This is a genomic window from Streptomyces sp. NPDC048255 (assembly GCF_040652415.1).
GTDB lineage: Bacteria > Actinomycetota > Actinomycetes > Streptomycetales > Streptomycetaceae > Streptomyces.
Genome location: NZ_JBEZMA010000003.1, coordinates 1 through 57,486, shown reverse-complemented (window position 1 = coordinate 57,486; position 57,486 = coordinate 1). Strand labels below are relative to the sequence as shown.

Annotated in this window: 49 protein-coding genes, 2 tRNA genes and 2 pseudogenes (1 of these 53 only partly in view); 43 read left to right on the top strand and 10 right to left on the bottom strand. The window is 72.7% G+C overall.

All coding sequences use genetic code 11. The features are described from left to right. Together AB0D94_RS04200 and AB0D94_RS04195 are read right to left on the bottom strand one after the other, a co-directional pair. A protein-coding gene (locus tag AB0D94_RS04200) for a glycosyltransferase (RefSeq protein WP_362045165.1) crosses the window boundary here: on the bottom strand, window positions 1–846 show its 5' portion. It extends 327 nt beyond the left edge of the window; the window shows 846 of its 1,173 coding nt (coding positions 1–846); the start codon lies at window positions 844–846; the stop codon falls past the left edge of the window. Further along, window positions 843–3,728, bottom strand: a complete 2,886-nt coding sequence (locus AB0D94_RS04195; protein ID WP_362045162.1) for a bifunctional glycosyltransferase family 2 protein/CDP-glycerol:glycerophosphate glycerophosphotransferase — start codon at window positions 3,726–3,728, stop codon at window positions 843–845. The genes AB0D94_RS04200 and AB0D94_RS04195 overlap by 4 nt, the downstream gene beginning before the upstream one ends. Before the next feature lie 188 nt (window positions 3,729–3,916). On the opposite strand from AB0D94_RS04195, the gene AB0D94_RS04190 reads away from it, so the two are divergent. The 7 genes from AB0D94_RS04190 to AB0D94_RS04160 all read left to right on the top strand — a co-directional run bounded on the left by AB0D94_RS04190 (window position 3,917) and on the right by AB0D94_RS04160 (window position 11,256). Beyond that, on the top strand, window positions 3,917–4,966 hold the full coding sequence (locus tag AB0D94_RS04190; protein WP_362045159.1) for a glycosyltransferase family 2 protein: 1,050 nt from the start codon (window positions 3,917–3,919) through the stop codon (window positions 4,964–4,966). Next, window positions 4,963–5,394 (top strand): GtrA family protein, encoded by a 432-nt coding sequence (locus tag AB0D94_RS04185; protein ID WP_362045156.1) that lies wholly within the window; start codon window positions 4,963–4,965, stop codon window positions 5,392–5,394. The genes AB0D94_RS04190 and AB0D94_RS04185 overlap by 4 nt, the downstream gene beginning before the upstream one ends. A 76-nt stretch (window positions 5,395–5,470) precedes the next feature. Next, window positions 5,471–6,598, top strand: coding sequence for a glutamate 5-kinase (proB, locus tag AB0D94_RS04180; protein WP_362045153.1), 1,128 nt, complete (start codon window positions 5,471–5,473; stop codon window positions 6,596–6,598). Between the two features lie 86 nt (window positions 6,599–6,684). Next, window positions 6,685–7,113 (top strand): hypothetical protein, encoded by a 429-nt coding sequence (locus AB0D94_RS04175; RefSeq protein WP_362045150.1) that lies wholly within the window; start codon window positions 6,685–6,687, stop codon window positions 7,111–7,113. Window positions 7,114–8,039: 926 nt separating this feature from the next. Then, window positions 8,040–9,323 carry a glutamate-5-semialdehyde dehydrogenase gene (locus AB0D94_RS04170; RefSeq protein WP_362045147.1) on the top strand — a complete coding sequence of 428 codons (1,284 nt, stop codon included), beginning with the start codon at window positions 8,040–8,042 and terminating at the stop codon, window positions 9,321–9,323. 77 nt (window positions 9,324–9,400) lie between these two features. Further along, window positions 9,401–9,961, top strand: a complete 561-nt coding sequence (locus AB0D94_RS04165) for a hypothetical protein (protein ID WP_362045144.1) — start codon at window positions 9,401–9,403, stop codon at window positions 9,959–9,961. Between the two features lie 68 nt (window positions 9,962–10,029). Further along, window positions 10,030–11,256 (top strand): hypothetical protein, encoded by a 1,227-nt coding sequence (locus tag AB0D94_RS04160; protein WP_362045141.1) that lies wholly within the window; start codon window positions 10,030–10,032, stop codon window positions 11,254–11,256. Here AB0D94_RS04160 and AB0D94_RS04155 read toward each other — a convergent pair. After that, window positions 11,240–12,334, bottom strand: a complete 1,095-nt coding sequence (locus tag AB0D94_RS04155) for a M48 family metallopeptidase (protein WP_362045774.1) — start codon at window positions 12,332–12,334, stop codon at window positions 11,240–11,242. The genes AB0D94_RS04160 and AB0D94_RS04155 overlap by 17 nt on opposite strands. Window positions 12,335–12,475: 141 nt before the next feature. Here AB0D94_RS04155 and AB0D94_RS04150 point away from each other — a divergent pair, with 141 nt between their 5' ends. The 14 genes and pseudogenes from AB0D94_RS04150 (at window position 12,476) to AB0D94_RS04085 (ending at window position 26,829) form a co-directional block, all read left to right on the top strand. Next, window positions 12,476–12,643 (top strand): hypothetical protein, encoded by a 168-nt coding sequence (locus AB0D94_RS04150; RefSeq protein ID WP_362045138.1) that lies wholly within the window; start codon window positions 12,476–12,478, stop codon window positions 12,641–12,643. 66 nt (window positions 12,644–12,709) lie between these two features. Next, entirely contained in the window at window positions 12,710–13,327 is a 618-nt protein-coding gene (gene nadD, locus AB0D94_RS04145; RefSeq protein ID WP_362045135.1) for a nicotinate-nucleotide adenylyltransferase, read from the top strand. Between the two features lie 24 nt (window positions 13,328–13,351). Next, window positions 13,352–15,106 (top strand): LCP family protein, encoded by a 1,755-nt coding sequence (locus AB0D94_RS04140; RefSeq protein ID WP_362045132.1) that lies wholly within the window; start codon window positions 13,352–13,354, stop codon window positions 15,104–15,106. A gap of 120 nt (window positions 15,107–15,226) precedes the next feature. Beyond that, complete coding sequence (rsfS, locus tag AB0D94_RS04135) at window positions 15,227–15,673, top strand: ribosome silencing factor (protein ID WP_030297201.1); 447 nt, start codon at window positions 15,227–15,229, stop codon at window positions 15,671–15,673. Next, entirely contained in the window at window positions 15,670–16,326 is a 657-nt protein-coding gene (locus AB0D94_RS04130; RefSeq protein WP_362045771.1) for a histidine phosphatase family protein, read from the top strand. The genes rsfS and AB0D94_RS04130 overlap by 4 nt, the downstream gene beginning before the upstream one ends. A 124-nt stretch (window positions 16,327–16,450) precedes the next feature. Then, window positions 16,451–16,523, top strand: a tRNA-Ala gene (locus tag AB0D94_RS04125). Between the two features lie 143 nt (window positions 16,524–16,666). Continuing rightward, entirely contained in the window at window positions 16,667–16,900 is a 234-nt protein-coding gene (locus AB0D94_RS04120) for a hypothetical protein (RefSeq protein ID WP_031145414.1), read from the top strand. Between the two features lie 130 nt (window positions 16,901–17,030). Further along, window positions 17,031–17,103 (top strand) — tRNA-Ala (locus AB0D94_RS04115). Between the two features lie 257 nt (window positions 17,104–17,360). After that, the gene (leuS, locus tag AB0D94_RS04110; RefSeq protein WP_362045127.1) at window positions 17,361–20,246 is read left to right on the top strand and encodes a leucine--tRNA ligase; all 2,886 of its coding nucleotides are present in this window, start codon (window positions 17,361–17,363) and stop codon (window positions 20,244–20,246) included. Between the two features lie 144 nt (window positions 20,247–20,390). Further along, a complete protein-coding gene (locus tag AB0D94_RS04105; protein WP_362045124.1) occupies window positions 20,391–21,119 on the top strand; it encodes a hypothetical protein in 729 nt (242 codons plus the stop codon). Between the two features lie 287 nt (window positions 21,120–21,406). Beyond that, entirely contained in the window at window positions 21,407–22,252 is an 846-nt protein-coding gene (locus tag AB0D94_RS04100; RefSeq protein WP_362045122.1) for a DegV family protein, read from the top strand. A 518-nt stretch (window positions 22,253–22,770) separates the two neighbouring features. Then, window positions 22,771–23,442 (top strand): ComEA family DNA-binding protein, encoded by a 672-nt coding sequence (locus tag AB0D94_RS04095; protein WP_362045119.1) that lies wholly within the window; start codon window positions 22,771–22,773, stop codon window positions 23,440–23,442. Between the two features lie 146 nt (window positions 23,443–23,588). Further along, window positions 23,589–25,811: pseudogene (locus tag AB0D94_RS04090) on the top strand (ComEC/Rec2 family competence protein); the annotation flags it as partial. Between the two features lie 157 nt (window positions 25,812–25,968). Beyond that, complete coding sequence (locus AB0D94_RS04085) at window positions 25,969–26,829, top strand: YceI family protein (RefSeq protein ID WP_362045768.1); 861 nt, start codon at window positions 25,969–25,971, stop codon at window positions 26,827–26,829. Between the two features lie 5 nt (window positions 26,830–26,834). On the opposite strand, the gene AB0D94_RS04080 is transcribed toward AB0D94_RS04085, so the two are convergent. Beyond that, window positions 26,835–27,077 (bottom strand): hypothetical protein, encoded by a 243-nt coding sequence (locus tag AB0D94_RS04080; RefSeq protein ID WP_362045116.1) that lies wholly within the window; start codon window positions 27,075–27,077, stop codon window positions 26,835–26,837. Between the two features lie 76 nt (window positions 27,078–27,153). Here AB0D94_RS04080 and holA point away from each other — a divergent pair, with 76 nt between their 5' ends. Then, window positions 27,154–28,146, top strand: a complete 993-nt coding sequence (gene holA, locus AB0D94_RS04075) for a DNA polymerase III subunit delta (protein ID WP_362045114.1) — start codon at window positions 27,154–27,156, stop codon at window positions 28,144–28,146. 450 nt (window positions 28,147–28,596) lie between these two features. On the opposite strand, the gene AB0D94_RS04070 is transcribed toward holA, so the two are convergent. Further along, the gene (locus AB0D94_RS04070) at window positions 28,597–30,060 is read right to left on the bottom strand and encodes an MFS transporter (RefSeq protein ID WP_362045111.1); all 1,464 of its coding nucleotides are present in this window, start codon (window positions 30,058–30,060) and stop codon (window positions 28,597–28,599) included. 92 nt (window positions 30,061–30,152) lie between these two features. On the opposite strand from AB0D94_RS04070, the gene AB0D94_RS04065 reads away from it, so the two are divergent. Next, the gene (locus AB0D94_RS04065) at window positions 30,153–30,791 is read left to right on the top strand and encodes a TetR/AcrR family transcriptional regulator (RefSeq protein ID WP_362045108.1); all 639 of its coding nucleotides are present in this window, start codon (window positions 30,153–30,155) and stop codon (window positions 30,789–30,791) included. Window positions 30,792–30,979: 188 nt separating this feature from the next. Here AB0D94_RS04065 and rpsT read toward each other — a convergent pair whose 3' ends face one another. Further along, complete coding sequence (gene rpsT, locus AB0D94_RS04060; RefSeq protein WP_069920239.1) at window positions 30,980–31,246, bottom strand: 30S ribosomal protein S20; 267 nt, start codon at window positions 31,244–31,246, stop codon at window positions 30,980–30,982. Between the two features lie 257 nt (window positions 31,247–31,503). On the opposite strand from rpsT, the gene lepA reads away from it, so the two are divergent. The 4 genes from lepA to AB0D94_RS04040 all read left to right on the top strand — a co-directional run bounded on the left by lepA (window position 31,504) and on the right by AB0D94_RS04040 (window position 37,663). Then, window positions 31,504–33,369, top strand: coding sequence for a translation elongation factor 4 (gene lepA, locus AB0D94_RS04055; protein ID WP_362045103.1), 1,866 nt, complete (start codon window positions 31,504–31,506; stop codon window positions 33,367–33,369). A 220-nt stretch (window positions 33,370–33,589) separates the two neighbouring features. Beyond that, window positions 33,590–35,479, top strand: a complete 1,890-nt coding sequence (locus tag AB0D94_RS04050; RefSeq protein WP_362045100.1) for an AMP-binding protein — start codon at window positions 33,590–33,592, stop codon at window positions 35,477–35,479. Between the two features lie 260 nt (window positions 35,480–35,739). After that, the gene (gene hemW, locus AB0D94_RS04045) at window positions 35,740–36,972 is read left to right on the top strand and encodes a radical SAM family heme chaperone HemW (protein WP_362045097.1); all 1,233 of its coding nucleotides are present in this window, start codon (window positions 35,740–35,742) and stop codon (window positions 36,970–36,972) included. Window positions 36,973–37,075: 103 nt separating this feature from the next. After that, on the top strand, window positions 37,076–37,663 hold the full coding sequence (locus AB0D94_RS04040) for a Uma2 family endonuclease (RefSeq protein ID WP_362045094.1): 588 nt from the start codon (window positions 37,076–37,078) through the stop codon (window positions 37,661–37,663). Here the strand turns inward: AB0D94_RS04040 and AB0D94_RS04035 are convergent. Together AB0D94_RS04035 and AB0D94_RS04030 are read right to left on the bottom strand one after the other, a co-directional pair. Continuing rightward, window positions 37,641–38,450 (bottom strand): DUF3097 domain-containing protein, encoded by an 810-nt coding sequence (locus tag AB0D94_RS04035; protein ID WP_362045092.1) that lies wholly within the window; start codon window positions 38,448–38,450, stop codon window positions 37,641–37,643. The genes AB0D94_RS04040 and AB0D94_RS04035 overlap by 23 nt on opposite strands. A gap of 28 nt (window positions 38,451–38,478) precedes the next feature. Next, window positions 38,479–39,204, bottom strand: a complete 726-nt coding sequence (locus AB0D94_RS04030; RefSeq protein ID WP_362045090.1) for an MBL fold metallo-hydrolase — start codon at window positions 39,202–39,204, stop codon at window positions 38,479–38,481. Between the two features lie 158 nt (window positions 39,205–39,362). Between AB0D94_RS04030 and hrcA the strand changes: the two genes are divergently transcribed. The 6 genes from hrcA (at window position 39,363) to AB0D94_RS04000 (ending at window position 44,901) form a co-directional block, all read left to right on the top strand. Further along, window positions 39,363–40,379: a heat-inducible transcriptional repressor HrcA gene (hrcA, locus tag AB0D94_RS04025; protein WP_362045088.1), complete on the top strand. Its 1,017-nt coding sequence runs from the start codon at window positions 39,363–39,365 to the stop codon at window positions 40,377–40,379. After that, a complete protein-coding gene (gene dnaJ, locus AB0D94_RS04020) occupies window positions 40,380–41,519 on the top strand; it encodes a molecular chaperone DnaJ (RefSeq protein WP_362045087.1) in 1,140 nt (379 codons plus the stop codon). A gap of 201 nt (window positions 41,520–41,720) precedes the next feature. Continuing rightward, the gene (locus tag AB0D94_RS04015; protein WP_362045084.1) at window positions 41,721–42,812 is read left to right on the top strand and encodes a nitronate monooxygenase; all 1,092 of its coding nucleotides are present in this window, start codon (window positions 41,721–41,723) and stop codon (window positions 42,810–42,812) included. Continuing rightward, window positions 42,809–43,552, top strand: a complete 744-nt coding sequence (locus tag AB0D94_RS04010) for a 16S rRNA (uracil(1498)-N(3))-methyltransferase (protein ID WP_362045082.1) — start codon at window positions 42,809–42,811, stop codon at window positions 43,550–43,552. The genes AB0D94_RS04015 and AB0D94_RS04010 overlap by 4 nt, the downstream gene beginning before the upstream one ends. A gap of 80 nt (window positions 43,553–43,632) precedes the next feature. After that, window positions 43,633–43,992, top strand: coding sequence for a histidine triad nucleotide-binding protein (locus AB0D94_RS04005; protein WP_362045080.1), 360 nt, complete (start codon window positions 43,633–43,635; stop codon window positions 43,990–43,992). Between the two features lie 3 nt (window positions 43,993–43,995). After that, a complete protein-coding gene (locus AB0D94_RS04000) occupies window positions 43,996–44,901 on the top strand; it encodes a ribonuclease Z (RefSeq protein WP_362045078.1) in 906 nt (301 codons plus the stop codon). A 19-nt stretch (window positions 44,902–44,920) separates the two neighbouring features. Here AB0D94_RS04000 and AB0D94_RS03995 read toward each other — a convergent pair whose 3' ends face one another. Then, window positions 44,921–46,390, bottom strand: a complete 1,470-nt coding sequence (locus tag AB0D94_RS03995; protein WP_362045076.1) for an MFS transporter — start codon at window positions 46,388–46,390, stop codon at window positions 44,921–44,923. 224 nt (window positions 46,391–46,614) lie between these two features. Between AB0D94_RS03995 and AB0D94_RS03990 the strand changes: the two genes are divergently transcribed. From AB0D94_RS03990 to AB0D94_RS03965, 6 genes are all read left to right on the top strand, one after another. Then, on the top strand, window positions 46,615–47,712 hold the full coding sequence (locus tag AB0D94_RS03990; RefSeq protein ID WP_362045074.1) for a PfkB family carbohydrate kinase: 1,098 nt from the start codon (window positions 46,615–46,617) through the stop codon (window positions 47,710–47,712). A gap of 129 nt (window positions 47,713–47,841) precedes the next feature. Then, window positions 47,842–48,888 carry a PhoH family protein gene (locus tag AB0D94_RS03985; RefSeq protein ID WP_362045072.1) on the top strand — a complete coding sequence of 349 codons (1,047 nt, stop codon included), beginning with the start codon at window positions 47,842–47,844 and terminating at the stop codon, window positions 48,886–48,888. Between the two features lie 13 nt (window positions 48,889–48,901). Continuing rightward, complete coding sequence (gene ybeY / locus AB0D94_RS03980) at window positions 48,902–49,399, top strand: rRNA maturation RNase YbeY (RefSeq protein WP_031150912.1); 498 nt, start codon at window positions 48,902–48,904, stop codon at window positions 49,397–49,399. Further along, a complete protein-coding gene (locus AB0D94_RS03975; RefSeq protein WP_362045069.1) occupies window positions 49,396–50,700 on the top strand; it encodes a hemolysin family protein in 1,305 nt (434 codons plus the stop codon). The genes ybeY and AB0D94_RS03975 overlap by 4 nt, the downstream gene beginning before the upstream one ends. A gap of 19 nt (window positions 50,701–50,719) precedes the next feature. After that, window positions 50,720–51,082: an MmcQ/YjbR family DNA-binding protein gene (locus AB0D94_RS03970; RefSeq protein ID WP_362045068.1), complete on the top strand. Its 363-nt coding sequence runs from the start codon at window positions 50,720–50,722 to the stop codon at window positions 51,080–51,082. Window positions 51,083–51,149: 67 nt separating this feature from the next. Then, window positions 51,150–51,503 (top strand): cytidine deaminase, encoded by a 354-nt coding sequence (locus AB0D94_RS03965; protein WP_362045067.1) that lies wholly within the window; start codon window positions 51,150–51,152, stop codon window positions 51,501–51,503. A 10-nt stretch (window positions 51,504–51,513) separates the two neighbouring features. Here AB0D94_RS03965 and AB0D94_RS03960 read toward each other — a convergent pair whose 3' ends face one another. Then, window positions 51,514–52,827: an MFS transporter gene (locus tag AB0D94_RS03960; RefSeq protein ID WP_362045065.1), complete on the bottom strand. Its 1,314-nt coding sequence runs from the start codon at window positions 52,825–52,827 to the stop codon at window positions 51,514–51,516. A gap of 70 nt (window positions 52,828–52,897) precedes the next feature. Here AB0D94_RS03960 and AB0D94_RS03955 point away from each other — a divergent pair, with 70 nt between their 5' ends. From AB0D94_RS03955 to era, 4 genes and pseudogenes are all read left to right on the top strand, one after another. Further along, entirely contained in the window at window positions 52,898–53,947 is a 1,050-nt protein-coding gene (locus AB0D94_RS03955; protein WP_362045063.1) for a helix-turn-helix domain-containing protein, read from the top strand. Window positions 53,948–54,007: 60 nt separating this feature from the next. Beyond that, window positions 54,008–55,372, top strand: coding sequence for a beta-xylosidase (locus AB0D94_RS03950; RefSeq protein WP_362045061.1), 1,365 nt, complete (start codon window positions 54,008–54,010; stop codon window positions 55,370–55,372). Continuing rightward, a pseudogene (locus AB0D94_RS03945) lies at window positions 55,369–55,899 on the top strand (DUF916 domain-containing protein); the annotation flags it as partial. The gene AB0D94_RS03950 and the pseudogene AB0D94_RS03945, both read left to right, overlap by 4 nt. 501 nt (window positions 55,900–56,400) lie before the next feature. Beyond that, window positions 56,401–57,351 (top strand): GTPase Era, encoded by a 951-nt coding sequence (gene era / locus AB0D94_RS03940; RefSeq protein ID WP_362045765.1) that lies wholly within the window; start codon window positions 56,401–56,403, stop codon window positions 57,349–57,351. Window positions 57,352–57,486 lie beyond the last annotated feature (135 nt).

Genomic DNA, 57,486 nt, shown 5'->3' with positions numbered 1-57,486 from the left:
CAGTACGTCGTCGGTGCTGCCCATCCACTCCACGGAGTCGTCCAGCCCCAGCGAGGTGCAGTGCGCCCGCAGGGCCGGCTCCTCCACGCCCGCCCCGTAGATCCGCAGGACCCAGTCGGGGTGGTGCGGGGCGGCGTCGGCCCACGCGTCGAGGAGCAGGTCGACGCCCTTCTCGAAGGCGAGGCGGCCGACGCTCACCACGACGTTCTCCGTCCGCGGAGCGGGGGTCCGGGGCATGAAGGGCAGCGGGTTCGGCATGCTCCCGACGTTCTCCATGCCCGCCCGGATCCACAGGTCCGCGTCCTCGGCGGTCAGCACCAGCAGCCGGTCCACCTCCGGGTAGTACCGGCGGACCCGCTCGCCGCGGGTGGACTTCTGGCTGGCCTCGAAGGACTCGTGGCTCATCCCGATGACGCTGAGCCCCTTGGTGTCGGCGAGCGCCACCCACTCCATCGCCCAGACCTGGGTGACGATGACGACACTGCCCGGGCCGGCCGCGCGGAAGAGCTCGCTCAGCTGCTCCGCCTTGGCCCGCATCTTCGCCCGGCGGGCGGCCTGGCGGCGCCGCTCGGGCGCGTTCAGCCGGCCCTTGAGGCCGTGCAGCCGGCGCGCGCTCGGGGGGTGCGCGTCGTACAGGGTGGTCATGGCGTACGGGAGGTCCTGCGGCAGCTTCTGCCGGATCTCCTCGGCCACCGGGGCGATACCGACGATGTGCACCCGGTGCCCGCGGTCGGTGAACAGCCTGGCCATCTGGTGGGACCAGGTGGTCACGCCGCCGAGCTCGTCGACGCTGTTGGAGACGAGGAAGATGTCCCGCCCGCCGGGGGCGGCGGTCTGCTGGCTCACTTGCCGCTCCTGATGAAGAACTTCTCGACGATCCGGCGCGCCGCGTCCCCGCGGTCGTACTCGCCGAACTCGGTGAGGAAACGCTGCCGAGCCTCGGCGTACTTGGCGTCCGCCTCCTCGAAGGCGGCCAGCGCCTGGAGGAGTTCGTCCGCGGTGGCCACGACCGGGCCCGGGGCCTTCTCCTTCAGGTCGAAGTACGTGCCGCGGATGTCGGTGGCGTACTTCTCGTAGTCGTACGCGAAGAACCACATCGGCCGGTCCAGGACCGCGTAGTCGAACATCACCGAGGAGTAGTCCGTGATCAGCCCGTCGGCCAGCGCCAGCAGCGGGGTGATGTCGTGGTGCCGGGACACGTCGACGACCCGGCCGGCCACCGACGGCGGCAGCGAGACGCTGTTGAGGTAGTGGGTCCGCACCAGCAGCGTGAAGCGGTCGCCGAGCCGGTCGGCGAACTCCTCGACGTCGAAGGGGAACTCGAAGCCCTCCACCGCGCCGTCCGCACCCGCCCGGAAGGTGGGCGCGTACAGCAGCACCTTCTTCTCCGGGTCGATGCCGAGCTCCGCCGCGAGCGGGCCGCGGACGCGCTCACCGCTCTGCGCCTCCGCCTGCTGTGCCTCGACCAGGGCGTCGTTGCGCGGGTAGCCGGTGCGCAGCAGGACCTCGTCGCGCAGCCGGAAGGCCTTGGCGAGGGTGCGGGTGTCGTGCTCGGAGCGGATCAGGAAGTGGTCGAAGCGGTCGACGGCCGCCTGGAAGCGGTTCTGGCCCGCGCGGCCCTGCGCCTTGGTGCGGGGTTCGTGGAAGCCCATGCGCTTGAGGGCGGAGCCGTGCCAGGTCTGGATGTACGTCGTCCCCGGGCGCTTGGCGAGCGCCAGCGGGAAGCCCTGGTTGTCGACCCAGAACTCGGCCTGGGCCAGCGCCCGCAGGTACGGCCAGCTCCAGCGCCGCACCAGGGTGGCCTCCTTGGGGAAGCCGGTGGGCTTGCCCGCGTAGGACCAGACCGCCTCGAACGGCACGCCCTGGCGCACCATCTCCTCGTAGATCGCCTTCGGGCTGTCGCTGTACTGCTTGCCCATGTGGCTCTCGAAGACGACCGTGCCCTTCTTGACCGGCAGCTTCGAGAAGACCTCGTGGTAGATCTTCACCTTCTGCTCGCCGGAGCCCATGCTCCGGCGGACCCGCAGGGCCTTGCGCAGGCCCCGCTTGACCACGTTGGCCGCCTTGCCCTGTATGGCGTTGTTGATCAGGCTCTGGGTGCGGACGGCAGCGGCGCTCTCGGCGGTCAGGACGTAGGAGAGGTTCCCCTTCTTGGTGACCTCCGGCTCGAAGCGGTCGGAGACCAGCCGGGTCAGCCGCGGCCGTACGCGCAGGCGGGCCGCCGACTCCAGGTCGACTCCGCCGACCGAGACCCGGGTGGTGATCTTGTCCCTGCCGGCCGTCAGCTTCAGCCGGACGTCCCAGACGGCGTCGATGATGCCGAGCGGGCGCACGGTGCTGCCGATGTCGGCGGTGCCGCTCCACTCGATCGTGTCACCGGCGTGGCGGACGGTTGACACCGGGAAGCTGAAGGAACGCACGCCGATCTGCCGGCGGGCCCGGAATTCGAGCGAGGCCGACAGCTCGGCGTCGGCCGTGATCCGGCCCAGCGGGTTCACGACGGCGCCGGAGAGCGTGACGGTGCCGCGTCCGTCGTCCTCGTAGGAGGTCAGGCGGTTGCCGAGCTGGAGGGAGGGGAGCGGGGTGGTGTGGAAGCCCTGCTCGGTGACGTCCAGTATCCGGCGGGCCTCGGTGGCGGCCGGGTCGCCGGCGTCGTCGATGTGCTGGGCGCACCAGTAGATCCGGCCGTCGCGCTCGGCGAGGGGGGAGGAGAGCCGGCCCTTGTTGGTCATGGCGTCGGCGGCCGGGATCAGGTTCTCCCAGTCCTCCTTGCCGAGCAGGTAGGCGCAGATGGCCTGGAGGTAGGTGACGTTCTCGTAGGCCGCCGGGTCGATACCGGCGAGATAGCCGTTGGCGAGCCGGGCGAACTCCTGGCGGTAGGCGTCACCGAGCAGCGGCAGGTCGCGCAGGTGCAGCACCAGGTCGTGCTTGAGGAACTTGGCGTCCTTCGCGGACTTGATGTCCGTGTGGCCCTTGGCGGCCAGCAGCTCGTCGACGCGCCGGTGGATCTCCATCCGGTGGACGAAGTTCGCGATCTCGTGGCGCCGGTTGCTGATGGACTTCGCCGCGGCCTTCTCGACCACGTTCCAGAAGTAGACGTGGTTCGGGATCAGGGTGATGCGGCGGGCGGCGACGTAGGCCTGCGCGGAGAACAGCAGGTCCTCGTAGTGGATGCCGACCGGGAACTCCAGGCCCTGCTCCAGCAGGAACGCGCGCCGGTAGCACTTGTTCGTGGAGAGGGTGTCGTAGACCAGCAGGTCGGGGTACTCGGTGATCGACTCCAGCGTGCGCGTGCGCGAGTAGATCCAGGGGTACCACTCGGTGGTCTTGCCCCACCGGTTGTCGAGGTGCACGCGGACGCACATGCCCGAGACCAGGTCGGAACCGGTCCGCTCGGCGGCGGCCAGCATGTTCCGGCAGGCATTGCGCTCCAGCACGTCGTCGCTGTCCAGGAACATCACGTACGTGCCGGTCGCCTGCTGGATGCCGTGGTTGCGCGGCGCGCCGCAGCCGCCGCTGTTCTCCGGCAGCTGGAAGGCGCGCACTCTCCCCGGATGCGCGGATTCCAGTTCCTGGGCGACCGCGTACGAGCGGTCCTTGCTGCAGTCGTCGACGATCACGACCTCGACCCCGTGCAGGGTCTGGTCCAAAACCGACTGGACTGCTGTCGACAGACGCTCTGCGTCGTTGTAGACGATGACGACCACGGAGACGTCGGGCACGTGCACCTCGATCCCTTCGTTTCGTTGCGTTTCGTTCAGCTCGTTCCGCTTATCTCGTCAAAGCTACCGTGTGCCGCCCGCGGCTCAGGCAGGCCGACCGACGCCCGAACCTCTCTTCACATACTTCTAAGGAAGAGGTGAGGGACGGGTCCGGTGGCTGACAATCACCCGATCGGACCCAGCAGGAAGTGTTCATGACGAAGCTGTCTGTAGTTGTCCCTTGCTACAACGAAGAGGCTGTCATCGACTGCTTCGACGTGGAGATCCGCAGGGTCCTGGACGCCCTCCCCGTCGAGTACGAGGTCTGCTACATCGACGACGGAAGCCGTGACGGAACTCTCGGCAAACTCCGCAAGATCGCCGCAGATCACGGGGAGCAGACCCGGTACGTCTCCTTCAGCCGCAACTTCGGCAAGGAGGCCGGCATGCTCGCGGGCCTGCGCGAGTCCACCGGCGACGCCGTGGTGATCATGGACGCGGACCTCCAGCACCCGCCGGAGCTCATCGCCACCATGCTCGACTACTACGGGCAGGGCCACGACCAGATCATCGCCCGCCGCACGCGCGAGGGGGACAAGAAGCTCCGCTCCGCGCTCAGCAGCCTCTACTACCGGGGCGTCAACCGCTGGGTCGACGTGGAGCTCACCGACGGGGTCGGTGACTTCCGCCTGCTGTCGCGCCCGGCCGTCGACGCCCTGCTCGCGCTGCCCGAGTACAACCGCTTCTCCAAGGGCCTGTTCTCCTGGATCGGCTTCGACACCGTCCACTTCGACTACCGCAACGCGCAGCGCGAGGCCGGCGAGACGAAGTGGAAGTTCGGCGCGCTGCTGAACTACGGCATGGACGGCCTGATCTCCTTCAACAACCGGCCGCTGCGCATCGGGATCTGGCTCGGCGCGTCGCTGGTCGCCCTGACCGGCCTGTACGCCCTGTGGATCACGGTCATGGCCATGACCAACGGGGTCGACTCTCCCGGTTACGTCACCCTGGTCGCGATGATCGTCGGCCTCGCCGGCGTCCAGCTGGTCATGCTGGGTCTCATCGGCGAGTACATCGGCCGCATCTACTACGAGACCAAGCGCCGTCCGCACTTCCTGGTCAAGGAGTCGCACGGAGCCGACCCGCTCCCGCGAGGCGTCGGGGACGGGCTCGCGCGGGGGAGCGCGGGGCGGAGCCGGGAACCGGGCGGGCAGCCGGGCCAGGGGCCGGGCGGGGACCGGGTCTCGGACCGGACCGCCGGATGAGCCCCAGGGACCAGCTCGGCCAGGTCTTCCGCTTCGCCCTGGTGGGCGGGGTGAACACCGCCACCTTCTTCGGCATCTACCTGCTCCTGCACCCGTGGATGCCGTACTTCGCCGCCTACTCCCTCGCCTTCGTCCTGGCCATGGTCGGCTCGTTCTTCATGAACACCTACTTCACCTACCGGACGCGGCCGACTTGGAAGAAGTTCTTCCTCTTCCCGCTGACGAACGTCACCAACTACGTCATCCAGTCCGCCGGCCTCTACGCCCTGGTCACCTGGGCCGGGATGGACACCCGCATCGCCCCGCTCGTCGCGGCGGTCGTGGCCATCCCGTTCACCTTCCTGCTCTCGCGCAGGATCCTCGTCCCCGGCGCCGCCCGGGCCCAGGAGGCGCGGCAGGCGGAGACGGGACCGTCGTCCAGGGTCTGAAACCCCCGAGCAGCCCCTCGCACCCACCCCGTAGATTGAGACGGCAGGCATTTCGGCAAGGGGCAAGGGGACAGACGTGTCAGCGGCTAGGCAAGGTGTCGTGAACGCCCGCAGGATCGTGGTCAAGGTCGGATCCTCCTCCCTGACCACAGCGGCCGGCGGACTCGACGCCGACCGGGTGGACGCACTGGTCGACGTCCTGGCCAAGGCCCGCAGCGGCGGGGAGAAGGAGATCGTCCTCGTCTCCAGCGGAGCCATCGCCGCCGGACTCTCCCCGCTCGGCCTGCGCCGCCGCCCCAAGGACCTGGCCCGGCAGCAGGCCGCCGCCAGCGTCGGCCAGGGACTGCTCGTCGCCCGCTACACCGCCTCCTTCGCCCGGTACGGAGTCCGCGTCGGCCAGGTCCTGCTCACCACCGACGACACCAGCCGGCGCGCCCACTACCGCAACGCCTACCGGACCCTGGACCAGCTGCTGGCCATGGGGGCCCTGCCCGTCGTCAACGAGAACGACACCGTCGCCACGGACGAGATCCGCTTCGGCGACAACGACCGGCTCGCGGCCCTGGTCGCCCACCTCGTCCGCGCGGACCTCCTCGTACTCCTCTCGGACGTGGACGGCCTCTACGACGGCGACCCCGCGCAGCCCGGCACCACCCGCATCGACGAGGTCCACGGACCCGAGGACATCGCGCACGTCTCCATCGGCAGTGCCGGCAAGGCGGGCGTGGGCACCGGCGGCATGGTCACCAAGGTCGAGGCGGCGCGGATCGCGGCCGCGGCCGGCATCCCGGTGGTGCTGACCTCGGCCAGCCAGGCCGCGGACGCCCTGGCCGGCCGCGCCACGGGCACCCACTTCCACGCCACGGGCCGCCGCTCGGCCGACCGGCTGCTCTGGCTCCAGCACGCCTCCACCCCGCAGGGCCACCTCGTACTCGACGACGGCGCGGTGCGCGCGGTCACGGAACGCGGCAGCTCCCTACTCCCGGCGGGCATCGCCGCGGTCGAGGGCGAGTTCACGGCGGGGGACCCGGTGGAGCTGCGCGACACCTCCGGCCGGGCGGTCGCCCGGGGCCTGGTCAACTTCGACGCCAAGGAGCTCCCGCAGCTCCTCGGCCGTTCCACTCGCGAGCTCGCGCGGGAACTCGGACCCGCGTACGAGCGCGAGGTCGTCCACCGTGACGATCTGGTCCTGCTGCAGGGCTGAGGTTCGGCAAAACCACCGCGCGGTCGGCCGGGGACTGGTCAACTGTGAGGGGCGGACACACGCGTGGCGGAGACAGGAGGCGGCTGGTGAGACGAGCGCTGACCAGCGTCGGTCCGGGGGACGGTGACGGCGGCGACCACAGGAACGGGCACGGGGGCGGCCACGAACCGGACGCCTCCCGCCTCTGGCACGTGACCCTCAGCGTGTCCGGCAGGCCGGCACCGCTGTCCGAGGTCCGGCGCGGCCTCGAACAACTGGCTCACGACCACCCCTTCCTGCTGACGAGCCGGTACGCCGACGACCACGCGGAGATCCGCTACTGGGAGGAGGCCCGGGACCTCCACGACGCGGCGGCCGTGGCCCTGCGCCTGTGGGGCGAGCACCGCTCCTCGGCGCAGCTCCCGCCCTGGGAGATCGTCGGCCTGGAGGTCATCGACCGCGCCACCTACCACCAACGCGTGGCCGAAGGCTACGGCCCACCCCCGGCCCACCCGGTGGGCGTGCACCCTTACTAGACGCAGCCCTCGCACCGCTCGGCCCTGGCGGGCCCTGCCCTTTTGACGCGGCGCTCGCGCCGCTCGGCGGTGGCGGGCCCTGCCTTTTTGACGCGCCGGCCGCGCCGCTCGGCGGTGGCGGGCCCTGCCTTTTTGACGCGCCGGCCGCGCCGCTCGGCTGTGGCGGGCCCTGCCTTTTTCACGCGCCGCTCGCGCCGCTCGGCCCTGGCGGGCCTCCCGGGCTGCGCGCCGCTGCGCCGGACTCCGTCCGGCGTCCGCTGGGCGGGACCCTCGCCTTCTTGAGGCCGCCCCCGTCCGGCGACGGCTGGCGGAGGCTTCGGCCCACCGGGCGCCGGCCCCGCCTTGGTGTGCACCGGCCCGGCCGGGGCACATCCCAGTCCCGGGCGCCAGCGAGCCTTGCCGGGCACAACACCGGCTCTGCCGGGCACTCCCCAGCCCCGCCGGGGCCCCACCCGGCCCTGCTGAGCAACAACCCCAGCCCTGGGCGCCGCAGAGCGCTGGCGGGTATCAGCCCCGGGCACCATCCAGCCCCGCCGGCGTTTGAGGCGCGGGGTCTGGGGCGGAGCCCCAGGTTTTGGAGCCGCACCGGCGACTGAGGCGCGGGGTCCGGGCTGAGCCCAGGGTTTTGGAGCCGCGCCGGCGACTGAGGCGCGGGGTCCGGGCTGAGCCCAGGGTTTTGGAGCCGCGCCGGCGACTGAGGCGCGGGGTCCGGGCCGAGCCCAGGATTTTGGAGCCGCGCCGGCGATTGAGGCGCGGGCCCGGGCAGCGCCGGGAAGCCCCGCGCAGCGGTACCGGCCCGAGCCACCGCAGCCGCACAGGCCAAGCCGCCAGGACCCCACGCGCAGCGCGACCGCCGGCCCGCCGCCAGGCGTCTCGCGGGGTGGAAACCCCGTCGGCCGAGCCGGCCCGGGCACTACCCTGGCGGCATGACCTCGCTCGATGCCGCCACCGCCACCTCGCCCGTCCTCGCCACCGCGCGAGCCGCCCGCACCGCCGCCGCGGACATCGCCCCACTCCCGCGGTCCGCCAAGGACACGGCCCTGCTGGCGATCGCGGACGCGCTGGAGGCCCGTACGGCCGAGATCATCGCGGCCAACGCCGTCGACACCGACAAGGCCCGCGCCGCCGGCACCAGCGAGACCGTCATCGACCGCCTCACCCTCACCCCGGAGCGGATCGCGGCCATCGCCTCCGACGTACGGGACGTCGCCGCCCTCCCCGACCCGGTCGGGGAGGTCGTCCGCGGCAGCACCCTCCCCAACGGCATCGACCTCCGCCAGATCCGCGTCCCCCTCGGCGTCGTCGGCATCATCTACGAGGCCCGCCCCAACGTCACCGTCGACGCCGCCGCCCTCTGCCTCAAGTCCGGCAACGCCGTCCTCCTGCGCGGCAGCTCCTCCGCCTACGCCTCCAACACCGCCCTCGTCGCCATCCTGCGCGACGCCGTCGAGAGCGCCGGCCTGCCCGCCGACGCCGTCCAGCTCGTCCCCGGCGAGTCCCGCGACTCCGTCCGCGAGCTGATGCGCGCCCGCGGCCTCGTCGACGTGCTCATCCCGCGCGGCGGTGCCTCGCTCATCAAGACCGTGGTCGAGGAGTCCACCGTCCCGGTCATCGAGACCGGTACCGGCAACTGCCACGTCTACGTCGACGCCCAGGCCGACCTGGACATGGCCGTGGACATCCTCATCAACTCCAAGGCCCAGCGGCCCTCCGTCTGCAACGCCGCCGAGACCCTCCTCGTCCACCGCGACATCGCCGCCGCCTTCCTGCCCCGCGCCCTCGACGCCCTCGCCGCTGCCGGGGTCACCGTGCACGGCGACCCCGCGGTCCTGGCCGCAGCCGAAGGCTCCAAGGTCACCGCGCTGCCCGCCACCGACGAGGACTGGGCCGCCGAGTACCTCTCCTACGACATCGCCGCCGCGGTGGTCGGCTCGCTCGACGAGGCGGTCGCCCACATCCGCCGCTGGACCTCCGGCCACACCGAGGCGATCGTCACCACCTCGCAGGCCGCCGCGCGCCGCTTCACCCAGCTGGTCGACTCGACCACCGTGGCCGTGAACGCGTCCACCCGGTTCACGGACGGTGGTCAGTTCGGCTTCGGCGCCGAGATCGGGATCTCCACGCAAAAGCTGCACGCCCGGGGCCCCATGGGCCTTCCCGAGCTCACCTCCACCAAGTACATCGTCACCGGCGACGGTCACATCCGGTAACCGCCACCTGGACACGGCGTGGCCGGAATCCGGCGCACACCCTGCCCAAAGCCGCCCCCCGGGTCTACGCTGCTCCTGTGCCGGACGACGTGGGGGGCAATCCGTTCCCGGACGACGGGGAGCCCGACGACGACCGCGGAGGCGCGGATCAGGACTTCGCCTCCGTGGTGTTCGACGAGGCCTTCGTCCGGAACGCCCAGATCCATGAACTGAGCGCCGCCGAGCGCCAGCGAGCCGCCGACCGGGCCCGTGCGGACGAAGCGGCCCGCGCCGCCGTGGCCGGCGGCTGGACGGGCGACGAGGACTACGACGCCTACGGCTACGGCCACCCCGACGGATACGGCCCCGACGACCACGGCTGGGAGTACGAGCGCGGCTACGGCCGGGGCTACCCCGACGGCCCGTACGGGGCCTACGGCGGCAGCCTGCGCCCCTACCGCGGCCGCTCGCCCTGGCTGCGCCCCGTCGCCTGGGTACTGGCCTTCGTGATGGGCCTCGGCATGGTCGCGCTCGCCTTCAGCGCCGTCTACCGCAGCGCTTCGAGCGAGGCGGACCCCGCCCCGGCGCCCGCCAGCACCCCCCTGAGGGAAGTCACCGGCGTGGGCGCGTTTACGTACCCCGTCGGCCGCCAACCCTGAAGATACGACCCCGCTCGCCCACAATGGAGCTGGGGGCTTCTCTGAAGCGGGGACAGCGGGGAGAAGCGATGGCAGCGCCCGGAGATCCACCCAACGGCACCCCCGAGAACACCGGCGGAGGCGACGACGAGTTCCGGTCGGACGAGTACCGGTCGGTGGTGTTCGACGAGGACTTCGTCCGCGCTGCCCGGCTCCAGGAGTTCTCCGCCCAGGAACGCATGGGCGAACACGCCCGCGCCGTCCGCAGCCGCTCCATCTGGTCCAGCGGCGGCCCCGTACACCGCACCGGCACCCCCGGCCGGGGCGCCCGGCAGGGCATGCTGCTCGTGCTGCTCATCGCCACGGCCTTCGCCGCCGCCGTCTACATGGGGCTGCGCAATCCGTACGTACCCCCGGCCGACGGCCATGTCGAGCCGCTCGTCAGCACCGTGGTCCCGCTCGCGCCCACGGAGGCCGTCCCCGGCGGCCGTCCCGCCGAGCTGTACGCGAGCAGCCCCGCCGCCGAGTACCGCGTCGGGGCGGCCGGGATCACCCTGCCGGCCGTACGCCGCACCCAGCACTTCACCGACGGCCAGGTCGGTGCCGCGCTGTCCGTCGCCAAGGACTACCTGGTGCAGTCCTCGCTGGACCCGGACGTCCTGGCCGGCAGCGCCTCCCGGCCCGTACGGGTCCTGCTCGACCCCGGCCAGCTGACGCAGTTCGACCGGAGCATCGCCTCGCCCTCCGGTGACGGCAGGCACGCGGCCACGGGCTGGCTGGTCCGCTTCGACCCGCGCACCGCCGTCATGGCCGACGCCAAGGTCCGGGTGCACGGCACCCTCGCCTTCGAGGAGGTGACCCCGGACGTCCTGGAGGTGATCACCGACCACACCTTCGTGTACGCCGTACGTCCGGCCACCGGAGCCCCGGCCGCGGACGACGGCGCCTCGCTCTTCACCGTCCGGCGCGAGCTGCGGCTGCGCTTCGACCGTGACGACCTCACCGCCCGGCGCGCGGAGCTGGCATCGGCCTATGTGATGGCCGGACCGCAGGACTGCTCCGCCGACCCGGCCGCGGGCTTCCGCCCGCTCCTGGCCGGAGCCGGCCCGACCACGGTGGGCCCGGCCGCGAGCGACCCGTACGCCGGCGGCAACCCGCGCCGCTCGGCCGGGCTGTGCGGAGTCATGGCACAGCCCGGTACCCAGCAGCCCGGCACCCAGTCTTCCGCCCCGCAGCCGGGCCGGGAGGCCCCGGCGGCCGGCCCCGCCCCGCAGCCGGGGCAGGAGGCCTCGGCGGCCGTCAGCCCTGCTCCGTAGCCCCGCCCTTGCCCTCGGCGGTCGGGCCCGCGGCCGTACCCGTACCGGCGCCCGACCCGGCGCCGGTGAACTTGTCGCGGAGCCTGCCGCCCAGGTCGCCCGCGCCCCCGGCGATGTCGCCCACCAGCTTCATCAGCGGGTCCTTGCTGGTGCGCACCGAGTCGGCGTAGTGCGCCGCGGACTGGCGGAAGGAGTCGGTCACCGAGGTGTCCTTGTCCTCGTCCCGCCGGGGGTAGTGGCCGTCCATGATCCGCTGGAAGTCGCGGTGCTCCGACCACTTCTTCAGCTCGGCGGCCCGCACCGTGGTGAAGGGGTGCGTCCGCGGCAGCATGTTCATGATCTTCAGGACGGAGTCGCGCAGGTCGCCGCTCGACTCGTACTCATCGGCCTGGGCCAGGAAGGCGTCCACATTCATCTCGTGGATGTGGTTGCCGCCCGCGAGCTTCATCAGGCCCCGCATCGAGGCCTGGAGGTCCTGGCCCACCAGCAGCCCGGCCCGGTCCGCCGAGAGCTCCGACTTGCGGAACCACTCCCGCAGCGCCGTCACGATCGCCATGATCGCCACATTGCCCAGCGGGATCCACGCCACCTTCAGCGCGAGGTTCGTCAGGAAGAGCAGGATCGTCCGGTACACGGCGTGCCCCGACAGGGCGTGGCCCACCTCGTGGCCCACCACCGCCCGCATCTCCTCCTCGTCGAGCAGTTCGACCAGGCTCGTCGTCACCACGATGATCGGCTCGTCCAGCCCGATGCACATGGCATTCGGCTTCGGGTCCTGCTGCACGTACATCTGCGGGACCTTCTCCAGGTCCAGGATGTAACAGGCGTCGCGGAGCATCGCGTAGAGGTGGGGGAACTGCGTCTCGCCCACGCGCACCGAGTCCGACAGGAACAGCAGCCGCAGGCTGCGCTCCGGAAGCAGCCCGCTCAGGGCCTTGAACACGGTGTCGAACCCGCTCAGCTTGCGCAGCGCCACCAGCGCCGAACGGTCCGCCGGATGCTCGTACGCCCGCGAGGAAATACCGGGGAACCTCCTGCGGTCCCGCGCCGGTGCCTTCTCGAAGCCCGTCTCCGTCATAGCGCCCTCCCCCTCGATGGAACTGCTTGGCATTGCGTCTATCCTCTCCAACGCCTGAGTCGGCGTGAGCGTGCCCCAGGCCCCCGCATACGATGTGAGCGAAGTCTCCGCCCGCTCCCCGACTCGATAGGTACCTGCCTGATGAGCCTCTCCTCCACCGCCCACAACCTGGTCGTCCTCGCCTCGGAGGGGGCCGAGAAGCACGGCGGCAACCACGACAGCCTCAACCCGTACCTGACCGGTGGCGCCGCGCTCTTCATCCTCCTCCTCATGCTCTGGGTGACCACGCGCCTGAACCGCGACCGCTAGGGGGCGTCGTTCCCGCGCCCGACTGCGGAGCCGGACCGCTCCACCGGGCCAGTAGGCTCTGCGCTCATGGGAGAGCAGGAGATGCCTACCGGCCCGGTCAAGCGCCGGCTCGGCGTGATGGGCGGGACATTCGACCCGATCCACCACGGACACCTGGTGGCCGCCAGTGAAGTGGCCGCCCTTTTCCACCTCGACGAGGTGGTGTTCGTCCCGACCGGCGAGCCGTGGCAGAAGTCGCAGCGGGCCGTGTCGCCCGCCGAGGACCGCTACCTCATGACGGTCATCGCCACGGCCTCGAACCCCCAGTTCTCGGTGAGCCGCATCGACATCGACCGCGGCGGCCCGACGTACACGATCGACACCCTGCGGGACCTGAAGGCGCTGAACGACGACGCCGACCTGTTCTTCATCACCGGTGCCGACGCCCTCGCACAGATCCTGACCTGGCGGAACGCCGAGGAACTGTTCTCGCTCGCCCACTTCATCGGAGTCACCCGGCCGGGCCACGTGCTCACCGACGACGGCCTGCCCGAGGGCGGCGTCTCGCTGGTCGAGGTGCCCGCGCTGGCCATTTCGTCCACGGACTGCCGTGCACGGGTCGGCAAGGGGGATCCTGTCTGGTACTTGGTGCCGGACGGCGTCGTGCGCTACATCGACAAGCGTGAGCTGTACCGGGGAGCCTGAGCTTCCGGAGAGAGGGGCCCCGCGGTGAACGACCGACAGGAGCCGTACGAGCCGTACGACCCGTACGCCGGCCAGGAGCAGCAGCTCATCGGCTACGACGCGTACGGGCGGCCGCTGTACGGCCAGGTGCCCGCGCAGCCCGCCCACCCGGCCCCGCCCGCCCCGCAGCAGTACGAGCAGCGGCCCGGGGCCTCGTACGAGCAGCAGTACGGCTACGGCTACGAGCCCGGCTACCAGGACTACGGCCGGCAGCCGCAGCAGCAGTACTACCCGCCGCAGCCCGCCGCCCAGGAGTACGCGCAGCAGCAGTACCCCGACCCCGGGGCCGTCCCCTCCTACGGGTACGACACGCAGCAGCCCCAGCAGACCCAGCAGCCCCAGCAGTGGATCCCGCAGCAGAGCGCCCCGGAGCCGGCGGCGCCCGCGGCCCCGCCCCGGCCGGAACCGGAGCGCCAGCGGACCGCGCAGGTCCCCGAACCGCGCCGGCCCGCCGCCGACGAGCCCGAGGCGGGCCGGGACTACCGCACCGAGATGTTCGCCTTCATCGACCAGCCGGACGAGGAGTCCGAGGACGTCATCGACTGGCTGAAGTTCACCGAGAGCCGCACCGAGCGCCGCGAGGAGGCCCGCCGCCGCGGCCGCAACCGGGTGGTGGCGCTGATCGTCGTCCTCGCCGTGTTCGTCGTCGGCGGCATCGGCTACCTCTGGTACGCGGGCAAGCTGCCGTTCGTGGAGGGCCCGGGGCAGAAGAAGGCCGCCACGGCCGACGCGGCCGGGGCCCAGAAGCGGGACATGATCGTCGTCCACCTGCACAACACCAAGAAGGGCGGCACCTCCACCGCGCTGCTCGTCGACAACGTGACCACCAAGCAGGGCGCCACCGTCCTGCTGCCCAACACCCTCAGCATTTCCCGCCCGGACGGCACGGCCACCGGGCTCGGCAAGGCGGTCGAGGAGGGCGGCCTCGGCACCCGCGAGTCCCTCGACTCGGTGCTCGGTACCCGCATCGGCGGCACCTGGCGGCTGGACACGCCGTTCCTGGAGAACCTGGTCGAGCTGGTCGGCGGCATCGAGGTCGACACCGACACCGCGGTCCCGGCCGACGACGCGGCCAAGACCCCGGCCGTGTCCCAGGGCCAGAAGCAGAGCCTCAGCGGACCCATGGCCGTGGCGTACGCCACCCACCGCGGCCAGGGCGAGGCGGAGGCCAAGCAGCTGGAGCGGATGGGCAAGGTCCTGTACGCCGTCCTGCGCAAGGTCCCCGGCGACCCGAAATCGGCGGCCATGACGGTCGAGAGCATGGGCCAGATCCTCGACCCCGCTCTGGACGCGCAGGCGCTCGGCGCCCTGCTGGCCCGGCTCGGCGAGCACGCCAAGGGCGGCGCTTACCGCACCGACGTCCTCGCCGTGAAGGCGGACGGCACCCTCACCGACGAGGCCAACAAGACGGTCGTCAAGGAGGTCCTCGGCGGATCCGCCCAGGCGGCCCAGGCCGGCGCCGCGCCGCGGGTCGGCCTCAAGGACGCCACCGGCGACGAGAAGACGCAGGTCGCGGCGAAGGCGGCGCTGCTGAACGGCGGCTACACCTTCGTGGACGGGGGCAAGGCCGACAAGACGGCGGCCTCGTCGCAGATCACGTACCAGGACGACGCGCAGCGGGAGCGGGCGATCGAGGTCGCCAAGACGCTGGGGCTGGCGGAGACGGTCGTCAAGAAGGCCGAGAACGCGGTGAACGCGGAGGTCGTGGTGATCCTGGGCAAGGACTACAAGGCGTCCTGAACCGGGCCCCCCGGGGCCTCTGACATGCGGCCCGGCCCGCGCGGAACGTTCCGCGCGGGCGGTGTCGGCGGTACATGAGACCCTTGTAAGGATCTGCCCGCCAACCCGAAAGCATGGCCAGTGACCGCCACGGACCGCTCCATCGAGCTCATCACCGCCGCCGCCCAGGCCGCGGCCGACCGGCTCGCGCACGACATCATCGCGTACGACGTCAGCGACGTGCTGTCGATCACCGACGCCTTCCTGCTCGCCTCGGCGCCCAACGACCGCCAGGTCAAGTCGATCGTCGACGAGATCGAGGAGCGCCTGCTCAAGGAGCTCGGCGCCAAGCCGGTGCGCCGCGAGGGCGACCGCGACGCCCGCTGGATCCTGCTCGACTACATCGACATCGTCGTCCACGTCCAGCACAGCGAGGAGCGCGTCTTCTACGCGCTGGAGCGCCTGTGGAAGGACTGCCCCGAGATCGAGCTCCCCGAGGACGCCAAGCTCACCAAGGGCAAGGCGGAGGAGCACGCGAAGCTGCGCGAGGCGGCCGGTGACGACGAGCTGGACGGTGATCTGTTCTGAGCACGACCGACACGGGCAGGAACCCCAGGAAGATCGTCCTCTGGCGCCACGGCCAGACCGCGTGGAACCTGGAGCGCCGCTTCCAGGGATCCACGGACATCGAGCTGACCGAGACGGGAGTGGCGCAGGCGCGCCGCGCCGCCCGGCTGCTCGCCTCGCTGAAGCCGGACGCCATCGTCGCGTCCGACCTTCGGCGGGCCTCCGCCACGGCCGCCGAGCTGGCCGCGGTGACGGGCCTGTCCGTGGAGCACGACCAGGCGCTGCGCGAGACCTACGCCGGTGAGTGGCAGGGCCTCACGCACGACGAGATCCTCGAGAAGTACGGCGAGCAGTACGGGGCGTGGAAGCGCGGCGAGCCGGTCCGCCGCGGTGGCGGCGAGCTGGAGACCGAAGTCGCCGACCGGGCCGCGCCGGTGGTGCTGGGGCACGCCGACCGGCTGCCGGCGGGCGGCACGCTCGTCGTGGTCAGCCACGGCGGCACCATCCGTACGACCATCGGCCGCCTGCTGGGCCTGGACGCGTACTACTGGGAGGGCCTGGGCGGGCTCTCCAACTGCTGCTGGTCCGTCCTCGGTGAGGGCGCCCGCGGCTGGCGTCTGATGGAGCACAACGCCGGCACGCTGCCGGAACCGGTGCTCGGCGACGACGACTGAGCGGCTCCTCCGAGCCCGCCCGCCGGGGCTGCCACCCGGATTTCACTTTCCGGCTGGTCACAGGCTAGAGTTCTTCTTGTTCGCAGCGCAGAACACCGGAAACGGGGGGAGCGCGGCGGAGAGCGGGGCTATAGCTCAGTTGGTAGAGCGCCTGCATGGCATGCAGGAGGTCAGGAGTTCAATTCTCCTTAGCTCCACAATCAGGATCCCGTCCCCAACAGGGGGCGGGATCTTTGTTTTTGTACCCTTTGCGCTTGCTGACCCAGCCCGCACCGGCGTGGCAGAATCGGACGGCCGGAGGGGGAGTCGACGGCCCGACGCGGGAGGGAGTCGCTGACGGATGGGTGCACACCGGCGGCGGTGCGACTGGTGCAACAACGGCACGCCGATCGTGCGGGACATGGACCCGGTCAACCCCGAATACCAGTACTGGTGCGAGGAATGCGCGCGGGCGCTGATCATAAAAGGCGACCCGATCGAGACGTACCGTGAGCTGGAGGGGGAGCCGATCTACGGCCGGCTGCTCGACGAGCACTGCACGCTGAAGCGGTTCTATCAGTTCGCGCGAGCGTGACAAGAAGGCCTAAAACGGACATGGCTCATGGTCGGCGGAAACCGATTTTTGGACCAGGGCCATGACCGTGTAATGTTTGGGACGTCGCCAAGGGGAACCGGCAAGGGGAGCCAGGCGGCAGGCAAGGCAAGGGGCTATAGCTCAGTTGGTAGAGCGCCTGCATGGCATGCAGGAGGTCAGGAGTTCAATTCTCCTTAGCTCCACAGTGAAGAAGCGGGCCACCCGGATCGGGTGGCCCGCTTCTCGTCGTGCTCACCGTTCGGAACGCCCGAGCGCCCGTAGGGGCCGCTGCGGTACCCTGACGCCATGCGTGCCGTACGCCTTCTGCTTACCGAGCCGCGCTGATCAGCGCCGACCCTTCGAGACGGTCGGCATCGGCGCGGCGTCCCCTCCTGTGCGAGGGGTTTTTTCGTTTGGGCAGGCAGAGACGGCAGAGACGATCGATGGAGCTTCAGAAATCATGAGCGAGACGAACACCCCGGCCCCCGAGGCGGCCGAGGCGCACCGTTACACGGCTGCCATGGCCGCCGACATCGAGGCTCGCTGGCAGGACGTATGGGACGCGCAGGGCACCTACGAGGCCCCGAACCCGGCCGGTGACCTGGCCGGTGCTGCTTCCTCGCAGGCGGCGGCAGTCGTCGCACGGCCCAAGAAGTTCATCATGGACATGTTCCCGTACCCGTCCGGTGCGGGCCTGCACGTCGGGCACCCGCTCGGGTACATCGCCACCGACGTGTTCGCCCGCCACCAGCGGATGACCGGTCACAACGTCCTGCACACCCTGGGCTTCGACGCCTTCGGCCTGCCGGCCGAGCAGTACGCCGTGCAGACCGGCACGCACCCGCGCGTGTCGACCGAGGCGAACATCGAGAACATGAAGGTCCAGCTGCGCCGGCTGGGCCTGGGCCACGACAAGCGCCGGTCGTTCGCGACGATCGACCCCGAGTACTACAAGTGGACCCAGTGGATCTTCCTGCAGATCTACAACTCCTGGTACGACTCCGAGGCGGGTCGCGCCCGGCCGGTCGCCGAGCTGGTCGCCGCCTTCGAGGACGGCTCCCGTGAGGTTCCCGGGGGCCGCGCCTGGGCCGAGCTGACCGCGGGCGAGCGGGCCGACGTACTGAACGGGTTCCGGCTGGCGTACTCCTCGGACGCGCCGGTGAACTGGTGCCCCGGGCTGGGCACCGTACTGGCCAACGAGGAGGTCACCGCGGACGGCCGCTCCGAGCGCGGCAACTTCCCGGTCTTCAAGTCCAGGCTGAGCCAGTGGAACATGCGGATCACCGCGTACGCCGACCGGCTGCTGGACGACCTGGACGCGCTGGACTGGCCCGAGGCCATCAAGCTGCAGCAGCGGAACTGGATCGGCCGCAGCGAGGGCGCGCGCGTCGACTTCGCGCTGGGCGACGAGGCGATCACCGTCTTCACCACCCGTCCGGACACCCTGTTCGGCGCCACCTACATGGTGCTGGCGCCCGAGCACCCGCTGGTGGAGAAGTTCATCCCGGCTGCTTGGCCCGAGGGCACCCACGACGTGTGGACCGGCGGGTACGCCACCCCGGCCGAGGCCGTCGCCGCGTACCGCAAGCAGGCCGCCTCGAAGTCGGACGTCGAGCGGCAGGCCGAGGCCAAGGACAAGACCGGCGTCTTCACCGGCGAGTACGCGGTCAACCCGGTCAGCGGCGCGAAGGTCCCGGTCTTCATCGCCGACTACGTGCTGATGGGCTACGGCACCGGCGCGATCATGGCGGTGCCCGCGCACGACAGCCGCGACTTCGAGTTCGCGCGCGCCTTCGAGCTGCCGATCCGCTGCGTGGTCAAGCCGACCGACGGGCGGGGCACCGACACCGCGGAGTGGGCCGACGCGTTCGTCTCGTACGACGCGGAGCTGGTGAACTCCTCCGGCGAAGGCATCTCGCTGGACGGGCTGGGCGTCGTCGAGGCGAAGGCCGCCATCACCGAGTGGCTGGCCGAGCGCGGCATCGGCGAGGGCACGGTCAACTTCCGGCTGCGCGACTGGCTGTTCAGCCGCCAGCGCTACTGGGGCGAGCCCTTCCCGATCGTCTACGACGAGGACGGCGTCGCGCACCCGCTGCCCGAGTCGATGCTGCCGCTGGAGCTGCCGGAGGTCGAGGACTACTCCCCGCGCACCTTCGAGCCGGACGACGCCGCGTCGAAGCCCGAGACCCCGCTGTCGCGCAACGAGGCGTGGGTCGATGTGGAGCTGGACCTGGGCGACGGCGCGGGCGTCAAGCGCTACCGCCGCGAGACCAACACCATGCCCAACTGGGCGGGCTCCTGCTGGTACGAGCTGCGCTACCTGGACCCCCACAACTCCGAGGCGCTGGTCGACCCGGCGATCGAGCAGTACTGGATGGGCCCGCGCGAGGGCGCGCCGCACGGCGGCGTCGACCTGTACGTCGGTGGCGCCGAGCACGCGGTGCTGCACCTGCTGTACGCCCGTTTCTGGTCCAAGGTCCTGTTCGACCTGGGGCACGTCTCGTCCGCCGAGCCGTTCCACAAGCTGTTCAACCAGGGCATGATCCAGGCGTACGCCTACACCGACTCGCGCGGTGTGTACGTCCCGGCGGCCGAGGTCGAGGAGCGCGACGGCGGCTGGTTCTACCAGGGCGAGCCGGTCAAGCGTGAGCACGGCAAGATGGGCAAGTCCCTGAAGAACGCCGTCACGCCGGACGAGATCTGCGAGGAGTACGGCGCGGACACCCTGCGGCTGTACGAGATGGCGATGGGGCCGCTGGACGTCTCGCGTCCGTGGGACACCCGCGCCGTCGTCGGCCAGTACCGGCTGCTGCAGCGCCTGTGGCGCAACGTGGTGGACGAGGAGACCGGCGCGGTCACCGTCGTCGACGAAGAGCCGGGTGAGGACACCCTGCGGGCGCTGCACAAGGCGATCGACGGGGCCGGCGCGGACATGGCGGGGCTGCGCTTCAACACCGCCATCGCGAAGATCACCGAGCTGAACAACGCCCTGACGAAGGCGGGCCGGCCGCTGGAGCGCTCGGTCGCCGAGCGGCTGGTGCTGCTGGTCGCCCCGCTGGCCCCGCACATCGCGGAGGAGCTGTGGCACCGCCTGGGGCACAGCGAGTCGGTCGTCCACCAGGACTTCCCGGTCGCGGACCCGGCGTACGTCGTGGACGAGACCGTGACGTGCGTGGTGCAGGTCAAGGGCAAGGTCAAGGCGCGCCTGGAGGTTTCGCCGGAGATCTCCGAGGCGGAGCTGGAGCAGCTGGCCGTGACCGATGAGGCCGTGGTCGCGGCGCTGGGCGGCGCGGAGATCCGCAAGGTGATCGTGCGCGCGCCGAAGCTGGTCAACATCGTCATCTGAGCCGAACCCGGGTGGTCCCGGTACTTGTCGGGGACATCCCGTACGGGCAGGTTGGGGGTTCGAATGGAACCCCTGGCCTGCCCGTTGCGTTTACGGTGGAGGGGACGGAAGAACAGCTGTCTGGGGACTGGGGAAGGGACACTCATGGAGGCCGCGTTGATCATCTTCGCGCTGATGGTGCTTTTCACCTTCCTGGGGCTGGGCGTGTACGCCACGGTCAAGGTGGTGGGGGCGGCCAAGCGGGGCGTGGACCGTACGATCACGCAGGCCCGCCGGACCGTTGAGGACACCACCTTGAGGGCGAAGAGCTTCGGCCAGGTCGGGGTCACCGGGGCGCTGGCGCAGCTGCGGCTGGACCTGCGGACGTCGATGCGGTCCACCCAGCAGGCGCTGCACGAGGGGGCCCGGCTGGACGCCTCGCTGCGGGAGTCGATCGCCCTGTTCGAGCGGCTGAGCGCGCACGGGCGCGAGCTGGACGACGAGCTGAAGCGGCTGGAGCAGGATCCGGACCGCAGGCGTATCGAGGAGCGCCTGCCCGACCTGCGGGAGCGGACGGCCAAGATCACGCATGCCGCGGACTCGCTGCGCTGGGCCGCGCGGGACCGTGCCAGCCGCTTCGCGGAGGACGACCTGTCCGCGCTGTCGGCGCAGATCGAGATGGAGTCCGGGGCGCTGCGGGACTGGTCGCGTGAGCCGGTGGACGACCTGGCGGCGGCGGCCGCGGAGTGGGACGCGGCGCAGCAGGCGCAGGGCGCACAGCAGGCACAGCCGGCACAGCAGCGTGAGCAGCCTCAGAAGGCAGCGCTGAATCCGGCCGCCCCGGCGCCCGAATACCCCTGGCAGAAAACGCGACGGCCGGAGAGCACGACCTGAGCGAGGGCGCCGCTTTCGGCCCGTCCGGCGTTTGAGGACCGGGGTCCGGGACGGAGCTCCGGTTCAGGGAAGGGCCGGGGAGAAGTCCCGCAGGGCCGGACCCCGTCGGACGGCCGGAGCCCCCGCAGGGGCGCGAGGCCGGGGCCGGCGGCGGCCGGAGCCCAATGGCGGCAGCCGGGCCTCGGGGTGTCCGGAGCCGTCAAGACGGCCGCGACCGATGCCCCGTCGATGCCCCGACAAGGGGCCCAGGCTGCCGACCCACCCCCACTGGCGGTAACCTCCGGCTCATGTCCCGCCATGTCGCGATCGTCACCGATTCCACGGCCTACCTGCCACAACCGGCCTTGGCGCGGCACGGAATCACCTCCGTACCGCTCACCGTGGTGCTCGGCGGCGAGGCACTCGAAGAGGGCACCGAGATCTCGGCGCGCAGTCTCGCCCTCGCCCTGCAGAAGCGCCGCTCGGTCACCACCTCGCGCCCCAGCCCGGAGGAGTTCGTCCGGGCCTACCGGGCGGCGGCGGACGCCGGTGCGAGCGGCATCGTCAGCCTGCACCTGTCCGCCGAGTTCTCCGGTACCTACGACGCCGCTGTGGTCGCCGCCAGGACGGCCCCCGTGCCCGTGCGGGTCGTCGACACCGGCATGGTCGCGATGGCCCTCGGCTTCTGCGCGCTCGCTGCCGCGGAGGTGGCCGAGGCGGGCGGCTCCGTCGACGAGGCCGTGGCCGCCGCGGAGAAGCGGGCCGTGGACATGTCCGCGTACTTCTACGTCGACACCCTCGACTACCTCCGCAGGGGCGGCCGCATCGGCGCCGCGCAGGCCCTCCTCGGCTCGGCCCTGGCGGTCAAGCCCCTGCTCACGCTGGAGGGAGGGCGCATCGAGATGCTGGAGAAGGTCCGCACGGCCTCCAAGGCCATCGCCCGCCTGGAGGAGCTGGCGGTCGAGCGCGCAGGTTCGGGCAGTGTCGATGTGGCGGTGCACCACCTGGCCGCCCCCGAGCGGGCCGAGAAGCTCGCCCAGCGGCTCCGCGAGCGCATCCCCGGCCTGGTCGAGCTGCACGTCAGCGAGGTCGGCGCGGTGATCGGCGCGCACACCGGACCGGGGCTGCTGGCGGCGGTCGTATCGCCCCGCTGATCACCGGAACGGGTGGTCGGGTTATCCACAACGGGCTTGGCATCCACCGGAATTGAGGCCTCCGAACGGCCGTGGGGATTCGCCCCTACGGTCGTGGCATGACTCTTCGAACGCGTACCTCGCATCCTTCCGGCGCCACCAGCGGCCCGGGCCGCCCCCGCCTTTCCGACGGCCGCCTCCGGCACCGCCGCGGTGACCGCCGGCCCCGTCCGGAGCCGGCCGCGGTGCAGCGCCGGGCCGAAGCCCTGCTGGGCGGCAGCAGTCCGCCGCGGGTTCCTCCCTCGGCCGAGCCGGATCCGGGGGCCGGGCCGCCCGGGGAGGATCAGGCTCCTGTGCGGCCGGTGTCCGGAGCCGGTCCTGGGCCGGGTGGCAGCAGTCCGCCGAGAGTTCGTGCCTTGGCCGAGCAGGATTCCGGGGCCGGGGCGCCCGGGGAGGTGCGGGCTGCTGCCTCGCCGGTGCCCGGGACCGGTCCCGGGGAAGGGGGCGAGGCCGTCTCCGGGGGTGCGTGGAGATCCGCCGTGCGGGAACGGCTGCCGGTCTGGCTCCAGGCCCGCTGCGGGGTCGAGCCGCGCACGGTGGCCGCCGTGGCGGTGGTGCTGCTCGCCGCCGTCGGGTTCGCCGCGCAGCAGTACTGGTCGGCCCGGCCGCAGCCGGTCACCGCGCCTGCCGTGGTCGCCCCGGGGACCGCGCCGCCCGTGATCCCGGCCCCGGTTCCGGTTCCGGCCGCAGCGGCTCTGCCCGGAGCCGCCGAGGGCGCCGGTGCGCGGATCGTCGTGGACGTCGGCGGCAAGGTCCGGGACCCCGGTGTGCGGAGGCTGCCCGCCGGTTCGCGGGTGGAGGACGCGCTGGCCGCGGCCGGGGGAGTGCGGCCGGGCACGGACACCACCGGGCTGAACCGGGCCCGGGTGCTCGTGGACGGCGAGCAGGTGCTGGTGGGAGTCCCGGCGCAGCCGCAGCCACCCGGGGGCGGAGCCGGCCCGGGCTCCGGTGCGAGCGCGGGCCCGATCAGCCTCGGCTCGGCCACCGTCGAGCAGTTGGACGGCCTGCCGGGGGTCGGGCCGGTGCTGGCGCAGCACATCGTGGACTTCCGCACCGCCCGCGGCGGATTCCGTTCCGTGGAGGAGCTCCGGCAGGTCGAAGGCATCGGTGAGCGGCGCTTCGCCGACCTGCGCACGCGGGTGCGGCCGTGAACGGGGCCGAGGGGCCGGGGCCGGTCGACCTGCGGCTCGCGGTGCCGGCGCTGGCCGCCTGGGCCGCGGCCGCCCTCGCACTGGACGCCCCGGCCGGCCGGACCGCCGCCGCGGTGGCCCTGGGGGTGACGGGGGCCGGGCTGTTGATGCTGGCCGGGTGGCGTCGGCCCGGGCCGCGGTGGAGGGTCGGGGCCGCGGCGGCGGCAGCCCTGCTGTGCGCGGCCGCCGGAGCCGGGGTGGCGGGGCTCCAGCGGGCCGAGGCACGGGCCGGGCCGGTCGTGGGGCTGGCCCGGGAGCACGCCCGCGTCCTCGCGGAGTTCACCGTCGCCTCCGATCCGCGGGTCACGTCCAAGGGGACCGGGCCGCCCGTGGTGGTGCTGGACGCGGTGCTGACCCGGGTGACCGGTCCCGACGGGTCGCGGACCCGGGTCGCCACCCCAGTGCGCGTGCTGGCCGGTCACCCCGGGTGGAACGGGCTCCTGCCCTCGACGAGGCTGGCGGTGGTCGCCCGGCTGGCCCCGGGGCGGGACGGGGAGCGGGCCGTGGCACTGCTCCGCCCCGCCGGTGACAGCCCGCCACGGGTGACGGGCGGACCGGACACCGCGCAGCGGATCGCCGGACGGCTGCGGGCCGGGTTGCGCGAGGCGACCGAGGGGCTCGCGCCGGATCCCAGGGCCTTGCTGCCGGGGCTGGTGGTCGGCGACACCTCCCGGGTGCCGTCCGATCTGCACGCGGCCTTCCGCGCCACCGACCTGCTGCACCTGCTGGCGGTGTCCGGCTCCAACCTGACCGTGGTGCTCTTCCTGCTCATCGGACCCCCGGCCCGCGCCCAGCAGGCCGAGCGGCGCGGGCTGGCGCCCCGGCTCGGGCTGTCCCTGGGGGCCACCGCCATGTGCGGGGCGGCGCTGACGCTGGCGTTCGTCGTGGTGTGCCGGCCGGAGCCGAGCGTGCTGCGCGCAGCCGCCTGCGGGGCGGTCACCCTGCTGGCCATCGCCACCGGGCGGCGTCGGTCCCTGATCCCGGCGCTGGCCGCCGCCGTGCTGCTGCTGGTGCTCTACGACCCGTGGCTGGCCCGCAGCTACGGCTTCCTGCTCTCCGTCCTGGCCACCGGCGCCCTGCTGACGCTCGCGCCCCGGTGGAGCGCGGCCCTGCGGCGGCGCGGGATGCGGCCCCGGCTCGCCGAAGCGCTCGGGGCCGCCGCTGCCGCCCAGGCGGTGTGCGCGCCCGTCGTCGCCGTGCTCGCGGCCCGGGTCAGCCTGGTGGCGGTGCCGTGCAACCTGCTGGCCGAGCTGGCGGCCGGTCCGGCCACCGTGCTCGGCTTCGCCGCGCTCGCGGCGGCCCCGCTGTGGATGCCGGCCGCGGAGCTGCTGGCCTGGTGCGCGGGGGTTCCCGCCGGATGGATCGCGACCGTCGCCCGGGCCGGTGCGCGGCTGCCCGGCGCCGAGCTGCCCTGGCCGGGCGGGATCACCGGGGGTCTGCTGCTGGCCGCCGTCACGCTGGCCGCCGTAGGGCTCGGAGCCCGCCTCGTACGGCGCCGGTGGGTCTGCTGCGGCCTTGCCGGGTTGCTGCTCCTCGTCGTGCTGAGGCCGCCGCAGCTGACCCGTACGGTCACCGGCTGGCCTCCGCCCGACTGGAGCTACGTCCAGTGCGCGGTGGGCCAGGGGGACGCCGCGGTCCTCTCCGTCGGCCCCGGCACGGCCGTGGTCGTGGACGCCGGGCCGGACCCCGGCCCGGTGGACGACTGCCTGCGCGCGCTGGGCGTGCGCAGCGTTCCGCTGCTCCTGCTGACGCACTTCCACGCCGACCACGTGGCCGGTCTGTCCGGGGTGCTGCGCGGCCGGACCGTGGGTGTGATTCAGACCACCGGCTTCGAGGAGCCGGCCGGGCAGGCGGCGGCCGTCCGGCGGACCGCGGCGGCCGCCGGCGTACCCGTCGTGGCGGCGGCGCAGGGGGAGCGGCGCCGGGCCGGGCCGCTGGACTGGCAGGTGCTGTGGCCGTCACCGGCCGGCCCGCCGCCCGAGGGGCCCAACGACGCCAGCGTGGCCCTGCTGGTCCGTGCCGCGGGCCTGACCCTGCTCCTGCTGGGCGACCTCGAACCGCCCGCGCAGCAAGCCCTCTTGAGGGAGCGTCCGCACTGGGGTCCGGTGGATGTGGTCAAGGTCGCCCACCACGGCTCCGCGCACCAGGAACCCGCCCTGTACGACCGGATCCGGCCACGCCTCGCGATCGTCCCGGTCGGTGCGGGAAATCGCTACGGGCACCCCGCACCCGGTACGCTCGCGCAACTGCGGTCGACAGGGGCGACCGTGCTGCGCACCGACACCGACGGCTCGATCGCCGTCACCGGCACCGGTCCGCGGCTGCGCGCGTTTCCGGCCAACCGGCGGCGGAACCGGCGCGGGCATACCGGGCGCGACCATTCTGTTTGCCCACAACCCGACAGCATGATCGAATGCGTCTTCGCCACAGCGGTCCAAGTCCACACAGCACGGGGGTGCATCAGCCATGTTCGGTCGCCGACGGGGGATGGAGTCGGCCGGGAGTTCCAGCCCACAGACATCCGCGACACTGACGCTGCCGCCGACGGCGCGTCTGCTCAGCTGCAGAGTCCTCGACACGGTCCACCAGCCGGTCCGGCAGGCCAAGTTCGAGGTGACGGATCCGATCGGCCGACGGGTCGTCAGCGGGGAGACCGACCCGTACGGCGGCTTCACGGCGGCCATGCCGGAGGGGGAGTACCGCCTCTCCGTCACCGCCGAGGGGTACGCCCCCTTCCACGGGGCGACGCTCGTGGGCGACCCGGCGCAGCCCGGCACCGGGGAGATCATCCTCGACGCCGTCGAGCCCCCGCTGCTCCCGCAGCCCGGTCACTGGGAGCTCGACCCGACGCATTCCTCGATCGGCTTCTCGGCCCGGCACATCGGCTTCGCGCGGATCCGCGGCCGGTTCAACACCTTCGCCGGGGCGGTACGGATAGCCGAGCGCATGGAGGACTCCTCCATGCACGTGATCATCGATGCGGCGAGCATCGACACCGGGGTGCGGCTGCGGGACGACCACCTGCGGTCCGCCGACTTCCTGGACGCGGCCAGGCATCCCACGGTGGAGTTCTACAGCGAACGGTTCATCCACCGCAGCGGCAGCCGCTGGGCCGTCGCGGGCGCCCTCACCCTCCACGGAGTCAGCCGCTCGGTGACCCTGGACACCCAGTACCTGGGTCTCGGCACGGGCATGGAGGGCGAGCCGAGGGCCGCCTGCCGGGCCACCGCGGAACTGCAGCGCGAGGACTTCACCCTGAACTGGCAGTCGATGCTGGCCCACGGGATCGCGGCGATCGGTTCGAGCGTGGAAGTGGCGCTGGACGTCCAGATCGTGCACAAGGCCTGAACGCTCTACGGGGCTTCCAGCCAGCCTTCGTACTCGGCGGCGAGGCCGTCCAGCGCGGTGGCGTCGAGCTTCCCCTGCGGGTCCTCGACCACCACCAGCCACTGGGCGTCCTCGGCGTCGTCCTCACCGGCCAGGGCGTCGCGCACCAACTGCGGTTCCTCCGGGAGGCCGAAGCGGTCGGCGGCCTCCTGCGCCACCTCCTCGGCGGCGTCGCGGTCGGGCAGGACGAGTACATGTCGCACGTTCACCGGACCATTCTCAGGTATCGGGTGAGGGGGGCCGCGGGGCGGGGGACTGTCAGTGCGGCGTGGGATGCTGGAGGCGATGGCCACCAGGAAGAACCCCACCGACGATCCGCTTGCCCCGCTCACCCTCGCGGTGGGGCAGGAGGACCTGCTGCTCGACCGTGCCGTACGGGAGGTGGTGGCGGCCGCCCGCGCCGCCGATGCCGACACGGACGTGCGCGACCTCGCCTCCGAGCAGCTCCAGCCCGGCACGCTGGCCGAGCTGACGAGCCCCTCGCTCTTCTCCGAGCGCAAAGTCCTGGTCGTGCGCAACGCGCAGGACCTCTCCGCGGACACGGTCAAGGAAGTCAAGACGTACCTCGCCGCGCCGTACGAGGAGATCACCCTCGTCCTCCTCCACGCGGGCGGGGTCAAGGGCAAGGGCCTGCTGGACGCGGCGCGCAAGGCGGGCGCGCGGGAGGTCGCCTGTCCGAAGATGACCAAGGCGGCGGACCGGCTGGCCTTCGTGCGGGGCGAGTTCCGCACGCTGGGCCGGTCGGCGACCCCCGAGGCGTGCCAGACCCTCGTGGACGCGATCGGCAGCGACCTGCGCGAGCTGGCGAGCGCGGCGGCGCAGCTGTGCGCGGACGTCGAGGGCACCATCGACGAGGCCGTCGTGGGGCGCTACTACACGGGCCGGGCCGAGGCCTCCAGCTTCACCGTCGCCGACCGGGCCGTGGAAGGCCGTGCGGCCGAGGCCCTCGAAGCCCTGCGCTGGTCGCTGTCCACCGGGGTGGCGCCGGTCCTGATCACCAGCGCGCTGGCCCAGGCGGTGCGTGCGATCGGCAAGCTGGCCTCCGCCCCCCGCGGGGCCCGCCCCGGCGACCTGGCCCGGGACCTGGGCATGCCGCCGTGGAAGATCGACCGGGTCCGCCAGCAGATGCGCGGCTGGTCCGCGGACGGCGTCTCGGACGCCCTGCGCGCCGTGGCCGCGGCCGACGCGGGGGTCAAGGGCGGCGGCGACGACCCCGAGTACGCCTTGGAGAAGGCGGTCGTGGCGGTCGCCCGCGCGGCCCGCCCCCAGCGCCGCTAGTGCTGTGGCCGGAAAGGTTTGCCGGGCGGCGCGACCCGGTGAACCTTTCCGGTCACAGCACTAGGTCGTTTCTGTCGGATCTTGCCGGGCCCGCGCCGCCGGCACCGCGCCCCGCCGCGTTGTCGGGTCTCCCGAGTGTGTCCAGTACTCGGGAGAGCCTCCGCCTTGCGATGCACGGCACCGGACGACCCCGGCTGATCCGGCCTGATCGGCAAGGCACCCCCTAGGGGTGCCTCACCACGGCCGCTCTCCGGGTGGCCGGCGCTCCTTTGCGGACACCCCTGCGGTCCTGCCCGGGCGGTCTTCGGCGGCCCGTGCCGCGCGGCACGGCGCCTCGGTGGGTTGTCGGGGCGCGCGAGTACGGGTGGGTGCGTGCTGCGATCCTCCGCCTTGCGGTGCACCGCACCGGGAGGTGTGGGACCCGGGGGCTTCGAGGGTCAGAGCGCGGGTTCAGTGGGCCATCGCGCGGGCTGCCGTGGGAGAGGGGCGGCCCGTCGGGAGGAGGGCCGCCGCGGCGAGGGCCAGGGCCAGCGCCGGGAAGGGCAGGGCGGTGAAGCTTCCCGAGGCGAGGGCGGCCACGCCGAGGGCCGCGCCGAGTTCGTGGGAGGTGCCGACCAGGCCGGAGGCGAGGCCCGAGTGTTCGGGGGCGACCTCCGAGAGCGCGGCCGTCGTGGCGCAGACGAAGGCCGCGCCGAGTCCCAGGGCGAGTACGGCGAAGCCGGGGACGAGGCCCGTCCAGAGACCGCCCGTCGGCGCCAGGGCGGCTCCGGCCGCCGCCAGGGCGAAGGCCGCCGCGCCGACCGGGCGCCAGCCGAAGCGGGAGACCGCCCGACCGCCCAGGTGCGCCCCCGCCGTGACGGCCACCGCGACCGGCAGGAAGGCCAGGCCGGTGACCAGCGGGCTCCGCCCGAGGGTGTGCTGGATGTGCAGGGAGCTCAGGTAGAACCCGGCGACCAGCAGCCCGGCCGCGCCCAGCATCACCGCACTGCCGCCCAGCAGGGCGCGTCGGCCCGGCAGCGCGGCGGGGAGCAGCCGGTGCCGGGTGCGGCGCTGGACCAGGGCCAGCGCCGCACCCGCCGCCACGGCCGCGGCGAGCCAGGGCCAGGAGCGCTCGGCCAGGCCGTAGACGAGGGCGGCCGAAGCCGCCGTCAGCAGGAGGGCTCCCGGCACGTCCACGCGGGTCCGGCGCTGTGCCTGGCCACCAGGCGTGTGGCGCGGGGGCCCCAGCAGCAGCGGGACGGCGATCAGGGCGAGCGTTCCGGCCGGCAGGTTGACGTAGAAGATCCAGCGCCAGCCGGGCCCGTCGGCCAGGAGCCCGCCGAGCAGGACGCCGACGGCCGCGCCCGCGCCGCCGACCGCCGCCCAGGCGCCGAGGGCCTTGTGCCGCGCCGGTCCCTGGAACAGCGCCATGACCAGGGCCATCGCGGCGGGCGAGAGCAGCGCCGCGCCGACCCCCTGGGCGGACCGCGCGGCGATCAGGGTGCCGCCGCCCGCGGCGAGCCCGGACGCCACCGAGGCCGCGGTGAAGAGCGTCAGCCCCGTCAGGAACATCCGCCGGGCCCCGAACCGGTCCGCCAGCCGCCCGCCGACCAGCAGCAGGGCCCCGAAGAACAGCGTGTACGCGGTGACGACCCAGGTGAGCCCGGACGCGGAGAGGCCGAGGTCGCCGCCGATGGCGGGCAGGGCCACGTTCACCACCGTGACGTCCGCGATGAGCAGGAACTGGGCCAGGCACAGGAGGAGGAGCAGGCGCCACCGGTGCGGGTGCGGGTGCGGGTACGGGTGCGGGTGCGCCGCGGCTGCGGGGCCTCCCTGCCCGTGGGCGCGCTCGTGCTCGTGTCCGTCGGCGTGGGCGTGCCCGTGCTCGTGCCCGTGGGCGTGGGCGTTGTGGCCGTGCTCGGTGTGCGGAGGCATGACGGGACCACTCCTAAACTTTACATAGGCGTTAGGGATTGAGTATGCAGGGCCTCCGGTGGAATGTGAACAGGGGTGTTAAGTTTGGGCTCATGGTTTCCGATGCCACCCGACCCGGCTCCCGGGCCCGCCGCGCTGACGCGGAGCGCAACACCGCCGCGATCGTCGACGCGGGCCTGGACTGCTTCCTCGCCGACCCGCAGGCGAGCATGGCCGCCATCGCCCGCGCCGCGGGCGTCAGCCGGGTCACGCTCTACTCCCACTTCCCGACCCGCGAGGCGCTCCTCGACGCCGCCCTCGACCGGGCCGTCGCCGAGGCGGCCGCCGCCCTCGACGGCCTCGCGAGCCAGGGCTCCGGCAGCCCCGGCGCCCCCGACGGCGCGGACGTTCCGGACCGTCCCGGAGGCACCGCCGGGGAGCTCCGGCAGCTCGTCCGTACCTCCTGGCGCCTCCTCGACCGGCACTCCGCCGTCTTCGCCGCCGTCTCCGCCGCGCTCCCGCCCGAGCGGCTGCGCGAGCGCCACGAGCGGATCCTCGCGCCCGTCCGGCGGCTCGTCCTGCGCGGGCAGGAGGCCGGTGAGCTGCGGTCGGACCTGTCCGCGGACTGGCTGGTCACGGTCGTCTACAGCCTCGTCCACGCGGCCGCGGCCGAGGTCCAGGCCGGCCGGATGGACCCCGAGGACGCCCCCGAGGTCCTCACCTCCACCGTGCTCGCCGCGGTCACCAGGTGACGAGGGGGTCGGCCGGACAACGCGAAGGCCCCGGCGACCACCCTGGGGAAGGGTGGAGGCCGGGGCCTTCGGTCACTGCTTGGTTGCGCCGCACCCGCGTGGCGAACGCTTCGTGTGCGGCGCGGGGTGCCGGTCAGGAGCGGGAGAGAGGGCCCGCTGGATCCCTACCCGGCGATCACATCAGGAGCTCAGCCCTGGAGGGAGGCAACCTTGGAGGCCAGCGCCGACTTCTTGTTGGCGGCGGCGTTCTTGTGGATGACACCCTTCGAGACAGCCTTGTCGAGCGCACGCGCGGCATCGCGAGAAGCCACGGTGGCCTTCTCGACGTCACCGGCGACGACGGCCTCGCGGGCCTTGCGGATCGCGGTCTTGAGCGAGGACTTGACGGCCTTGTTGCGCAGGCGCGCCTTCTCGTTCGTCTTGTTCCGCTTGATCTGGGACTTGATGTTCGCCACGAAAGAGCCTTTTCAGGTTCAGAGTTTTGTTCTTCGGATCGTGCCTCGACAGCTGAGAGGGCATACGAGACACAGCTGCCCAGGCTACCAGGCACGCTCCTGGCGGCCCAAACCGAGCGCACTGCCCCGTCCATGGGACCATGGGAGTCTGCGCACAGGTCCGACATCACGCCGCCGAGGGCGACGGGAGCCGGACCTCCGCTCCGACCGACGCTCCGCAAACGCTTCCGACTGCGACCCGAGAATCAGGACACTGCGTGCCCGCGATCCCCAGCCACGTGCCCGAGCCGAGCCGTACCGACCCGGCGCTGATCCGCAACTTCTGCATCATCGCGCACATCGACCACGGCAAGTCGACCCTTGCCGACCGGATGCTCCAGCTCACCGGTGTCGTCGACCAGCGGCAGATGCGCGCCCAGTACCTCGACCGCATGGACATCGAGCGTGAGCGCGGCATCACGATCAAGTCCCAGGCGGTCCGGCTGCCCTGGGCGCCCACCACGGGCGAGGACCAGGGCAAGACCCACGTCCTCAACATGATCGACACCCCCGGGCACGTCGACTTCACCTACGAGGTCTCGCGCTCCCTCGCCGCGTGCGAGGGCACGGTCCTCCTGGTGGACGCGGCCCAGGGCATCGAGGCGCAGACCCTCGCCAACCTGTACCTGGCGATGGAGAAGGACCTCGCGATCGTCCCGGTCCTGAACAAGATCGACCTGCCGGCCGCCCAGCCGGAGAAGTTCGCCGAGGAGCTCGCGAACCTGGTCGGCTGCCAGCCCGAGGACGTCCTGCGCGTCTCGGCGAAGACCGGTCTCGGCGTGGACGCACTGCTCGACAAGATCGTCGCCACGGTCCCGGCCCCGGTCGGACCCAAGGACGCCCCGGCCCGCGCGATGATCTTCGACTCGGTCTACGACTCGTACCGCGGCGTCGTGACCTACGTACGTGTGGTCGACGGCCAGCTCAACAAGCGCGAGCGCATCCGGATGATGTCCACCGGCGCCACGCACGAGCTGCTGGAGATCGGCGTCTCCTCCCCGGAGATGACCCCGGCCGACGGCATCGGCGTCGGCGAGGTGGGCTACATCATCACCGGCGTGAAGGACGTCCGTCAGTCCAAGGTCGGTGACACCATCACCAGCCTGCACAACGGCGCGACCGAGGCCCTCGGCGGCTACAAGGACCCGCGGCCCATGGTCTTCTCGGGCCTGTACCCGCTCGACGGCTCGGACTACCCGGACCTGCGCGAGGCCCTGGACAAGCTCCAGCTGAACGACGCCGCGCTCGTGTACGAGCCGGAGACCTCGGCGGCGCTCGGCTTCGGCTTCCGCGTCGGCTTCCTCGGCCTGCTCCACCTGGACGTGGTCCGCGAGCGCCTGGAGCGCGAGTTCGGCCTCGACCTGATCGCCACCGCGCCCAACGTGGTGTACCGGGTGGTCATGGAGGACGGCAAGGAAGTCACCGTCACCAACCCGAGCGAGTTCCCCGAGGGCAAGATCTCGGACGTGTTCGAGCCGGTCGTCCGGGCCACCGTGCTCGCCCCGACCGAGTTCATCGGCGCGATCATGGAGCTCTGCCAGACCCGCCGCGGCACCCTCCTCGGCATGGACTACCTCTCCGAGGACCGGGTCGAGATCCGCTACACCCTTCCCCTCGCGGAGATCGTCTTCGACTTCTTCGACCAGCTGAAGTCCAAGACGCGCGGTTACGCCTCCCTCGACTACGAGCCCACGGGCGAGCAGTCCGGCAGCCTGGTCAAGGTCGACATCCTGCTGCACGGCGACAAGGTCGACGCCTTCTCCGCCGTCACGCACAAGGACGCCGCCTACGCCTACGGCGTGCGCCTCGTCGCCAAGCTGCGCGAGCTCATCCCGCGGCAGGCCTTCGAGGTGCCGATCCAGGCCGCGATCGGCTCCCGCGTCATCGCCCGCGAGACGATCCGCGCCATCCGCAAGGACGTCCTCGCCAAGTGCTACGGCGGTGACATCTCCCGTAAGCGGAAGCTGCTGGAGAAGCAGAAGGAAGGCAAGAAGCGGATGAAGATGGTCGGCTCCGTGGAGGTCCCGCAGGAGGCCTTCATCGCCGTCCTGTCCAGCGACGAGTCCGGCGGCAAGAAGAAGTAGCCGCCCCGCCGTCACCCGACGCGACCAGGCCCCCGCGCACAGGCGCGGGGGCCTGTTTCGTTATGAACCGGCCGCTTGCGGGCTCTTACGCGTACGCCGGACGGCCTCTAGTCTGATCACTGCTCGACGGTTACTCGCCAGTTACAAACTCGCCAGTCCCAAGCGCCCCCCAAGCGCCCCACGCCCACGCACTGCCGCGTGGATCGGTCCGGAGGATGTCGTGAGCGACACACAGACCTATCTCGAGAACCGCCCGCCCACCGTGGCGGTGCTCTTCCTTGAGCGCGTCGCTGCGACGCCGAACGACGAGGCCTACCGGTTCCCGGTGCCCGCGTCCGGCGGCCAGGGCGCCGACGACTGGAAGTCGCTCAGCTGGGGCCAGGCGGCCGAGCGGGTCTTCGCCATCGCCGCCGGGCTGATCGCCCTCGGCCTGCAAGCGGAGGAGCGCGTCGCGCTCGCCTCCAACACCCGGGTCGAGTGGATCCTCTCCGATCTCGGGGTGATGTGCGCCGGCGGCGCGGTCACCACCATCTACCCCAGCACCAACGCGGACGAGTCGGCGTTCATCCTCTCGGACTCCGGGAGCCGGGTGCTCATCGCCGAGGACGCCAAGCAGCTGGCGAAGGCGCGCGAGCGCCGCGCCGACCTGCCGAACCTCGCCCACGTCGTGGTCCTGGACGCCGCCGACGCGGTGGCCGCCGATGGCGACCCCGAGGGCTGGGTGCTCTCGCTCGCCGACCTGGAGGCGCGCGGCAAGGAGTACCTCGCCAAGCACCCCGAGGCGGTCGACGAGCGGATCGGGTCCATCACAGCCGACCAGCTCGCCACCCTCATCTACACCTCGGGCACGACCGGCCGCCCCAAGGGCGTCCGGCTGCCGCACGACAGCTGGTCGTACATGGCCAAGGCCATGGTCGCCACCGGCCTGCTCAACAAGGACGACGTCCAGTACCTCTGGCTGCCGCTGGCCCACGTCTTCGGCAAGGTGCTGACCTCCGGGCAGATCGAGGCCGGGCACGTGACCGCCGTCGACGGCCGCGTCGACAAGATCATCGAGAACCTGCCGATCGTGCAGCCGACGTACATGGCCGCCGTTCCGCGCATCTTCGAGAAGGTCTACAACGGCGTGGCCGCCAAGGCCCGCGCCGCCGGCGGCGCCAAGTACAAGATCTTCCAGTGGTCGGTCGGCGTCGCGCGGGAGTACGCCAAGGTCACGCAGGACAACTTCCGGCGCACCGGCCAGGCGACCGCCCCCTTCGGCCTCACCACCAAGCACAAGATCGCCGACGCGCTCGTCTACTCCAAGCTCCGCGAGGCCTTCGGCGGCAAGCTGCGCGCGGCCGTCTCCGGCTCCGCCGCCCTGGCGCCCGAGATCGGCTACTTCTTCGCCGGCGCGGGCATCCACATCCTCGAGGGCTACGGCCTGACCGAGTCCAGCGCCGCCTCCTTCGTCAACCCGGGCGAGGCCTACCGCACCGGCACGGTCGGCAAGCCGCTCCCCGGCGCCGAGGTCCGCATCGCCGACGACGGCGAGGTCCTCCTGCGCAGCCCCGGCATCATGCAGGGCTACCACGGGCTGCCGGACAAGACCGCCGAGGTCCTGGAGTCCGACGGCTGGCTGCACACGGGCGACATCGGCGAGCTCTCGGCCGACGGCTACCTGCGCATCACCGACCGCAAGAAGGACCTGATCAAGACCTCGGGCGGCAAGTACGTCGCCCCTGCGGAGATCGAGGGCCAGTTCAAGGCGATCTGCCCGTACGTGTCGTCCATCGTCGTGCACGGCGCCGACCGCAACTTCTGCTCGGCCCTGATCGCCCTCGACGAGCCGTCGATCCTGGGCTGGGCGGCCGGCCACGGGCTGGAGGGCAAGACGTACGGGGAGGTCCTGGCGGCGCCGGAGACCAACCGCCTGATCGAGACGTACGTACAGACCCTGAACGAGGGCCTCCAGCGCTGGCAGACGGTCAAGAAGTTCCGGCTGCTGCCGCGTGACCTGGACGTCGAGCACGGGGACCTGACCCCCAGCCTGAAGCTGAAGCGGCCGGTGGTCGAGCGTGAGTTCAAGCACCTGATCGACGAGATGTACGAGGGCTCGCGCGAGGCGTGACGCCTGCCGCGGGCTCGGCGGGGCGGGGCGGCCGGCTGCGCCGCCCCGCGGACCCCGCCTCTGCCCTGCCGGGCGGGGTACGGGTGGGCCCGGGCGGTAGGGCCCCGGGTGGTGGGGTCTGCGGGGCGTGCTTCCCTGCGGGCCGCTTCCTGGGGCTCCGCCCCAGACCCCGCGCCTCAAACGCCGGCGGGGCTGGGTTTTGCGCGGGCCTGGATTGTGGGCGGGGCTGGGTTGGGCGCCGGGTGCGGGAGAATGGGCGTATGCCTTCCGCACTGCCCGACGGTGAACCCATGCCCGAAGACGGCTCGCTGCCGTCGCATGCCCTGGCGGGTGCCGGGGAGCGGCCGCTCGGGTTCTACCTGCACGTCCCGTACTGCGCCACGCGCTGCGGGTACTGCGACTTCAACACCTACACGGCCACCGAGCTGCGGGGTACCGGCGGTGTGCTCGCCTCGCGGGAGAACTACGCCGACACCCTGATCGACGAGGTCCGCCTCGCGCGCAAGGTGCTCGGGGACGACCCGAGGGCCGTGCGCACCGTCTTCGTCGGCGGCGGTACGCCGACGCTGCTGCCCGCCGGTGACCTGGTGCGGATGCTCGCGGCGATCCGGGACGAATTCGGCCTGGCCGAGGACGCGGAGATCACCACCGAGGCCAATCCGGAGTCCGTGAACCCGCAATACCTGGCCGAGCTGCGGGCCGGCGGCTTCAACCGCATCTCCTTCGGCATGCAGAGCGCCAAGCAGCACGTCCTGAAGGTGCTCGACCGCACGCACACCCCGGGCCGCCCGGAGGCCTGCGTCGCGGAGGCCCGCGCGGCGGGCTTCGAGCACGTCAACCTGGACCTGATCTACGGGACGCCGGGCGAGACGGACCAGGACTGGCGCGACTCCCTGTCCGCGGCCCTCGGAGCCGGGCCCGACCACGTGTCGGCGTACGCCCTGATCGTCGAGGAGGGCACCCAGCTCGCCCGCCGGATCCGCCGCGGCGAGGTCCCGATGACCGACGACGACGTGCACGCCGACCGCTACCTGATCGCGGACGCGGTCATGGCGGAGGCCGGGTACTCCTGGTACGAGGTGTCGAACTGGGCCACCTCCGAGGCCGGGCGCTGCCTGCACAACGAGCTGTACTGGCGCGGCGCCGACTGGTGGGGCGCGGGTCCGGGCGCGCACTCGCACGTGGGCGGCGTCCGGTGGTGGAACGTGAAGCACCCGGGCGCCTACGCGGCGGCCCTGGCGGAGGGGCGCTCCCCAGGAGCGGGGCGCGAGCTCCTGTCGGAGGAGGACCGGCGGGTCGAGCGGATCCTGCTGGAGCTGCGCCTCGTGGACGGCGTCCCGCTGTCCCTGCTCGCACCGGCCGGGCTGACCGCGTCCCGCAAGGCCCTCGCGGACGGGCTGCTGGATGCCGCGCCGTACGAGGCGGGCCGGGCTGTGCTGACCCTTCGGGGGCGGCTGCTGGCGGATGCGGTGGTCCGGGACCTGGTGGACTGACCACTCGCGCGGGTGAATCCGGGCGGGATCGGTAGGAGCCTGCCTATCCTGTTCCTAGGCTGCCACCGTAAGTGACGGCGGCAGGATGCGGAGGACCACGGAGATGACCGCTGTGGATGACCGGCTGATCACGGATGCCGTCCAAGCCTTCGAGGACCTGGAGGTCCCCGAAGGGTTCAAGGCGGAGCTCCTCAGGGGGGACATCGTGATGATGGCCGGGCCCGATTGGGTCCACAACCTGATCGTCCTGCATGTGCAAAAGCAGATTCCACTCGACAAGTGGTATCCGGTGCAGACGCAGGACATCGCGATCCCCGGCGAGCCCTCGGAGCCGCAGCCGGATCTCGTGGTCGTCGAGCACGGCGCCTTCGACGGTCCAGGCAGGCTCGTGCCCGCCCCGGCCATCACGCTCCTCGTCGAGGTCGTGTCCAAGAACAGCTCCGTCGCTGACTACGGCATCAAGCGTTCCATGTACGCGGCGGGCCAGGTCCCCGCATACCTGATCATCGATCCGTTCGAGGCGGAGTGCCTGCTCCTCACCGAGCCGGCCGGGACCGGGGAGGACGCCGACTACAAGGTCGAACGTAGGACGCAGTTCGGCGAGCCCGTCCCGCTGCCCGTCCTGGACCTCAAGCTGGAGACCGGCGAGTTCGGCACTCTGCCGAAGTTCAAGCGGTACCGCCGACAGTGACGAAGTCGATCAGCTCCTCGACGCGGCCCAGGAGGGTCGGCTCCAGGTCCTTGTAGGACGTCACGCGGGACAGGATGTGCTGCCACGCGGCGCCCGTGTTCTCCGGCCAGCCCAGGGCGCGGCAGATGCCCGTCTTCCAGTCCTGGCCGTGCGGGATCACCGGCCACGCGGAGATGCCCAGCGCGGACGGTTTCACCGCCTGCCAGACGTCCACGTACGGGTGGCCCGCGATCAGGACGTCCGGGGAGGTCACCGAAGCCGCGATGCGGGACTCCTTCGAGCCCGGGACCAGGTGGTCCACCAGGACGCCCAGGCGGGCGTCGGGGGCCGGGGCGAACTCGGCGACGACGGCCGGGAGGTCGTCGATGCCCTCCAGGTACTCCACCACCACGCCCTCGATGCGCAGGTCGTCGCCCCAGACCTTCTCGACCAGCTCGGCGTCGTGGCGGCCCTCCACGTAGATGCGCCCGGCCCGCGCCACCCGCGCCCGGGCCCCCGGGACGGCGAGCGAGCCCGAGGCGGTCAGACGGGGCGCGGAGGGGCCGCGCGAGGGGCGCGTGAGGGTGACGACGGCCCCCTCCAGCAGGAAGCCGCGCGGCTGGAGCGGGAACACCCGCCGCTTGCCGAAGCGGTCCTCCAGGGTCACCGTGCCCGCCTCGCAGGCCACCACCGCGCCGCAGAAGTCCGTCCCGGCGACCTCCACCACCAGGTCGGGCTCCGCAGCCACCTCCGGCACGGCCTTGGGGCGCTTCCACTGCGGGGTCAGGTCGGGGGAGTACTCGCGCATCCGGCCGACAGTAGGAGAGCCCCGGCCGTCATGCCTCCGACACGCCGAAACGGGCCGCCAGTGTGGCGCGTTGCTCACGTACGAATCCCGCGGTGACCACCGCTCCGTGACCCGGTACGTACAGCGCGTCCTCCCCGCCCAGGGACAGCAGCCGGTCCAGGGCGGCGGGCCACTGCCGCGGCGCCGCGTCGTCGGCCGCCTGGGGCTCGCCGGACTCCTCCACCAGGTCCCCGCAGAAGACCACCTCGCGCCCGCCCGGCACGAAGACCGCCAGATCGTGCCCGGTGTGGCCCGGTCCCACGTTGGCCAGCAGCACCTGCAGCCCGCCGAGGTCCAGCGTCCACTCGCCCGAGACGGGATGGCGCGGCACCACCAGCGAGGCCGTCGCCTCGGCGGCCTCGGACTCCGCCAGCCCGTGCCGTACCGCGCTCTCGCGCAGCTCCTCGCGGCCCAGGGACAGCACCGTGTCCAGGCCGACCGCCCCGAACACCTCGGCCCCGGAGAAGGCGGCCGCCCCCAGGACGTGGTCGAAATGTCCGTGGGTGAATGCGATATGGGTCACCCGGCGGCCCGTCAGCCGCTCCGCCTGCTCCCGCAGCTCCGCCCCCTCCCGGAGGCAGGAACCCGGGTCGATCAGGAGCACCGAGTCGTCCCCCACCACCAGCCCCGCCGTGCAATCCCACACCGGCAGGCGCCTGCGGCCGGCCCGCCCGGTCAGCCGTTCCCAGCCCGCCTCTTCCCAACGCACGTCCATGCGGCGACGCTACCCTGGCGGGCCGCCCTTGCCAGGGTCTTACTACCCGGCCGTACACTGAGCGGGGGATCTCTGGCACTCGAACGCTCGGAGTGCCAGTCGAACAAGCAGCAAGCAGCAACGAGCAAGGCAACGGATCACAGCTGGAGGTGTGCGCGATGCTCAGCGAACGCAGACTCGAAGTGCTGCGCGCCATCGTCCAGGACTACGTCGGGACGGAGGAGCCGGTCGGCTCCAAGGCGCTCACCGAGCGGCACCGGCTCGGCGTCTCGCCCGCCACCGTGCGCAACGACATGGCCGTGCTGGAGGAGGAGGGCTACATCGCCCAGCCCCACACCAGCGCCGGCCGGATCCCCACCGACAAGGGCTACCGGCTCTTCGTCGACAAGCTGGCGGGGGTCAAGCCGCTGTCGTCGCCCGAGCGCCGGGCCATCCAGAACTTCCTCGACGGCGCCGTCGACCTCGACGACGTGGTCGGCCGTACGGTGCGGCTGCTCGCGCAGCTCACCCGGCAGGTCGCCGTCGTCCAGTACCCGAGCCTGACCCGGTCGACCGTCCGGCACGTGGAGCTGCTCTCGCTCGCTCCCGCGCGCCTGATGCTCGTACTGATCACGGACACCGGACGCGTCGAGCAGCGGCTGGTCGACTGCCCGAGCCCGTTCGGCGAGACCTCCCTCGCCGACCTGCGGGCCCGGCTCAACAGCAGGGTCGTCGGCCGGCGTTTCACCGATGTGCCCCCGCTCGTCCAGGACCTCCCCGAGTCCTTCGAGGCCGAGGACCGCAGCACGGTCTCCACCGTGCTCGCCACGCTCCTCGAAACCCTGGTCGAGGAAGCCGAGGAACGGCTGATGATCGGCGGAACCGCCAATCTCACCCGCTTCGGACACGATTTTCCCCTGACGATCAGGCCGGTGCTCGAAGCGCTGGAGGAGCAGGTCGTGCTCCTCAAGCTGCTGGGCGAGGCCAACGAGTCGGGAATGGCCGTACGGATCGGGCATGAGAATGCCTACGAGGGACTGAACTCCACGTCGGTCGTCTCGGTCGGTTACGGTTCGGGCGGCGAAGCAGTCGCCAAACTCGGCGTGGTCGGACCGACCCGCATGGACTACCCCGGAACGATGGGAGCGGTACGCGCAGTGGCACGTTACGTCGGACAGATCCTGGCGGAGTCGTAAGTGGCCACGGACTACTACGCCGTTCTCGGCGTGCGCCGCGACGCATCGCAGGACGAGATCAAGAAGGCCTTCCGCCGCCTCGCGCGTGAACTCCACCCGGATGTGAATCCGGACCCGAAGACGCAGGAGCGCTTCAAGGAGATCAACGCGGCGTACGAGGTGCTCTCGGACCCGCAGAAGAAGCAGGTCTACGACCTCGGCGGCGACCCGCTGTCCTCCTCGGGAGGCGGCGGCGGAGCGGGCGGATTCGGGGCGGGTGGCTTCGGCAACTTCTCCGACATCATGGACGCCTTCTTCGGCCAGGCCTCGCAGCGCGGCCCGCGCTCGCGGACCCGCCGCGGCCAGGACGCCATGATCCGCCTGGACCTGGAGCTGGACGAGGCGGCCTTCGGGACCACCAAGGACATCCAGGTCGACACGGCCGTGGTGTGCACCACCTGCTCCGGTGAGGGCGCCGCCCCCGGCACCTCCGCGCAGACGTGTGACATGTGCCGCGGCCGCGGTGAGGTGTCGCAGGTCACCCGGTCCTTCCTGGGACAGGTCATGACCTCGCGCCCCTGCCCGCAGTGCCAGGGCTTCGGCACCGTGGTCCCGACCCCGTGCCCCGAGTGCGCGGGCGACGGCCGGGTCCGCTCCCGCCGCAGCCTCACCGTCAAGATCCCGGCGGGCGTCGAGAACGGCACCCGCATCCAGCTCGCGGGCGAGGGCGAGGTCGGCCCCGGCGGCGGCCCCGCCGGCGACCTGTACGTGGAGATCCACGAGCTGCCGCACCCCACCTTCCAGCGGCGGGGGGACGACCTGCACTGCACGGTCACCATCCCGATGACGGCGGCGGCGCTGGGCACCAAGTGCCCGCTGGAGACGCTGGACGGCCTGGAGGAGATCGACATCCGGCCCGGTACCGGGTCGGGGCAGGCGATCCCGCTGCACGGGCGCGGTGTCACGCACCTGCGGGGCGGCGGGCGCGGGGACCTGATCGTCCACGTCGAGGTCACCACCCCGGGCAAGCTGGACGCGCAGCAGGAGGAACTGCTGCGCCAGCTGGCGAAGCTGCGCGGCGAGGAACGGCCGATGGGCCAGTTCGCGCCGGGGCAGCAGGGCCTGTTCAGCCGCCTGAAGGACGCCTTCAACGGTCGCTGACCGGCTGCTGACCGGTCCGCGGACCGGCCGCTGACCGGTCCGCGGAAACGCTCACGAGCCCGGCCCCGGGGATCCCCCGGGGCCGGGCTCTGTGCTTGGGCAGGGGGCCGCGGCGGGCGGGCACGGGGCCCCGGGGAAGCGGACTATGCCAGGCGAATGCCGTGATTCGGTGCGATGAGCGGGACATGGCACGATGCGTCCATGTCCACCGCACTGAACGGTCTCTCCCCCTACCCGATCGTGCAGGCTCCCATGGCGGGCGGCGCCTCGTGCCCGCCGCTCGCCGCCGCCGTGTGCGAGGCGGGCGGGCTGGGCTTCCTGGCCGGCGGCTACAAGACCGCCGACGGCATGTACCAGGAGATCAAACGGCTGCGGGCGCTGACCCGGCACGCCTTCGGCGTGAACCTCTTCATGCCGCAGACCGGGTACGTGGACCCGGCCGCCGTCGAGACGTACCGCGGGCAGCTGGCGGGCGAGGCGAGCTGGTACGAGGTCTCCCTGGCCGCCGAGGACATCATCGGCACCTGCGACGACGGCTACGAGGCCAAGCTCGCCATCCTCCTCGAAGACCCGGTCCCGGTCGTCTCGTTCACCTTCGGCTGCCCCTCGTCCGCCGTCCTCGCCTCCCTGCGCAAGGCCGGTACGCACACCGTCGTCACCGTGACCTCCGTCGAGGAGGCCAAGGCGGCGCAGGAGGCGGGCGCCGACTCCGTCTGCGTCCAGGGCGTGGAGGCCGGCGGCCACCAGGGCACCCACCGCGACGACCCGCAGGCCGACGGCACCGCGGCCGTGGGACTGCTCGCGCTGGTGGCGCAGGTCCGCGAGGCCGTGGGGCTGCCGATCGTCGCCGCGGGCGGTCTGATGCGGGGCGCGCAGATCGCGGCGCTGCTGACGGCGGGCGCCGGGGCCGCGCAGCTCGGCACGGCCTTCCTGGCCTGCCCGGAGTCCGGGGCGCACCCCCTGCACAAGAAGGCCCTGACGGACCCGCTGTTCGTCCGTACGGAACTGACCCGGGCCTTCTCCGGCCGGCCGGCGCGGGGCCTGGTGAACCGGTTCATGCGGGAGCACGGTCCCTACGCCCCGGCCGCGTACCCGCAGATCCACCACATGACCTCGGGGCTGCGCAAGGCCGCAGCCGCGGCCGGGGACCCGCAGGGCATGGCCCTGTGGGCGGGCCAGGGGCACCGGCTGGCGCGGACGCTGCCGGCGGGCGAGCTGGTCGAGGTGCTGGCGGCCGAACTGGCCGAGGCACAGAGCACGTTGAAGGTAATGCAGATGAGGAGTGCGTCATGACCGCCCCCGTGTTCGTGGTCGAGGAGGTCCCCACGGGACCGGAGTTCGTCCTGGAGGGCCCCGAGGGCCGGCACGCGGTGTCCGTGAAGCGGCTGAACCCGGGCGAGGCGCTGGTCCTCACGGACGGCCGGGGCGGCTGGGCCGAGGCGGTCGTGAAGTCCGCGGAGGGCAAGGACCGCCTGACGGTCGCGGTGTCCTCGGCCGGACAGGAACCGCAGCCCCCGGTCCGCATCACCGTGGTCCAGGCACTCCCCAAGGGGGACCGCGGCGAACTGGCCGTCGAGACCATGACCGAGACGGGCGTCGACGCGATCGTGCCGTGGCAGGCCTCTCGGTGCATCACGCAGTGGCGCGGCGACCGGGGAGCCAAGTCCCTCGCCAAGTGGCGGGCCACCGCCCGGGAGGCGGGAAAGCAGTCCCGCCGGGTCCGCTTCCCCGAGGTGGCGGAGGCCATGTCCACCAAGCAGGTCGCCGCGCTGCTGGCCGGGGCCGACCTGGCGATGGTCCTCCACGAGGACCGCGAGGCCCCCTCGGGCGCGCTGGCCACGGCCGGACTGCCGGACTCGGGCTCCATCGTCCTGGTCGTCGGCCCCGAGGGCGGCGTCTCCCCGGAGGAACTGGCCGCCTTCGCCGCGGCCGGGGCCCACCCGTACCGGCTGGGCCCCTCGGTCCTGCGGACCTCCACCGCGGGGACGGCGGCGACGGCGGTCCTGCTGGCCCGCACCGGGCGCTGGTCCTAGCCGGGCCCCGGCCTGACGGCCTCCGCGCCCGGCTCCGGGGATACGATGCCCGGACCGATCAACGACACGGAGGCGAAGCGATGGCCGGGGAACCGCAGGCCGACTGCCTGTTCTGCAAGATCGTCACAGGGGACATCCCGGCGACCGTGGTCCGGGAGACCGAGACGACCGTGGCCTTCCGGGACATCAACCCGCAGGCGCCGACGCACGTGCTCGTGATCCCCAAGGTGCATTACCCCGACGCCGCCTCCCTCGCCGCCGCCGAGCCGGTCATCACCGCCGACCTGCTGCGCGAGGCCGGGCAGATCGCCCTGGACGAGAAGATCACCGACCACGGCTACCGGATCGTCTTCAACACCGGGGCCGGCGCCGGCCAGACCGTCTTCCACGCCCACGCCCACCTCCTCGGCGGCCGCGGCCTCCAGTGGCCCCCCGGATAGACCGTGTCCGTACGCGAGTTCGTGGTGCTGGGCACCGCCAGCCAGGTGCCCACCCGCCACCGCAACCACAACGGCTACCTGCTGCGCTGGGACGGCGAGGGCATCCTCTTCGACCCGGGCGAGGGCACCCAGCGGCAGATGCTGCGGGCCGGCGTGGCCGCCCACGACATCAACCGGATCTGCGTCACCCACTTCCACGGTGACCACAGCCTCGGGCTCGCCGGGGTGATCCAGCGCATCAACCTCGACCAGGTCCCGCACCCCGTCACCGCGCACTACCCGGCCTCCGGGCAGAAGTTCTTCGACCGGCTGCGCTACGCCACCGCCTACCGGGAGACCGTCCCGCTCCTGGAGGAACCCGTCGCCGCGGACGGGACCTTGGCGCAGGGGCCCTCGTACGTCCTGGAGGCCCGGCTGCTCTCGCACCCCGTGGAGTCCTTCGGCTACCGGCTCACGGAGCCCGACGGGCGCCGCATGGTCCCCGAGCTGCTCGCGCGGCACGGGATCAAGGGGCCGGACGTGGGCCGGATCCAGCGCGAGGGGCAGCTCGACGGGGTCACGCTCGACGACGTCAGCGAGCACCGGCCCGGGCAGCGGTTCGCCTTCGTCATGGACACCCGGCTCTGCCCCGGCGTGGACGCGCTCGCCGAGGGCTGCGACATGCTGGTGATCGAGTCGACCTTCCTCGACGAGGACGGCCGACTGGCCGCCGACCACGGCCACCTGACGGTCGGCCAGGCCGCCCGGGTGGCGCGGGACGCGGGCGTACGGCACCTGGTGCTGACGCACTTCTCGCAGCGCTACACGGACCCCTCGGAGTTCGAACGCCAGGCGCGCGCCGCGGGCTTCGAAGGCGAACTCACGATCGCGGCGGACCTGCTGCGGGTCCCGCTCCCGAAGCGGCCCTGACGCCCTGGCGGGGCCGCCCTCAGCCCCGCCGGCGATTGAGGCGCGGGGTCCGGGGCGGAGCCCCGGGAAGGCGGCCCGCAGGCGCGTGCGGAGCGGAGCCGACGGGGACCTCGCCGGTGGCCCGGGCCGCAGGCCGCAGCGGCCGGGCACGGGCCGCCGGAGACAGCAGCAGCACCCGTTTCGGCAGCCGCCGCACCCGGATCTCCGCCACCTCCAGTTCCGCCGCCCCCACCCGGGGAACCGTCCCCGGAGGGGTCCCCGCTCCCGCCGCCAGCACCGCGGCCGGGGCTCCGCCGCGGCGGCGTACCGAGCCCGCGGTCAGCGGGCGGCCGCCCGCGTGCAGGGCGACGGCGGCCATCGGCCCGGCCACGGCCAGCAGCAGCCCGCCGAGTACCAGGCCCATGCCCGGGAAGCCCGCGCCCTCCGCGAGCAGGCTGCCGGTGACCGGCCCGCAGGCCACCCCGAGCGAGGAGGCGGAGCCCGCCAGCACCGCCCAGCGGCCGCGCGGGTCCAGGGCCGCGGCGAGGCCGATGGCGTAGGAGAGGACGACCGGGTAGAGCGCGTTCCACAGGATCTCCCCGGCCGCGAAGGTGCCCAGGCCCTGCGCCGAGGAGGAGAGGACCACGCAGCAGGCGATCAGCGCCGTGCCCGCGCCGATCGGGACGGCCCGGCCCAGGCGGGCGCCGAGCGCGGAGGCGGCCGCGACCCCGAGCAGGCCCGCGCCGAGCGCCGCGGCGAAGACCATGCCGAGGGTGACCTCCGACAGGCCCGCCTGCTGGGTGCCGATCCGGCCGCTGACCCCCCACAGGGCGTTCTGGGCCAGGGACCACAGCATCAGGCACCCCGCCAGGACCGCCCCGGCGCGCGGGTACGGGAGCCGCCCCGCGGGGACCCCGGCGACCGGGGCACCGCCGTGGCCGCCGAGACGGCCCGTGGCGGGCCAGGCCGCCGCAGCGAACAGGGCGATGGCGGCGAACGGCACCCCGTGGGGAAGCCCGCCGCCGCCGAGGCGCGGCAGCGTCAGGTACAGCGCGCCCGCGGCCGCCGAGACCGACAGCAGCCCGAGCGCGGAGGTGCGGTGCGGGTCGCGCTGCGCGGCGATCCCGGAGGCGGCCACGGCGGTCGCGGTGCCGGAGCCGAAACCGCCGACGACCGCGCCCGCCACCACCAGCGGCAGCAGCGTGGTCGCGGCGGCCGCGCCGTAGCCCACGACGGCGAGCAGCAGCCCGAGCCGGGCGAGCGGGCGCGGTCCGTGGCGCGGGATCCGCGACGCGAGGACGAAGCCCGCGGCGGCCGAGCCGAGCAGCAGGGCCGAGCCGATCAGGCCGGCCTGGGCGGGGCTCAGCGGCAGGTGGGCGTCGAGCCGTCCGACGAGGGTCGGCAGGAGGTACGGGGCGAGGTAACCGGCCGTGAAGAGGGCCACGAGGGGCCAGGCGGCGGGGGGCACGGAAGGCGGCCCGGAGGGCGGCGCAGGGGTGCGGTGGGGCACGGGTGTTCCTGGTGGTGCGTGGGGCGCCGCGGAGAGGGCGGGGCCCTTGTCTATCAACCGGGCGGAGTTGGGGAACAGGGGCTTCCGGGGGTGATGTGCGACACACTAGGTTTTGGGCCTGTCCGAGGCGGGCAGAGTTGGCAGCTTTCCACCGAAAACCCTGCCGCAGAAACGAACCTTCAGGACATCGGTCCGCGCACGCGAGAAAAACCGGGGAGTACACCGTGACCAGTCGGGACAGCCTCATCAGCCGCGACGCAGCAGTGGACCCGCTCGGTCCGCTGCGCGATCCCCAGGACCCGGCGTGCGACGTCTTCCTGACCGGCACGGTCTTCCTCGACATCATCTTCACGGGCCTCGACTCGGCGCCGGTGCGCGGCACGGAGTCCTGGGCGCGCGGCATGGGCTCCTCCCCGGGCGGCGTGGCCAACATGGCCACCGCCCTGGCCCGGCTCGGCCTGCACACCTCGCTGGCCGCGGCCTTCGGCGACGACCACTACGGCGAGTACTGCTGGGACGCGCTCGAACAGGGCGAGGGCATCGACCTGTCCATGTCGCGGACCGTCCCCGGCTGGCACAGCCCCGTCACGGTCTCGATGGCCTACGAGGGCGAGCGCACCATGGTCTCGCACGGCCACGAGGCGCCTCCCCCCGCGGGCCCCGGGCCCTTCCCGCAGTGCCCGCCCAGAGCCCGCGCGGCCGTGGCCTCGCTCGGGCCCGGACGGGGCGAACCGTGGATCGGGGAGGCCGCGCGGCGCGGCTCGCGGGTCTTCGCGGACGTCGGCTGGGACGAGAGCGGCCGCTGGGACCTGGGGGCCCTGGCCGACCTGGAGCACTGCGAGGCCTTCCTGCCGAACGCGGGCGAGGCGATGCGGTACACGCGGACCGAGTGCCCGCGGGCGGCCGCCCGGGCGCTGGCCGAGAAGGTGCCGATCGCGGTGGTGACGATGGGCGCGGAGGGCTCGTACGCGGTGGACGGGCGCACCGGGGAGACGGCGCACGCCCCGGGGATCGCGGTGGACGCGCTGGACCCGACGGGGGCGGGCGACGTGTACGTGGCGGGCTTCGTGACGGGCACCCTGGCGGGCTGGCCGCTGGCGGACCGCCTCGCCTTCGCGGGCCTGACGGCCGCGCTGTCGGTCCAGGAGTTCGGCGGCTCCCTGTCGGCCCCCGGCTGGCCGGAGGTGGCCCACTGGTGGCGGGCCGTCCCGGAGGGGCTGAGCGGCCGGTACGCCTTCCTGGACGCCCTGATCCCGCAGGCCCCGACCCCGCCCGCACGGCGCAGGGCGGTGCCGACGATCGGCTTCCGGCACTCCGCGTAGGCCCCGTCGCGGAGCGGGTGGGAAAACCCCTCGGGGAAGGCCCGGCGGAGACGTAGGCTTGGTAGTCCGGAGGTCGTCGATCGGCGAGGCCCCTCAGCGGGAGGTATGTGCAGGCCACAGTGCCGGCCCATGACTCAGACACCCACAGCCCACACCCCCGCGCCGGGGCAGGCGCGAGCCCACTTCACCGTTCCGGCCACGCACCCGATGGTGACGGTGCTCGGCTCGGGTGACGCCCTGTTGCGCGTGATCGAGAAGGCCTTTCCGAAGGCCGACATCCATGTTCGGGGCAATCAGGTCCGTGCGATCGGAGCGGCGGCGGAAGTCGCTCTGATCCAGCGCCTGTTCGACGAGATGATGCTGGTGCTCCGCACCGGGCAGCCGATGACGGAGGACGCAGTGGAACGCTCGATCGCGATGCTCAAGGCGAGCGGCAACGGCAAGGGCCCCGAGGAGACGCCCGCCGAGGTGCTCACGCAGAACATCCTCTCCAGCCGCGGCCGCACCATCCGACCCAAGACCCTCAACCAGAAGCGGTACGTCGACGCGATCGACAAGAACACGATCGTCTTCGGCATCGGCCCCGCCGGTACCGGAAAGACCTACCTGGCCATGGCCAAGGCGGTCCAGGCCCTGCAGTCCAAGCAGGTCAGCCGGATCATCCTGACCCGGCCCGCCGTCGAGGCGGGGGAGCGGCTCGGCTTCCTGCCGGGCACCCTCTTCGACAAGATCGACCCCTACCTGCGCCCGCTCTACGACGCGCTGCACGACATGCTCGACCCCGACTCGATCCCGCGGCTCATGGCCGCCGGGACCATCGAGGTCGCGCCGCTGGCGTACATGCGCGGCCGCACCCTCAATGACGCCTTCGTGGTCCTCGACGAGGCGCAGAACACGACCGCCGAGCAGATGAAGATGTTCCTGACCCGGCTCGGCTTCGACTCGAAGATCGTCGTCACCGGCGACATCACCCAGATCGACCTGCCGGGCGGCGCCAAGAGCGGTCTGCGCCAGGTGCAGGAGATCCTGGACGGGGTGCCGGACATCCACTTCTCGCGGCTCACGTCCGAGGATGTCGTCCGGCACAAGCTGGTCGGCCGTATCGTCGACGCGTACGAGAAGTACGACGACATCCAGGACGTCCAGCAGTCCCGGAACGGCTACCAGCGGAAGTAGAACCCAGCGCACCATGTCGATCGACGTCAACAACGAGTCCGGAACCGAGGTCGACGAGCAGGCGATCCTCGACATCGCCCGCTACGCGCTCACCCGGATGCGGATCCACCCGCTCTCCGAGCTCTCCGTCATCGTGATCGACGAGGAGGCGATGGAGCAGCTCCACATCCAGTGGATGGACCTTCCCGGACCCACCGACGTCATGTCCTTCCCGATGGACGAGCTGCGTCCGCCGGCGAAGGACGACGAGGAGCCCCCGCAGGGGCTCCTCGGCGACATCGTGCTCTGCCCCGAGGTGGCCAAGAAGCAGGGCGAGGACGCCCCGACGCAGCACTCCATGGACGAGGAGCTCCAGCTCCTGACCGTCCACGGGGTGCTGCACCTGCTCGGGTACGACCACGAGGAGCCCGACGAGAAGGCCGAGATGTTCGGCCTCCAGGCGGCCATCGTCGACGGCTGGCGCGGTGAGCGCGGCATGACGGGCCCGTCCCCGGCACCGACCGTCTCGTGAACGCCCCGCAACTGATTACCGGCGCGGTCCTGCTGGTGGTGGTGGCCTGGTTCGCGGCCTGCGCCGAGTCCGGGATCGCCCGCATCTCCAGCTTCCGCGCCGAGCAGGCCGTACGGGAGGGCCGGCGCGGCAGCGAGAAGCTCGCGCAGGTGGCCGGCGACCCCACCCGCTACCTCAATGTCGCCCTGCTGGTGCGGGTCACCTGCGAGATGGCGGCCGGGGTCCTCGTCACCTACGTCTGCCTCGACGAGTTCGGCGAGAACTGGACCGCGCTGCTCGTGGCCATCGGGGTCATGGTGCTGGTGTCCTTCGTCGCCGTGGGCGTGTCCCCGCGCACCATCGGCCGCCAGCACCCGCTGAACACCGCGACGGCCGCCGCGTACGTCCTCGTACCGCTGGCCCGGGTGATGGGGCCGATCCCGCAGCTGCTGATCCTCATCGGCAACGCGCTCACGCCCGGCAAGGGCTTCCGCAAGGGGCCGTTCGCCTCCGAGGCGGAGCTGCGCGCGATGGTGGACCTGGCGGAGAAGGAATCGCTGATCGAGGACGACGAGCGCCGGATGGTGCACCAGGTCTTCGAACTCGGCGACACCCTCGTGCGCGAGGTGATGGTGCCGCGCACCGACCTGGTCTGCATCGAGCGCTACAAGACGGTCCGTCAGGCGACCACGCTCGCGCTGCGGTCAGGATTCTCGCGCATCCCGGTGACCGGGGAGAACGAGGACGACATCGTCGGGATGGTCTACCTGAAGGACCTGGTCCGCAAGACCCACATCAGCCGGGGGGCGGAGTCCGACCTGGTCTCCACCGTCATACGCCCGGCGGTCTTCGTGCCGGACACCAAGAACGCGGGCGATCTGCTGCGCGAGATGCAGCAGGTGCGCAACCACGTGGCCGTCGTCATCGACGAGTACGGCGGCACGGCCGGCATCGTCACCATCGAGGACATCCTGGAAGAGATCGTCGGTGAGATCACCGACGAGTACGACCGGGAGCTCCCGCCGGTCGAGGAGCTGGGAGGGGACCGCTACCGGGTCACGGCCCGCCTCGACATCACCGACCTCGGTGAGCTGTTCAAGGTCGAGGCCTTCGACGACGAGGACGTGGAGACGGTCGGCGGGCTGCTGGCGAAGGCGCTGGGCCGGGTCCCGATCGCGGGCGCCTCGGCGCTGGTGGAGCTGCCCGACGGGCGTCCGCTGCGGCTGACGGCGGAATCGCCCGCGGGGCGGCGGAACAAGATCGTGACCGTGCTGGTGGAGCCGGTGCCCGGGGCAGAGGCCGGGGGCGAGGAGGGCGAATGACCCCGGGACAGGAGGCCGGATGACCCCGGACGAGCTGCGGGCCTTCTGCCTGGGCTTCAACGCGGCGGTGGAGGAGTTCCCGTTCACGCCGCAGACCTCGGTGTTCAAGGTGCTGGGGAAGGTGTTCGCGCTCACCGCGCTGGACGCCGAGCCGCTGAAGGTCAACCTCAAGTGCGAGCCGGAACAGGCCGTGCGGCTGCGCGAGCAGCACGCGGCGGTCGTGCCCGGCTACCACATGAACAAGCGGCACTGGAACACGGTGACGGCGGGCGGTCCGGACGGGCTGCCGGACGCGCTGGTCCGGGAGCTGGTGGAGGACTCGTACGACCTGGTGGTGGCGGGCCTGCCGAAGGCGGAGCGGCTGCGGCTCGACCGGCCGTGAACGGCGGGAGGGCGCCCCGGCGGGGTGGTTGCACCGGCCCGCCGGGGCGCTCCCTATGCTTTCGACCATGACCGACAGCACCGGGATCGACCCCGAGGACAGCAAGATCATCACGCTGGCGCGCAGCGCCCGGGCCCGCAACGGGGTGCCCGAGGGGGCGGCGGTGCGGGACGAGACGGGCCGTACCTACGTCGCCGGGACGGTGGAGCTCGACTCCCTGAAGCTGAGCGCGCTGCAGACCGCGGTCGCGATGGCCGTGGCGAGCGGGGCGCGGTCCCTGGAGGCCGCGGCCGTCGTCAGCGCCGCCGACGCCCCCGCCGAGGCGGACCGCGCGGCCGTGCGCGACCTCGGCGGCCCGGACACCCCGGTCCTGCTGGCGGCTCCGGACGGCACGCTCAAGTCGACGACCCCGGCGGGCTGACCGCCGGTCCTCACGCCACTGTCACCGGCCGGGGTGCGGACCCCGGCCGGCGGATCACCATCGCCATCAGCGCCGCCATCGCGCACAGCGCGCCCGAGGCGTACCAGACGACGTCGTACGAGCCGAAGGCATCGCGGGCCAGGCCGCCCAGGAAGGCCACCACCGCCGCGCCGACCTGGTGCGAGGCCAGCACCCAGCCGAAGACGATCGCGCTGTCCTCCCCGTAGTGCTCGCGGCACAGCGCGATGGTCGGGGGCACGGTCGCGACCCAGTCCAGGCCGTAGAAGACGATGAAGAAGATCAGCGGCGGCCGCACCGACGGGGCCAGCAGCATCGGCAGGAACAGCAGCGAGATCCCGCGCAGGGCGTAGTAGACGGCCAGCAGCCGGCGCGCCTCGAAGCGGTCGGTGAACCAGCCCGAGGCCACCGTGCCCACCACGTCGAACACCCCGATCACCGCGAGCAGTCCGGCGGCAGCCGTCACCGGCATGCCGTGGTCGTGGGCGGCCGGCACGAAGTGGGTGCGGACCAGGCCGTTGGTCGAGGCCCCGCAGATCGCGAAGGTGCCCGCCAGCAGCCAGAAGGGGCCGGTGCGCGCCGCCTTGAAGAGCACCGTCACCGCCCGCCGGGCCGCCCCGGGGGCGGGGGCGGGCTTGTCCGCGTACACGCCGCCGTAGGGGGCGAGCCCCAGGTCCGCCGGGTGGTCGCGCAGCAGCAGCCACACGAAGGGGACGACGGCCAGGGCGGACAGGGAGACCGTCACCGCCGCCGGGCGCCAGCCGTGGTGCTCCACCAGCCAGGACAGCAGCGGCAGGAAGACCAGCTGGCCGGAGGCCCCGGCCGCGGTGAGGATGCCGGTGACCAGTCCGCGCCGGGCGGTGAACCAGCGGTTGGTCACGGTCGCCGCGAAGGCCATCGCCATCGAGCCGCTGCCCAGGCCCATCAGGACCCCCCAGAACAGCACCAGCTGCCAGGGCGCGGTCATCCACACCGTGGCCAACGAGCCGCCGGCTATGACGCTCAGGGCCAGCGCCACGACCCGGCGGACGCCGAAGCGGTCCATCAGGGCCGCGGCGAAGGGCGCGGTGAGCCCGTACAGCGCGAGGTTGACCGAGACGGCGAAGGCGATCGTGCCGCGCGACCAGTCGAACTCCTCGTGCAGGGGCTCGATGAGCAGGCCGGGCAGGGAGGCGAAGCCCGCGGCGCCGATGATCGTCACGAAGGCGACGGCAGCGACGGACCAGGCGCGGTGGATCCGTCCGCCCGGGCGCGGGGCGGGCGCAGGGGGCGGGGTGGAGGCGGGACGGGAGGCTGTCTGGGTCACGCCGCAAGCCTCCGGCCTGCGGGACCCGTACGACAGTGGCCTGACTGTCATGCTTCGCTATGATCGGGCCATGGAGTCGTCAGCGGGTCCGCACCGCGTCGTCGTACTCGCCCTCGCCGGGCTGCTGCCCTTCGAGCTCGGCATCCCGCACCGGATCTTCGGCCGGGCCAAGGATCCGGCCGGGCGCCCTCTGTACACGATCCTGACCTGCGGGCTCGCCCCCGGTCCGGTGCGCACGGACGCCGACTTCGCCGTCCACGTCGAGCACGGCCCGGAGCTGCTGGCCACCGCGGACACGGTCGTGGTGCCCGCCTCGTACGAGCTCGGTCCGGCCTACGAGGAAGGCAGGCTGAGCGGGGAACTCGCGGCGGCCCTCGCGCACATCCGGCCCGGCACGCGGCTCGTCTCCATCTGCACGGGCGGCTACGTACTGGCCGCCGCGGGATACCTGAACGGCCGCCGGGCCACCACGCACTGGGCCTCCGCCGAGCACTTCCAGCGGCTCTTCCCGGAAGTACGGGTGGATCCGGGCGTGCTCTACACCGACGACGGCGACGTGCTGACCTCCGCAGGGGTCGCCGCGGGCATCGACCTGTGCCTGCACATCGTGCGCCGCGACCACGGCGCTGCCGTCGCGAACGAGGTGGCCCGGCGGACCGTCGTACCGCCGCACCGGGACGGCGGGCAGGCCCAGTTCATCGAGCGCCCGGTGCCGGAGCCGCAGCTCGCCAGCACCACGGCGGCCCGCGCGTGGGTACTGGACCGGCTGCACGAGCCGCTGCGCCTGACCGACCTGGCCCGCCAGGAGGCCGTGTCGGTACGGACCTTCACGCGCCGCTTCCGCGAGGAGTCCGGGGTCAGCCCCGGCCAGTGGATCGTCGGGCAGCGGGTGGAGCGGGCCCGGCGGCTGCTGGAGCGGACGGACCTGCCGATGGAACAGGTGGCGCGGGAGACCGGCTTCGGGACGGCGCAATCCCTGCGCAAGCACGTGCAGGCGGCGCTGGGGGTGAGCCCGACGGCCTACCGGCGCACCTTCCGCGACGGCGCGGGCGGCGGGCCCGGTCCGCACACCCTGCCATCTCCTGATGGGCCATCAGACGGTGCCGGGCCCGTCCATTGACTTCTCCCGCCGCCCGCTCGTGAATGGCCCCCTGTCGGGGCGGAACCCAGGGGGCGGGCAGTGCGAAGAGGCGCGCGCAGCAGGAGATGGTCGGCGGCCGTCGGCATGGCCGTGCTCGCGGCGGCCACCGGGGGAGTGCTGAGCCCGCCCGCCGCCGCCGAGGGGGAGCCGCCCCCGGGGCAGCTGCCGGGCCAGGTGACCTTCCCGACGCACTGCCTGCCGCCCCAGGAAGCCGGACTCCCGCCCGCCGAGGGGCCGAGCACCGCCCGGATCACCGTCGACGACCCGGCGCCCCGGGTCGGTGACACCGTCACCGTGACCTACCGGCTGACCGCCACCCCCGCCGTGGCACCCCTGGTTCAAAGCGTGGTCGCCGGCGAACTCCCCGCCGACGTGCTGACCCCGACCGGGCGGATCCTGCTGGCGGGAGCGCAGAGCGGCGAGGTCACGGTCGTCGGGGCCGAGCGCAGCGGTCCGGTCCGCGAGGGCGAGCCCCTGCCCGCCGTCACCATGACCGGCACCTTCACCGTCACCGCGCCCGGTGAGATCACCCTGGCTCCGGGCGGCTACACCCTGCACACCAGCCCCCTCCTGGACCTGGACACCGTCTGCACCCCCGCGGCGCCGTCCGCCGCACCCGTCTCCGAACGCCTCACCGCCACCCCGCTGCCCACGGCCAACCTGCGCAGCGTCTCCCTCGCCGCGGCCCACGGCGCGCCCGGCGCCGAGGTCGAGGTGACCGGCGCGGGCTTCGTCCCCGGCGCGGCCGTGACGGTCGCCGGGCGGGCCGGCGCCGCCGAGACGGCCGACCGGGTGGCCGCCACGGCCGACGGACTGGGCGTGGTCCGGGCCGCGCTGCCGGTCAGGGACCGGACCACCACCGCGGTGGTCGCCTACGAGGGCCCGGCCTGGTCGGCCGGGCACGGCTCCGGCCCGGCCGCGTACACGGTCACCGAGGCCGCCCCGCCGCAGCCGGGCACTCAGAAGGTGACCGCCACCGTCGAGCCGGGAGCCCTGGCCATGACCCAGAACGGCGAGGAGATCGCCCTGGGCGCCGTCCCGTACGGAGAGGGCGGCGCCGCCCCCGGCAGGATCGCCACCGTCACGGTGAAGGACGCCCGCGGCGGCCCGGCCGGCTGGTCCCTCACCGGCAAGGTCAGCGACTTCACGGGGCCGGGCGGGGTCCGCATCCCGGGCGCGGCCCTGTCCTGGACCCCGTCGTGCGCGGCGGCGGCCGGCAGCCCGAGCCCCTGTACGCCGGGCAGCGCGGGCACGGTCGGCCCGGACGGGGCGGTGCTGGCCTCCGCCCCGGACGCACCGCTGGCCGGCGGCACCTTCACGGTCGACGCGACGGTCGCCCTCCAGGTGCCGCCGTACACCCCGCCGGGGGCGTACGCGGCGGTGCTGACGCTGACCCTGTCGTGACGGGCCGCGTGCCGCCGCTGCGCGGGGCCCTTCCCCCACCCCGCCCCTTCCCGAAACCGGGCTCGGCCCGGACCCGCGCCTCAAACGCCGGCGGGGCTGAAAGATCAGCGGTTGCCCTGCTGGCGCGGGCGCTGCTGTTCGTCGCCGCCGCGCTGGCCGCCGTATGGCTCGGCCCCGCCGGGACGGCCGCGGCCGCGGACAACGGCCAGTGGTCCGTGCTGCCCGCCGCCGACACCGCCCGGCAGCGGCCGTACTTCTACCTCGCCGCCGCGCCCGGGCAGGCCGTCACCGACGCCGTGACCGTCACCAACCGCACCGACCGGCCCCGCACCTTCCGGCTGTACGCCGCCGACGCCTACAACACCGCCCGCGACGGCGGCTTCGCCGTGCGCGGCCCCGACGAGCCGCGGCGCACCACGGGTGCGTGGGCGCGGCTCGCCCAGGAGCGGGTCACCGTACCGGCCGGGGGGTCGGTGAGCGTCGCCTTCACCCTGACCGTGCCCGGCCGGGCCGAGCCCGGGGACCATCCCGGCGCCGTCGTGGCCCTGGAGGACCGGCCCGCCGACGCCACCGCCCAGGGGATCGGCGTGCGGCAGGCCGTCGCCGCCCGGCTCTACCTGCAGGTGACCGGTCCCACCGCCCCCGCCCTCGCCGTCCGCGAGGTCACCGTCAGCCGGCGCGGCGCGGCCGCGGAGGTCTCGTACACGCTCCACAACCTCGGCAACGTCACCCTCCGCCCGCGCGCCGCCCTCACCGCCTCCGGCGCCCTCGGCCGCCCGCTGGCCGGCCGCGGGCTCGCCGGGCTGCCGGCCGAACTGCTCCCGGGCCAGGAGGTCCGGCTCAGCACCCGCTGGGAGGACCCGCCCGCACTGGAAGCTGCCCGGGTCACGGTGCGCGCGCGGGCGGACGGAACCACAGCTCAGGGGGGTGCCACCTACGCCCGCCGGCCCTTCCTCGGCACCTGGCTGGCGGGCCTGTCCGCGCTCGCCGCGGTGGCCTGGTCGGCGCTGGGAGCCGCATCGGGGAGAATGGCCCGTATGAGCGATCGTTCCCCCGAGTCCACCAGCCCGCACCGTGCGGGCTTCGCCTGCTTCGTCGGCCGCCCCAACGCAGGGAAGTCGACCCTCACCAACGCACTCGTGGGTACCAAGGTCGCGATCACCTCCAACCGGCCGCAGACCACCCGCCACACCGTCCGCGGCATCGTGCACCGCCCCGACGCGCAGCTCGTCCTCGTCGACACGCCCGGCCTGCACAAGCCGCGCACCCTCCTCGGCGAGCGCCTCAACGACGTGGTGCGTGCGACCTGGTCCGAGGTCGACGTCATCGGCTTCTGCCTGCCGGCCGACCAGAAGCTCGGCCCCGGCGACAAGTTCATCGCCAAGGAGCTCGCGGGGATCAAGAAGACCCCCAAGATCGCCATCATCACCAAGACCGACCTGGTCGAGTCCAAGCAGGTGGGCGAGCAGCTCATCGCCGTCCACCAGCTCGCCGAGGAGCTGGGCTTCCAGTGGGCCGAGATCGTCCCCGTCTCGGCGGTCGGCGACAGCCAGGTGAAGCTGCTGGCCGACCTGATCGCGCCGCTGCTGCCGGAGAGCCCGCCGCTGTACCCGGAGGGCGACCTCACCGACGAGCCCGAGATGGTGATGGTCGCGGAACTGATCCGCGAGGCCGCGCTGGAAGGCGTACGGGACGAGCTCCCGCACTCCATCGCCGTGGTCGTCGAGGAGATGATCCCGCGCGAGAACCGCCCGGCCGACCGGCCGCTGCTGGACATCCACGCGAACGTCTACATCGAGCGGCCGAGCCAGAAGGGCATCATCATCGGCCCGAAGGGCGCCCGCCTGAAGGAGGTCGGGATGAAGTCGCGCAAGCACATCGAGGCGCTGCTCGGGACCCCGGTCTTCCTGGACCTCCACGTGAAGGTGGCCAAGGACTGGCAGCGCGACCCCAAGCAGCTGCGCAAGCTCGGTTTCTGATCGTCCGACTCCGGACTCCGTCCGGCGGTGCTGCGGTCCAGGGAGTGTCGTCAAAGTGGCGTCGGCCGCCCGTAGGGCGGTGCTGGTGGGGTCTGGTGCGTGCGATCGCAAGGCGGAGGAGGGAGTCGATGCGGA

What these genes read in the sequence shown, in the direction of transcription:
- AB0D94_RS04100 (WP_362045122.1), top strand. Translation starts at nt 21,407, where the DNA reads ATGTCCCGCCATGTCGCGATCGTCACCGATTCCACGGCCTACCTGCCA.
- AB0D94_RS04085 (WP_362045768.1), top strand. Translation starts at nt 25,969, where the DNA reads ATGGAGTCGGCCGGGAGTTCCAGCCCACAGACATCCGCGACACTGACG.
- AB0D94_RS04190 (WP_362045159.1), top strand. Translation starts at nt 3,917, where the DNA reads ATGACGAAGCTGTCTGTAGTTGTCCCTTGCTACAACGAAGAGGCTGTC.
- AB0D94_RS04040 (WP_362045094.1), top strand. Translation starts at nt 37,076, where the DNA reads ATGACCGCTGTGGATGACCGGCTGATCACGGATGCCGTCCAAGCCTTC.
- AB0D94_RS03955 (WP_362045063.1), top strand. Translation starts at nt 52,898, where the DNA reads ATGGAGTCGTCAGCGGGTCCGCACCGCGTCGTCGTACTCGCCCTCGCC.
- AB0D94_RS04105 (WP_362045124.1), top strand. Translation starts at nt 20,391, where the DNA reads ATGGAGGCCGCGTTGATCATCTTCGCGCTGATGGTGCTTTTCACCTTC.
- hemW (WP_362045097.1), top strand. Translation starts at nt 35,740, where the DNA reads ATGCCTTCCGCACTGCCCGACGGTGAACCCATGCCCGAAGACGGCTCG.
- AB0D94_RS04185 (WP_362045156.1), top strand. Translation starts at nt 4,963, where the DNA reads ATGAGCCCCAGGGACCAGCTCGGCCAGGTCTTCCGCTTCGCCCTGGTG.
- AB0D94_RS04070 (WP_362045111.1), bottom strand. Translation starts at nt 30,060, where the DNA reads ATGCCTCCGCACACCGAGCACGGCCACAACGCCCACGCCCACGGGCAC.
- AB0D94_RS04030 (WP_362045090.1), bottom strand. Translation starts at nt 39,204, where the DNA reads ATGGACGTGCGTTGGGAAGAGGCGGGCTGGGAACGGCTGACCGGGCGG.
- nadD (WP_362045135.1), top strand. Translation starts at nt 12,710, where the DNA reads ATGGGAGAGCAGGAGATGCCTACCGGCCCGGTCAAGCGCCGGCTCGGC.
- holA (WP_362045114.1), top strand. Translation starts at nt 27,154, where the DNA reads ATGGCCACCAGGAAGAACCCCACCGACGATCCGCTTGCCCCGCTCACC.
- AB0D94_RS04155 (WP_362045774.1), bottom strand. Translation starts at nt 12,334, where the DNA reads ATGACGGAGACGGGCTTCGAGAAGGCACCGGCGCGGGACCGCAGGAGG.
- AB0D94_RS04160 (WP_362045141.1), top strand. Translation starts at nt 10,030, where the DNA reads ATGGCAGCGCCCGGAGATCCACCCAACGGCACCCCCGAGAACACCGGC.
- AB0D94_RS04120 (WP_031145414.1), top strand. Translation starts at nt 16,667, where the DNA reads ATGGGTGCACACCGGCGGCGGTGCGACTGGTGCAACAACGGCACGCCG.
- AB0D94_RS04010 (WP_362045082.1), top strand. Translation starts at nt 42,809, where the DNA reads ATGACCGCCCCCGTGTTCGTGGTCGAGGAGGTCCCCACGGGACCGGAG.
- AB0D94_RS03965 (WP_362045067.1), top strand. Translation starts at nt 51,150, where the DNA reads ATGACCGACAGCACCGGGATCGACCCCGAGGACAGCAAGATCATCACG.
- AB0D94_RS04150 (WP_362045138.1), top strand. Translation starts at nt 12,476, where the DNA reads ATGAGCCTCTCCTCCACCGCCCACAACCTGGTCGTCCTCGCCTCGGAG.
- AB0D94_RS03985 (WP_362045072.1), top strand. Translation starts at nt 47,842, where the DNA reads ATGACTCAGACACCCACAGCCCACACCCCCGCGCCGGGGCAGGCGCGA.
- AB0D94_RS03970 (WP_362045068.1), top strand. Translation starts at nt 50,720, where the DNA reads ATGACCCCGGACGAGCTGCGGGCCTTCTGCCTGGGCTTCAACGCGGCG.
- hrcA (WP_362045088.1), top strand. Translation starts at nt 39,363, where the DNA reads ATGCTCAGCGAACGCAGACTCGAAGTGCTGCGCGCCATCGTCCAGGAC.
- AB0D94_RS04015 (WP_362045084.1), top strand. Translation starts at nt 41,721, where the DNA reads ATGTCCACCGCACTGAACGGTCTCTCCCCCTACCCGATCGTGCAGGCT.
- AB0D94_RS04035 (WP_362045092.1), bottom strand. Translation starts at nt 38,450, where the DNA reads ATGCGCGAGTACTCCCCCGACCTGACCCCGCAGTGGAAGCGCCCCAAG.
- leuS (WP_362045127.1), top strand. Translation starts at nt 17,361, where the DNA reads ATGAGCGAGACGAACACCCCGGCCCCCGAGGCGGCCGAGGCGCACCGT.
- AB0D94_RS04170 (WP_362045147.1), top strand. Translation starts at nt 8,040, where the DNA reads ATGACCTCGCTCGATGCCGCCACCGCCACCTCGCCCGTCCTCGCCACC.
- AB0D94_RS04065 (WP_362045108.1), top strand. Translation starts at nt 30,153, where the DNA reads ATGGTTTCCGATGCCACCCGACCCGGCTCCCGGGCCCGCCGCGCTGAC.
- ybeY (WP_031150912.1), top strand. Translation starts at nt 48,902, where the DNA reads ATGTCGATCGACGTCAACAACGAGTCCGGAACCGAGGTCGACGAGCAG.
- era (WP_362045765.1), top strand. Translation starts at nt 56,401, where the DNA reads ATGGCCCGTATGAGCGATCGTTCCCCCGAGTCCACCAGCCCGCACCGT.
- AB0D94_RS04005 (WP_362045080.1), top strand. Translation starts at nt 43,633, where the DNA reads ATGGCCGGGGAACCGCAGGCCGACTGCCTGTTCTGCAAGATCGTCACA.